60 protein-coding genes (1 of these 60 running past the window's edge) are annotated in these 57,671 nt (G+C 34.3%); 13 read left to right on the top strand and 47 right to left on the bottom strand.

Annotated elements, in window-relative coordinates; genetic code table 11:
* The 28 genes in view from ACP5SP_RS02640 to ACP5SP_RS02505 are tightly spaced (at most 40 nt apart) and all read right to left on the bottom strand, a layout consistent with a single transcriptional unit that may run on beyond the window.
* A protein-coding gene (locus ACP5SP_RS02640) for an RNA polymerase sigma factor (RefSeq protein WP_424586614.1) crosses the window boundary here: on the bottom strand, positions 1-219 show its beginning. The gene continues 336 nt to the left of window position 1, outside the view; the window shows 219 of its 555 coding nt (coding positions 1-219); the start codon lies at positions 217-219; its stop codon lies off the left edge, out of view.
* 40 nt (positions 220-259) lie between these two features.
* Entirely contained in the window at positions 260-1,123 is an 864-nt protein-coding gene (locus ACP5SP_RS02635) for a hypothetical protein (RefSeq protein ID WP_428075998.1), read from the bottom strand.
* A gap of 3 nt (positions 1,124-1,126) precedes the next feature.
* On the bottom strand, positions 1,127-2,179 hold the full coding sequence (gene ftsZ / locus ACP5SP_RS02630; protein WP_428075997.1) for a cell division protein FtsZ: 1,053 nt from the start codon (positions 2,177-2,179) through the stop codon (positions 1,127-1,129).
* A gap of 9 nt (positions 2,180-2,188) precedes the next feature.
* The gene (gene ftsA, locus ACP5SP_RS02625) at positions 2,189-3,391 is read right to left on the bottom strand and encodes a cell division protein FtsA (protein ID WP_416085479.1); all 1,203 of its coding nucleotides are present in this window, start codon (positions 3,389-3,391) and stop codon (positions 2,189-2,191) included.
* Positions 3,384-3,992, bottom strand: coding sequence for a hypothetical protein (locus tag ACP5SP_RS02620; protein ID WP_424606518.1), 609 nt, complete (start codon positions 3,990-3,992; stop codon positions 3,384-3,386). The genes ftsA and ACP5SP_RS02620 overlap by 8 nt, the downstream gene beginning before the upstream one ends.
* The gene (locus ACP5SP_RS02615) at positions 3,989-4,918 is read right to left on the bottom strand and encodes a D-alanine--D-alanine ligase family protein (protein WP_416085477.1); all 930 of its coding nucleotides are present in this window, start codon (positions 4,916-4,918) and stop codon (positions 3,989-3,991) included. Before ACP5SP_RS02615 ends, ACP5SP_RS02620 begins: the two co-directional genes overlap by 4 nt.
* Positions 4,915-5,847: a UDP-N-acetylmuramate dehydrogenase gene (murB, locus tag ACP5SP_RS02610; protein WP_416085476.1), complete on the bottom strand. Its 933-nt coding sequence runs from the start codon at positions 5,845-5,847 to the stop codon at positions 4,915-4,917. The genes ACP5SP_RS02615 and murB overlap by 4 nt, the downstream gene beginning before the upstream one ends.
* The gene (gene murC, locus ACP5SP_RS02605; protein ID WP_416085475.1) at positions 5,844-7,199 is read right to left on the bottom strand and encodes a UDP-N-acetylmuramate--L-alanine ligase; all 1,356 of its coding nucleotides are present in this window, start codon (positions 7,197-7,199) and stop codon (positions 5,844-5,846) included. The genes murB and murC overlap by 4 nt, the downstream gene beginning before the upstream one ends.
* Positions 7,196-8,248, bottom strand: a complete 1,053-nt coding sequence (gene murG, locus ACP5SP_RS02600) for an undecaprenyldiphospho-muramoylpentapeptide beta-N-acetylglucosaminyltransferase (protein WP_424606514.1) — start codon at positions 8,246-8,248, stop codon at positions 7,196-7,198. The genes murC and murG overlap by 4 nt, the downstream gene beginning before the upstream one ends.
* Positions 8,248-9,306 carry an FtsW/RodA/SpoVE family cell cycle protein gene (locus ACP5SP_RS02595; RefSeq protein ID WP_416085473.1) on the bottom strand — a complete coding sequence of 353 codons (1,059 nt, stop codon included), beginning with the start codon at positions 9,304-9,306 and terminating at the stop codon, positions 8,248-8,250. Before ACP5SP_RS02595 ends, murG begins: the two co-directional genes overlap by 1 nt.
* Positions 9,303-10,649 (bottom strand): UDP-N-acetylmuramoyl-L-alanine--D-glutamate ligase, encoded by a 1,347-nt coding sequence (gene murD / locus ACP5SP_RS02590; RefSeq protein WP_424596688.1) that lies wholly within the window; start codon positions 10,647-10,649, stop codon positions 9,303-9,305. Before murD ends, ACP5SP_RS02595 begins: the two co-directional genes overlap by 4 nt.
* A gap of 12 nt (positions 10,650-10,661) precedes the next feature.
* Positions 10,662-11,645 (bottom strand): phospho-N-acetylmuramoyl-pentapeptide-transferase, encoded by a 984-nt coding sequence (mraY, locus tag ACP5SP_RS02585; protein WP_428075996.1) that lies wholly within the window; start codon positions 11,643-11,645, stop codon positions 10,662-10,664.
* The gene (locus ACP5SP_RS02580) at positions 11,635-12,990 is read right to left on the bottom strand and encodes a UDP-N-acetylmuramoyl-tripeptide--D-alanyl-D-alanine ligase (protein ID WP_428075995.1); all 1,356 of its coding nucleotides are present in this window, start codon (positions 12,988-12,990) and stop codon (positions 11,635-11,637) included. The genes mraY and ACP5SP_RS02580 overlap by 11 nt, the downstream gene beginning before the upstream one ends.
* Positions 12,980-14,419: a UDP-N-acetylmuramoyl-L-alanyl-D-glutamate--2,6-diaminopimelate ligase gene (locus tag ACP5SP_RS02575; protein WP_428075993.1), complete on the bottom strand. Its 1,440-nt coding sequence runs from the start codon at positions 14,417-14,419 to the stop codon at positions 12,980-12,982. The genes ACP5SP_RS02580 and ACP5SP_RS02575 overlap by 11 nt, the downstream gene beginning before the upstream one ends.
* Positions 14,416-16,107, bottom strand: coding sequence for a peptidoglycan D,D-transpeptidase FtsI family protein (locus tag ACP5SP_RS02570; RefSeq protein WP_424586602.1), 1,692 nt, complete (start codon positions 16,105-16,107; stop codon positions 14,416-14,418). Before ACP5SP_RS02570 ends, ACP5SP_RS02575 begins: the two co-directional genes overlap by 4 nt.
* Complete coding sequence (locus ACP5SP_RS02565) at positions 16,082-16,345, bottom strand: FtsB family cell division protein (protein ID WP_424586601.1); 264 nt, start codon at positions 16,343-16,345, stop codon at positions 16,082-16,084. Before ACP5SP_RS02565 ends, ACP5SP_RS02570 begins: the two co-directional genes overlap by 26 nt.
* A complete protein-coding gene (gene rsmH / locus ACP5SP_RS02560) occupies positions 16,342-17,217 on the bottom strand; it encodes a 16S rRNA (cytosine(1402)-N(4))-methyltransferase RsmH (protein WP_416085466.1) in 876 nt (291 codons plus the stop codon). Before rsmH ends, ACP5SP_RS02565 begins: the two co-directional genes overlap by 4 nt.
* A 35-nt stretch (positions 17,218-17,252) precedes the next feature.
* Positions 17,253-17,954, bottom strand: a complete 702-nt coding sequence (locus tag ACP5SP_RS02555; RefSeq protein WP_416085465.1) for a formate dehydrogenase accessory sulfurtransferase FdhD — start codon at positions 17,952-17,954, stop codon at positions 17,253-17,255.
* Positions 17,926-18,534 (bottom strand): molybdenum cofactor guanylyltransferase, encoded by a 609-nt coding sequence (gene mobA, locus ACP5SP_RS02550; protein WP_424586598.1) that lies wholly within the window; start codon positions 18,532-18,534, stop codon positions 17,926-17,928. Before mobA ends, ACP5SP_RS02555 begins: the two co-directional genes overlap by 29 nt.
* Positions 18,534-19,370 (bottom strand): formate/nitrite transporter family protein, encoded by an 837-nt coding sequence (locus ACP5SP_RS02545; protein ID WP_424586597.1) that lies wholly within the window; start codon positions 19,368-19,370, stop codon positions 18,534-18,536. The genes mobA and ACP5SP_RS02545 overlap by 1 nt, the downstream gene beginning before the upstream one ends.
* A 15-nt stretch (positions 19,371-19,385) precedes the next feature.
* The gene (gene fdhF / locus ACP5SP_RS02540) at positions 19,386-22,100 is read right to left on the bottom strand and encodes a formate dehydrogenase subunit alpha (RefSeq protein WP_424586596.1); all 2,715 of its coding nucleotides are present in this window, start codon (positions 22,098-22,100) and stop codon (positions 19,386-19,388) included.
* Positions 22,093-23,736, bottom strand: coding sequence for an NADH-quinone oxidoreductase subunit NuoF (gene nuoF / locus ACP5SP_RS02535; protein ID WP_424586595.1), 1,644 nt, complete (start codon positions 23,734-23,736; stop codon positions 22,093-22,095). The genes fdhF and nuoF (ACP5SP_RS02535) overlap by 8 nt, the downstream gene beginning before the upstream one ends.
* Positions 23,733-24,161 (bottom strand): complex I 24 kDa subunit family protein, encoded by a 429-nt coding sequence (locus ACP5SP_RS02530; protein ID WP_424586594.1) that lies wholly within the window; start codon positions 24,159-24,161, stop codon positions 23,733-23,735. The genes nuoF (ACP5SP_RS02535) and ACP5SP_RS02530 overlap by 4 nt, the downstream gene beginning before the upstream one ends.
* On the bottom strand, positions 24,127-25,782 hold the full coding sequence (gene nuoF / locus ACP5SP_RS02525) for an NADH-quinone oxidoreductase subunit NuoF (protein WP_428075990.1): 1,656 nt from the start codon (positions 25,780-25,782) through the stop codon (positions 24,127-24,129). Before nuoF (ACP5SP_RS02525) ends, ACP5SP_RS02530 begins: the two co-directional genes overlap by 35 nt.
* 3 nt (positions 25,783-25,785) lie before the next feature.
* Positions 25,786-26,154 (bottom strand): (2Fe-2S) ferredoxin domain-containing protein, encoded by a 369-nt coding sequence (locus ACP5SP_RS02520; protein ID WP_416085458.1) that lies wholly within the window; start codon positions 26,152-26,154, stop codon positions 25,786-25,788.
* Positions 26,155-26,700, bottom strand: a complete 546-nt coding sequence (locus ACP5SP_RS02515) for an ATP-binding protein (protein ID WP_416085457.1) — start codon at positions 26,698-26,700, stop codon at positions 26,155-26,157.
* Complete coding sequence (locus ACP5SP_RS02510) at positions 26,700-27,164, bottom strand: complex I 24 kDa subunit family protein (RefSeq protein WP_424586591.1); 465 nt, start codon at positions 27,162-27,164, stop codon at positions 26,700-26,702. The genes ACP5SP_RS02515 and ACP5SP_RS02510 overlap by 1 nt, the downstream gene beginning before the upstream one ends.
* Before the next feature lie 18 nt (positions 27,165-27,182).
* Complete coding sequence (locus ACP5SP_RS02505) at positions 27,183-27,512, bottom strand: ArsR/SmtB family transcription factor (RefSeq protein ID WP_424586590.1); 330 nt, start codon at positions 27,510-27,512, stop codon at positions 27,183-27,185.
* 178 nt (positions 27,513-27,690) lie between these two features.
* Between ACP5SP_RS02505 and ACP5SP_RS02500 the strand changes: the two genes are divergently transcribed.
* Positions 27,691-28,059, top strand: a complete 369-nt coding sequence (locus ACP5SP_RS02500) for a hypothetical protein (RefSeq protein WP_416085454.1) — start codon at positions 27,691-27,693, stop codon at positions 28,057-28,059.
* Complete coding sequence (locus ACP5SP_RS02495) at positions 28,041-28,874, top strand: hypothetical protein (RefSeq protein ID WP_424586589.1); 834 nt, start codon at positions 28,041-28,043, stop codon at positions 28,872-28,874. Before ACP5SP_RS02500 ends, ACP5SP_RS02495 begins: the two co-directional genes overlap by 19 nt.
* On the opposite strand, the gene ACP5SP_RS02490 is transcribed toward ACP5SP_RS02495, so the two are convergent.
* The 11 genes from ACP5SP_RS02490 to ACP5SP_RS02440 are packed head-to-tail and all read right to left on the bottom strand — an operon-like array spanning position 28,867 to position 41,341.
* A complete protein-coding gene (locus ACP5SP_RS02490; protein ID WP_428075987.1) occupies positions 28,867-31,908 on the bottom strand; it encodes a hypothetical protein in 3,042 nt (1,013 codons plus the stop codon). The genes ACP5SP_RS02495 and ACP5SP_RS02490 overlap by 8 nt on opposite strands.
* A gap of 45 nt (positions 31,909-31,953) precedes the next feature.
* The gene (locus ACP5SP_RS02485) at positions 31,954-32,241 is read right to left on the bottom strand and encodes an RnfABCDGE type electron transport complex subunit B (protein WP_424586587.1); all 288 of its coding nucleotides are present in this window, start codon (positions 32,239-32,241) and stop codon (positions 31,954-31,956) included.
* Positions 32,242-32,254: 13 nt separating this feature from the next.
* The gene (locus ACP5SP_RS02480; protein WP_428066528.1) at positions 32,255-32,845 is read right to left on the bottom strand and encodes an electron transport complex protein RnfA; all 591 of its coding nucleotides are present in this window, start codon (positions 32,843-32,845) and stop codon (positions 32,255-32,257) included.
* Positions 32,842-33,444 carry an electron transport complex subunit RsxE gene (gene rsxE, locus ACP5SP_RS02475; RefSeq protein ID WP_424586585.1) on the bottom strand — a complete coding sequence of 201 codons (603 nt, stop codon included), beginning with the start codon at positions 33,442-33,444 and terminating at the stop codon, positions 32,842-32,844. Before rsxE ends, ACP5SP_RS02480 begins: the two co-directional genes overlap by 4 nt.
* Complete coding sequence (locus tag ACP5SP_RS02470; RefSeq protein ID WP_424586584.1) at positions 33,441-34,043, bottom strand: FMN-binding protein; 603 nt, start codon at positions 34,041-34,043, stop codon at positions 33,441-33,443. The genes rsxE and ACP5SP_RS02470 overlap by 4 nt, the downstream gene beginning before the upstream one ends.
* Positions 34,040-35,050 carry an RnfABCDGE type electron transport complex subunit D gene (locus tag ACP5SP_RS02465; RefSeq protein ID WP_424586583.1) on the bottom strand — a complete coding sequence of 337 codons (1,011 nt, stop codon included), beginning with the start codon at positions 35,048-35,050 and terminating at the stop codon, positions 34,040-34,042. Before ACP5SP_RS02465 ends, ACP5SP_RS02470 begins: the two co-directional genes overlap by 4 nt.
* The gene (rsxC, locus tag ACP5SP_RS02460) at positions 35,043-36,455 is read right to left on the bottom strand and encodes an electron transport complex subunit RsxC (RefSeq protein WP_424586582.1); all 1,413 of its coding nucleotides are present in this window, start codon (positions 36,453-36,455) and stop codon (positions 35,043-35,045) included. Before rsxC ends, ACP5SP_RS02465 begins: the two co-directional genes overlap by 8 nt.
* Before the next feature lie 3 nt (positions 36,456-36,458).
* Positions 36,459-36,938, bottom strand: a complete 480-nt coding sequence (locus ACP5SP_RS02455; RefSeq protein WP_424586581.1) for a zinc ribbon domain-containing protein — start codon at positions 36,936-36,938, stop codon at positions 36,459-36,461.
* 14 nt (positions 36,939-36,952) lie between these two features.
* Positions 36,953-38,272, bottom strand: coding sequence for a bifunctional folylpolyglutamate synthase/dihydrofolate synthase (locus ACP5SP_RS02450; RefSeq protein ID WP_428075985.1), 1,320 nt, complete (start codon positions 38,270-38,272; stop codon positions 36,953-36,955).
* The gene (locus ACP5SP_RS02445) at positions 38,272-40,908 is read right to left on the bottom strand and encodes a valine--tRNA ligase (RefSeq protein ID WP_428066523.1); all 2,637 of its coding nucleotides are present in this window, start codon (positions 40,906-40,908) and stop codon (positions 38,272-38,274) included. Before ACP5SP_RS02445 ends, ACP5SP_RS02450 begins: the two co-directional genes overlap by 1 nt.
* Before the next feature lie 13 nt (positions 40,909-40,921).
* Positions 40,922-41,341, bottom strand: a complete 420-nt coding sequence (locus ACP5SP_RS02440; RefSeq protein WP_416085442.1) for a PPC domain-containing DNA-binding protein — start codon at positions 41,339-41,341, stop codon at positions 40,922-40,924.
* Positions 41,342-41,440: 99 nt separating this feature from the next.
* On the opposite strand from ACP5SP_RS02440, the gene lspA reads away from it, so the two are divergent.
* From lspA to murI, 5 genes are read left to right on the top strand one after another with little or no spacing between them, the layout of a single operon-like run.
* A complete protein-coding gene (gene lspA, locus ACP5SP_RS02435; RefSeq protein ID WP_416085441.1) occupies positions 41,441-41,881 on the top strand; it encodes a signal peptidase II in 441 nt (146 codons plus the stop codon).
* Positions 41,871-42,785 (top strand): RluA family pseudouridine synthase, encoded by a 915-nt coding sequence (locus ACP5SP_RS02430; RefSeq protein WP_428066520.1) that lies wholly within the window; start codon positions 41,871-41,873, stop codon positions 42,783-42,785. The genes lspA and ACP5SP_RS02430 overlap by 11 nt, the downstream gene beginning before the upstream one ends.
* On the top strand, positions 42,767-43,201 hold the full coding sequence (smpB, locus tag ACP5SP_RS02425) for an SsrA-binding protein (protein ID WP_424586576.1): 435 nt from the start codon (positions 42,767-42,769) through the stop codon (positions 43,199-43,201). Before ACP5SP_RS02430 ends, smpB begins: the two co-directional genes overlap by 19 nt.
* Complete coding sequence (locus tag ACP5SP_RS02420) at positions 43,201-45,675, top strand: N-acetylmuramoyl-L-alanine amidase (protein WP_428066518.1); 2,475 nt, start codon at positions 43,201-43,203, stop codon at positions 45,673-45,675. Before smpB ends, ACP5SP_RS02420 begins: the two co-directional genes overlap by 1 nt.
* Positions 45,668-46,462, top strand: a complete 795-nt coding sequence (murI, locus tag ACP5SP_RS02415) for a glutamate racemase (RefSeq protein ID WP_416085437.1) — start codon at positions 45,668-45,670, stop codon at positions 46,460-46,462. Before ACP5SP_RS02420 ends, murI begins: the two co-directional genes overlap by 8 nt.
* On the opposite strand, the gene ACP5SP_RS02410 is transcribed toward murI, so the two are convergent.
* The 5 genes from ACP5SP_RS02410 to tsaE are packed head-to-tail and all read right to left on the bottom strand — an operon-like array spanning position 46,459 to position 50,014.
* Entirely contained in the window at positions 46,459-47,475 is a 1,017-nt protein-coding gene (locus ACP5SP_RS02410; protein WP_428075982.1) for a zinc-dependent alcohol dehydrogenase family protein, read from the bottom strand. The genes murI and ACP5SP_RS02410 overlap by 4 nt on opposite strands.
* Complete coding sequence (gene tsaD, locus ACP5SP_RS02405) at positions 47,472-48,479, bottom strand: tRNA (adenosine(37)-N6)-threonylcarbamoyltransferase complex transferase subunit TsaD (protein ID WP_428075980.1); 1,008 nt, start codon at positions 48,477-48,479, stop codon at positions 47,472-47,474. The genes ACP5SP_RS02410 and tsaD overlap by 4 nt, the downstream gene beginning before the upstream one ends.
* Positions 48,476-48,943: a ribosomal protein S18-alanine N-acetyltransferase gene (gene rimI, locus ACP5SP_RS02400; RefSeq protein ID WP_424586573.1), complete on the bottom strand. Its 468-nt coding sequence runs from the start codon at positions 48,941-48,943 to the stop codon at positions 48,476-48,478. Before rimI ends, tsaD begins: the two co-directional genes overlap by 4 nt.
* Positions 48,940-49,569: a tRNA (adenosine(37)-N6)-threonylcarbamoyltransferase complex dimerization subunit type 1 TsaB gene (gene tsaB, locus ACP5SP_RS02395; protein ID WP_416085433.1), complete on the bottom strand. Its 630-nt coding sequence runs from the start codon at positions 49,567-49,569 to the stop codon at positions 48,940-48,942. The genes rimI and tsaB overlap by 4 nt, the downstream gene beginning before the upstream one ends.
* Complete coding sequence (gene tsaE, locus ACP5SP_RS02390; protein ID WP_416085432.1) at positions 49,550-50,014, bottom strand: tRNA (adenosine(37)-N6)-threonylcarbamoyltransferase complex ATPase subunit type 1 TsaE; 465 nt, start codon at positions 50,012-50,014, stop codon at positions 49,550-49,552. The genes tsaB and tsaE overlap by 20 nt, the downstream gene beginning before the upstream one ends.
* A gap of 80 nt (positions 50,015-50,094) precedes the next feature.
* Between tsaE and ACP5SP_RS02385 the strand changes: the two genes are divergently transcribed.
* The 5 genes from ACP5SP_RS02385 to ACP5SP_RS02365 all read left to right on the top strand — a co-directional run bounded on the left by ACP5SP_RS02385 (position 50,095) and on the right by ACP5SP_RS02365 (position 54,219).
* Complete coding sequence (locus ACP5SP_RS02385) at positions 50,095-50,298, top strand: DUF3783 domain-containing protein (protein WP_416085431.1); 204 nt, start codon at positions 50,095-50,097, stop codon at positions 50,296-50,298.
* A 141-nt stretch (positions 50,299-50,439) separates the two neighbouring features.
* Complete coding sequence (gene groES, locus ACP5SP_RS02380) at positions 50,440-50,730, top strand: co-chaperone GroES (RefSeq protein WP_416085430.1); 291 nt, start codon at positions 50,440-50,442, stop codon at positions 50,728-50,730.
* Positions 50,731-50,742: 12 nt separating this feature from the next.
* Positions 50,743-52,356 carry a chaperonin GroEL gene (gene groL / locus ACP5SP_RS02375; RefSeq protein ID WP_424586572.1) on the top strand — a complete coding sequence of 538 codons (1,614 nt, stop codon included), beginning with the start codon at positions 50,743-50,745 and terminating at the stop codon, positions 52,354-52,356.
* A gap of 89 nt (positions 52,357-52,445) precedes the next feature.
* Complete coding sequence (locus ACP5SP_RS02370; protein WP_424586571.1) at positions 52,446-52,955, top strand: RNA polymerase sigma factor; 510 nt, start codon at positions 52,446-52,448, stop codon at positions 52,953-52,955.
* Positions 52,942-54,219: a DUF5666 domain-containing protein gene (locus ACP5SP_RS02365; RefSeq protein WP_428075977.1), complete on the top strand. Its 1,278-nt coding sequence runs from the start codon at positions 52,942-52,944 to the stop codon at positions 54,217-54,219. The genes ACP5SP_RS02370 and ACP5SP_RS02365 overlap by 14 nt, the downstream gene beginning before the upstream one ends.
* A gap of 48 nt (positions 54,220-54,267) precedes the next feature.
* Here ACP5SP_RS02365 and ACP5SP_RS02360 read toward each other — a convergent pair whose 3' ends face one another.
* Positions 54,268-55,533, bottom strand: coding sequence for a coenzyme F420-0:L-glutamate ligase (locus ACP5SP_RS02360; protein WP_424586569.1), 1,266 nt, complete (start codon positions 55,531-55,533; stop codon positions 54,268-54,270).
* On the bottom strand, positions 55,530-56,075 hold the full coding sequence (locus ACP5SP_RS02355; protein WP_416085425.1) for an HD domain-containing protein: 546 nt from the start codon (positions 56,073-56,075) through the stop codon (positions 55,530-55,532). Before ACP5SP_RS02355 ends, ACP5SP_RS02360 begins: the two co-directional genes overlap by 4 nt.
* A 43-nt stretch (positions 56,076-56,118) precedes the next feature.
* On the opposite strand from ACP5SP_RS02355, the gene ACP5SP_RS02350 reads away from it, so the two are divergent.
* Positions 56,119-56,823 (top strand): RsmE family RNA methyltransferase, encoded by a 705-nt coding sequence (locus ACP5SP_RS02350; RefSeq protein ID WP_428075975.1) that lies wholly within the window; start codon positions 56,119-56,121, stop codon positions 56,821-56,823.
* Here ACP5SP_RS02350 and ACP5SP_RS02345 read toward each other — a convergent pair.
* A partial coding sequence (locus ACP5SP_RS02345; RefSeq protein WP_428075973.1) for a glutamate--tRNA ligase occupies positions 56,801-57,671 on the bottom strand: 871 nt, incomplete at its 5' end. The two genes, ACP5SP_RS02350 and ACP5SP_RS02345, sit on opposite strands and share 23 nt — an antisense overlap.

The following is a 57,671-nucleotide window of genomic DNA, read 5'->3' as shown; positions in this document are numbered from 1 at the left end:
AAGCCAAGTATCAATATGGTAACCTTCTTTCAAATCAAAAGAAGGGAGAGATTTAATAAATTTATAAAAAGTTTCAGAAGTAATATCTTCTGCTATTTCTTTCATTTTTATCCTTCTGTAGGCGTAATTAAAAATCCTTGCATAGTAAAACTCAAAAAATTCTCTAAATGCAACTTCATCGCCACTTTTAAGTCTTTCAATTACCTTCCTTTCGTCCAACTCTTTCTCCTATATACGAAAAAAATTCCAAAAAGTTACACTAAAAATTTCCCACAACATCGCCAATTTTAAATATTCTTGGAGTAAGAACAACAATAAGGGATGAAAAATCATTAAAATCAGGATTTTCAACTTTTACAACTACGAACTTTGGATCATAATCAAAGACTGCTACTTTTACATCTTTAATTATATTCCCATTAACAATATATATAAAATATTCTCCCGATTTCTTTATTAAAGCATTTTTCGGAATTTTTAAACCGTAAACAGTTTTTTCAAGTATTTTTAAGTACCCGTTTGATGTTAGTATCTGTGGTAAAAATTCTGATACCTCATAAAAACAATACTCTTCGTTATTATAAACAAGTTTTGCTTCTCCTTTCACAAACTGATTAATAAAAATAGTCAAAGAGTTATCTTTTGCTATACTAATAGGGAGAGCAACAGTTAAGTCTGACACAACAATTGAAGCAAAAGGCTTATCTTTTAAAACTTTATCACTTTCAATCCATGCAAATCTAAAAATTTTTTGATTTTCTATAAGTTGTGAAACATTATCACACTCAATATTTACGAAACCCTTAACAAAGTAACCGCTTGCAGGTGCCAAAATATCAACAATGCCATCTTTTGTAGAAAGGATGCCTACGACTTCATCCTTATGAACAAAATCAAAATCATCTTTTAGAAACTGAATACTGCCATCCTGATCTGCACTAATGTTTTTAGCACAGAACAAAAGATTTCCTTTAACTTCTTTATATATTTCAAAATATCCAAAATTTGCAGTATAAAGCCCTGCAAGGCCTTTTCTAACAAAAGCTCTTAGATCGTTTATGAGGCCAAGAATAAGAACAATTATTACTAAAACAGCGATTGTTACAATAATTTTCTTTTGCATTCACTACTGTTTTCTTTTCCTTAAAAATGCCGGTATCTCGAAATCTCCAGTATCGAAATGTTCGTCAAACTTTACTACCTTCTCTTTTGTCCTCTCTTCACTTATTTTGTCAAATCCTGCTGCGATAAGTGAAACTCTCACTTCATCCTCAAGGTCTTCCTGTAAAACTGTTCCAAAAATAAGATTTGCATTCTCACCAACAGTATCTCTTACAAATGTTGAAGCCTCATTTACTTCATAAAGAGTTAAATTTTTACCCCCTGTAATATTTAATAAAACCCTCGTTGCTCCAGTTATAGAATACTCAAGCAATGGACTTGAAATAGCCTGCTTTGCTGCATCAACCGCGCGGTTTTCTCCGCGTCCTGAACCAATACCAAACCATGCATTACCAGCTCCGGTTAAAGTTGTTCTAACATCAGCGAAGTCAACATTAATTAAGCCTGGTTTTGTTATAATTTCCGAAATTCCCTTCACCGCATAGAAAAGCACATTATCTGCAATTCTAAAAGCTTCGTTAATTGGCGTTTTCTTATCAATTATCTTAAGTAATTTATCATTAGAGATTATAATAAGTGTATCAACATACTGTAGAAGTGCCTTTATACCATCTTCTGCCTGTTGTATTCTTTGTCTACCTTCAAAGGTAAAAGGACGTGTAACAACTGCAACAGTAAGAATTCCAAGTTCCTTTGCAATAGAAGCAATCACAGGAGATGCACCTGTTCCTGTGCCTCCGCCCATGCCTGCGGTAATAAAAACAAGATCAGCACCTTCAATGACTTTTCTTAATTCGTCTTTACTTTCTTCCGCAGATTTTCTTCCCACCTCAGGAAAACTTCCTGCACCAAGACCGCCTGTTGTCCTTGGTCCAATTTGAACTTTCTTTTCTGCCTTATTAAGAGACAGTACCTGAACATCTGTATTAACAGCAATAAATTCAACACCTTCTATACCTTCATCAATCATTCTGTTTATGGCGTTACCCCCGCCACCCCCAACTCCCAATACTTTTATCCTTGCTTGTGCTGCCTTCCATGGATCCATATCAAACATAAATACCTCCTATTCAAATATATCCTTAAGCCAAGATAATCCTGAGAATGGACTTCTTGACCTTTTTTGTTCGCTTCCCTCAGAAAGAGCATAAAGAATCAATCCGATTGAAGTTGCATATTCTGGATCGCTTAAAATATCCGAAAATGTATATTCACCTCTCGGAACACCTAATCTTACCGGAATTTCTAAAACATCACTTGCTCTCTTTATAAAATTTTTGAGTTTAGCACATCCTCCAGTAAAAACAACACCAGAATGCAACGCACCCCAATAGCCAGATTTTATTAACTCGAGTTTTATAGTTTGAAGAATCTCATCAACTCGTGCAGTTATAACATCCGATAGATATGAAGAATCAATTGTCAACTTTTCATCAGATCCAATTCTTGAGACTTCGATAGTGCTATTTTCAGGATTATTACTAATTGATGCAAAACCAAATTCTTTTTTAATTCTCTCTGCCTCCTCAAGGGAAATTCTCAGAGCATACGCTATGTCTTTTGTGATATACTCTCCTCCTATAGGAAGAACAGAAGTATGTGCAATGCTTCCGTTAATAAAAATTGCAATGTCTCCGGTGCCTGCTCCAATATCAACAAGAGCAACACCTAACTCTTTCTCCTGCTCTTTCAGAGTAGATAAAGATGAAGCAAGCGATTGGAGGACAAAAGCCTCTTTTTTAAGATCAACCATAGAAATCACTTTTTCAATATTATATAGAACAGTCGAAGATCCTGTAACAATATGGACTTCCTCTTCAAGCTTGATTCCTGACATTCCAATAGGATTTCTTATTCCGCCTTGTCCGTCAATTATATATTGTCTTGGTATGGAATGAATCACTTTTTGGTTTGGTTGAAGCAAAAGTACCCTTGCAGACTCCTCAACCCTCTTTATATCATCCTTTGATATCTCTCTTCCCTCTTTGGATACAATAATACTCCCTTTGTTGTTAAGAGAAAATATATGTGTTCCAGAAACAGATACATAAACATTCTGCGCCTTTTTGCCAGCCATAGTTTCTGCTATCTTTTTTGCTTGCATCACAGCTTCAGAGGCTTTGTTTAAATCTATAACTACACCTTTACTAACACTCTTTGACGGAACAGTCCCAACGCCAATAATGGAGGCATTCCCATCACTTATTTCGCCAATAAGAAACTTTATCGTTTGACTTCCTAAGTCAAGCGCAGAAACTATTCTATCCATTTTCCCTCCAAATAATCACTGCTTGCATATTAAATCTTAGATCAATGGACTTTATATTTTTTACATCCTTTGATAAAACCTCTAATGTTTTCAAATACTCTTTCATTTTAAATTCGTAATCCCCTTTACCTATTATAATTAAAATACCATTTTTATCTACAAACCCAATACCTTTATCAAGTAATTCAAAACTTTTTATTAAATCTAATAAATTATTATTAATACAATATAAAATTAAGTCTCCTATTACATTATTGTAAGATGAAGAATAAAAATTTGCAAAAACAACAGGCAGACTTAAACTGCCGTTATTAATCAAAAATCCACTTTTCGTTAAACCAAAGATTCCATCCTTGAATTGAATGTTTAATAAAGGCGTTTCGTAATAAGAAATTTCAAGTCTAAATGGTTTTCTTGTAATTTGCATTTCTCTTAGAGGTAAAATACCGAGATAAAAAGGACCTACTTTTCTTAATAAATCATAAGCTTTTATAGGCACATTGGAAGAAATATTAATATTTCCTGAGAGTACAAATATAGGATATAGAAACAAGAAAACAATTAAACCTATTACAGTTATTGATATAACTAATCTTTTCACCTTTTCCTTTGAAGTGCCTCTTGTACTATAAAATCAACCAAATCTTCAAAGGAAATATTTTCTGCTTTTGCTGCATCAGGTACAAGGCTTGTCTCAGTAAAACCCGGGATTGTATTGACTTCAAGGACATAAACATCAGAAGAATTAGCAATCATGTCAATCCGCGCAAAATCTCTTAACCCAAACTCTTTATAGATTCTCTTTGCGTATTCCTCTGCAAGCGCCTTTTGATAACTACTAATCCTTGCAGGAATTATATGCTTAGACATAGAAGGAGTATATTTGGACTCAAAATCATAGAACTCGTGAGCAGGGACTATCTCAATAATAGGAAGGACGTGAATATCCGGATAATTGCCAATTATGGCTACAGTGATTTCGGTTCCCTTTATATAATCTTCGACAATCACCAAATCGCTTAACTCAAATGCCTTGGCAAGCCCCTCATTATAGCTATCTTCATTTTTTGCAATTGTTATACCAATCGTAGAACCCTGATCAACTGGTTTAATAACGAGAGTATCGTTTCCTAAAAGTTCGGAAACATAGGAATAAGGAAGGGTATTATCTCTTCTAAAATAAGCAAAAGAAGGTGTTTTTATATCAATTTCTCTAAACATAAACTTAGAAAATAATTTGTTCATGCAAAGAGCGCTTGCAAAAACTGAAGAACCTGTATATGGAATATTCATAAGTTCTAATGCACCTTGGACTGTCCCATCTTCGCCAAATTTTCCATGAAGAGCTATAAAAACAACGTCAGGATTTGCATCTTTTACCACATCTTCAATATGATTCTGAAAGTCATACTCAATAACCTCATATCCCTTTTTCTTTAAGGCATTTGAAACTGCCCTACCACTTTTAATGGATATATCTCTTTCTGTAGATTTTCCACCGTATAAAACAAGAACTCTTGTACTCATTTTTTCCTCTCAAGTAAGTTTAAGTTCTTGAATTTTCCAACTAATCTTATTTCAAGTTCAAGGATAAGGTCCTTTTGTTTATAAACTCTTAACTGTGCTTCTCTTATAAGATTAACAACATCTTGCGCTGTTGCGTTACCAAGATTTACAATAAAATTCGCATGTTTTTCAGAAATCAAGGCATCACCAAATCTTAAACCCTTGCATCCTGACTCTTCAAGAACTCTACCAGCATAAGTTGTAGGCGGATTTTTAAAAACACTCCCTGCACATGGGAGATTGTATGGCTGTTTTTCTAATCTCCCTCTTATGTTTTTCTCTTTTTCCCTTAGGATTTCCTCAAAAGGCTTTTGCTCAAATGTGAGAACTGCATTAAGAAGAATAAGTGGCTCCTCTTGAAGGATGGAATATCTGTAATCAAAATGAAAATCATCGTGCCTAAACCTGTAAATTTTGCCATTATAATCAATCACATCAGCATATTCGATTCTTGTACTGATATAGTGAGAATTTGTGCCAGCATTCATTGCTATTGCACCACCTAAAGCACCTGGGATACCAAATGCAAATTCAAAGCCACCAAGATTTCTTCTCGAAGCCTCTTCTATTAGTTTCTGCAAAGGCACCCCTGCTTCAGCAAAAGAAAGAGTATTATCAAATTCAACTTTTGAGAATCCCTCTGCCATTTTGATAACAAGCCCTTCGATTCCATCATCAGAAACGAGTATATTTGTGCCATTACCGATAACTGTAATTGGTAATTTTTCTTTTTTTGCAAACTCAAGCAATTTTTTTAAATCCTCAACATCAGAAGGAATTGCTAAAATTTCTGCAGGGCCTCCAATCTTGAAAGAGGTATGCTTAGCCATCGGCTCATTAAAATAAACACGACCTTTTATAAGTTCTTTAATATTTTCCTGTATTTTCATTTTTCTCCTCTTAATTTTAGCATTATTGAATCTATAGCCAAATATACATCTCCTGGTCCAAGGGTTATAACTATATCTCCCGGTTTAGCAATATGTGAAACAAGATCCGCTACAGCTTCAAACTTTGAAGCAAAAAATACATTTTTCCCTGGATTTAAGGTCTTTATCCAATCAAACACTTTTTCATTAGTAATACCTTCAATGGGATTTTCAAATGCTGAATATATAGGAAGCACAATTACAAAATCTGCAAGATAGAAAGGCTTTGCAATACTTTCTTTAAGCGAAAACACACGGGTAAATCTATGTGGTTGGAAAATTGCAATAATTGATGCATTCGGAAAGTGATTCTTTAAAGCCTTTAACGTAGCTTCAACCTCAGTTGGATGATCTGCATGATCATCAAAAATATGGATACCCTTAACACTACCCTTATATTCAAGCCTCCGCTTGGGTAATGAAAAATCCCTTAAAGAAGATTCAATTTCATCAAAAGAAACATCAAGTAATCGGCCGACAAGAATTGATGCAAGAGAATTTGACAAATTCTGCTCTCCAAAAACATTAATCTTAAGAAGAGGAGACTTTTTGCCTAATACATTTGCTATAAACGCTATCCCATCCCGTTCAAATGAGTAATCAAGTATAGTTGCATGAGCTTCTTGATTTTTGATGCTATAATAGAGGGGAGGCTTTTGAAGATTTTCTGAAACCTCAAAGGCTGTTTGATCATCCCTGTTAACAACAACTGTTTGAGAATGTTCCATAAACTCAAAAAAGGCGCTTTTAAGATTTTCAAAATCCCAATTGTAAGAGTTTAGATGGTCTCTATCAATGTTTGTAACAATGCCTATGTGTGGATTAAAAAGTAAGAACGTCTTGTCACTTTCGTCAGATTCAATAACAAAATACTCTGCTAAGGGTAAAAAACGTTTATTCTGCTTATGATCTCCACCAATATAAGAATTTACACGAAATTTCTTACTTAAGATTTCCGAAATAAGAGATGTAGTTGTTGTTTTTCCGTGAGTACCTGCAACAACTACACTTTTGTAGTCTTTTGCAATCTCTGCAAGCGCTTCGCCACGTCTTTCAATTGGAATACCAATTTCTTTTGCCTTTAATAAATGCGGATTATCAGCCGGAATCGCAGATGAAAAAATAATCTTATCAATAGTCTTATCAACTTCAAATTCCTTTGGATTTACATCAACCCCAATTCCTTTTAGGTAATGTGTTGTCTCATTTTCTTTGACATCAATCCCCAAAACGTTATATCCAAGCGCTGTATAAATTTCTGCAAGGCGCTTCATCCCAACTCCCGCAACTCCAAGCAAAAGTACTTTTTTCATCTATCTTCCTCTAACAAATCCGCAATTCTTTTCTCTGCATCCTTAGGATAATGTTTACTACATTCCAAATTTATTATACGAAAATAATTTTTAAAATCCACTATTTTTTTAACCAAAATTTCCTTCGAAAGATTCTTTTCCTCAATAACAGTAACACATCCGTATTTTTCAAAATATTTTGCATTGTAAAATTGATGATTGTCCCTTGCATATGGAAATGGAACAACAATTGAATATACATCATTGAGAACCAATTCAGATAGGGTCATTGCACCTCCTCTTGTCACCGCTATTGACGAGACTGCATATGCATAACCCATTTTATCAAGATAGGGATATACTCTCAAATTCTGATGGTTGTTCAAATTATTGAATTCTTGAAAGAATTTGTTTCCTGTTATAAAAATAATTTGAATATCTTCCTTCAAAAGTTCTGGAATAGCCTCTCTAATTATTTTATTTAAATTGTATGCTCCACCGCTACCACCAAATGCAAGAAGAGTAAATTTATCTGCAAAGTTAAAAAATGAAAGTGCTTCTTTCCTATCTTGGTTAATAACTTCCTTTCTTACAGGATTCCCCACAAAAACGCCTTTTTTGCCAAATTTATTATTCACATCCTCAAAGCCCAAAAATACCGTTCTTGCAAATCTTGAAAATATAAGGTTTGTCTTTCCTGGTATGATATTTTGCTCATAGAGATAAATAGGAACTCTATATAAGATACCTGCAAGTAAAATTGGAAGTGAAACATAACCACCTCCACCAAGTATCTTATCAGGTTTTATTTTATTAATTATCCTTAAGGCATCAAAAAATCCTCTAATAGAAAAAACAATAAACTTAAAAAGCTTTACTATATTAAAATCAAAAAGAGAAGCAGAGACATATTCTATCTTAAATTTGTAATCTTTTACAACTTTTTCTTCAATACTACCACGCCTTCCAATAAGGACAACTTCATGTCCTCGACTTCTTAATTCTTCTCCTATGGGTATCAAAGGATATATATGACCACCCGTACCGCCGCCTGCAATAAGTATTTTCATCAATCAACCTCTGTTCTTGAAATATTTATTAAAATTCCGATCGCAATGAAATTTGCAAGCATATTATTTCCACCAAAACTCACAAATGGAAGAGGAACTCCTGTTGTTGGCATTAAACCTAAATTTACAGCAATATTTATAACTGCAAAGTAAGTAATACCAAGAGTTAAACCCAGCGCAAGAATCCTTGAAAAAGTAGACCTTGCATTGCTTGCAATCTTAAAACCTATGAATATCAAAGAAAGATAAGCAATTAAAAGAAGTATAACAAATACAGCTCCAAGTTCTTCACCAATCACAGGAAGTATAAAATCAGAAATCGATACAGGCAAAACAGAAGGATACTTAAAAATACCCTTCATAAAGCCAACGCCTGTAATTCCACCGCGAGCAAAGGCTCTAAGAGATTGTAATGTTTGAAGCGCCTCATCACTTGCATGTGCGTATGGATTTAAAAAAGCAACAACACGTCTATGCCATTCACTATTGAGAGGAATCATTAGAATTACTCCAAGAAAACTCAAAATACTAAATCCCAAAAACTCAACCAAAGGCATTCCAATGATGTGAAGCAAAGTAAATCCAGTCAAAAAAACTTGTGCTGCACTTCCCATATCAGGTTCAAAAGCAATAAGAACTGCAATAAGCCCAACAAGTGCAAATGTTAAGGCATAAATTTTTGGAACATTTTCTTCATCAATTGGATCTCTAAATATACGCGCAATCAGTAAAGAAATCCCTATATAAGCAAACTGTGAAGGTTGAAAAGTAACAATTCCAAAATCAACAAAACGTGAAAGTTTACCATTTAGAAGCAGAAACAAAAGCAATATAAATAATGTAATATAACCAATTTTCGAAAGAGGAGCAAGTCTTTTATGATTAAAAAACGCAAAAAACAACATCAGTGAAACGCCCAATGCAAAAGAAATAATTTGCTTTAAAATAAGATTCTGGTATACAATACTTAAACTACCACTTATGAATATTCCAAATAAACTAAGTAAAACTGAAATAAAGATAAGCGAAGCAGAATATGGATTTATCAATTTTTTCATAGTTCATTTACTATTTCTTTAAATTGTTCTCCCCTGTCTTCGAAATCTCTAAACATATCAAAACTTGCGCATGCCGGAGACAGCAATACTATATCATTAGGTGACGCAATGGTTTTTGCAAAATTTACTGCTTCTTTAAGACTTTTAACTATGGCAAAATCATGGAAGTTTGCGTTTATTGATGCTTCCTTTAATTGAGGGGCTGTTTGCCCCAGAAGGATCAAAAACTTAACTCTACTTTTAAACATTTTTGCAAGCTGAGTAAAATCGTTATTTTTGCTACTTCCACCTGCAATGAGAATAACCTTTTTATCAAAAGCCTCAAGCGCTTTTATGGTTGAGTCGGGCGTTGTAGATTTTGAATCATTTATAAAAATTACGCCATTAACTTCCCGAACATATTCAAGCCTATGAGGTAAACCTTTAAAACTTCTAATTCCCTTCCTTATAACTTCAAAATTCACACCCATTACAATAGAAGATATTACACTTGCAAGGGTATTTTCAACATTATGCAGTCCTAAGAGTGGAATTTCTTTTCTATCAATAATTTCTATAGGTTCGCTAAATTTGTTCTCTTTAAAAAAGATTTTATTATCTTTTAAAAACGCACCACTATTAACAACTTCTTTTAAGGAAAAAAAGTATTTCCTTGGCTTAATTTCATCTGAAAGTTCTCTTACAACTACATCATCATAATTTAGAATAGCATAATCAGATTCTGTCTGGTTCATGAATATCCTCTTTTTTGCTTTGAAGTAATCCTCCATCGAAGCATACCTATCAAGGTGATCTTCTGTAAAATTTAAAAAGACGGATACCTTTGGATGGTATTGTTCAATTGTCTCAAGTTGAAAACAACTTGTTTCAAGAACTGCATATTCTGGATTTGGATTCTCAAGAAGCAACTCGGAATATGGCGTTCCTAAATTCCCACCAACAACTGTATTCGGGTTATGCAATTTAAAGATATGACCAGTTAGGGCAGTTGTTGTACTCTTTCCGTTTGTTCCAGTAATAGCAATAACCTTTGTATTTGGCGCAAACATATTAGCAAATTCAAGTTCGCCAATTATTTTTATACCTTTTGATTCAAGGTCTTTAACAATAGGAGAGTTCAAAGGAATTCCAGGAGAAAGGACTGCAAGATCAAAAGTTGAAAATTTTTCAAATGAATGTTTACCAATTTCGTAAGAAATACCGTTCTCCTTAAGTATTGGCTCAAATGATCTAACCTCTTTATTGTCCGCAATTTCAGTTAAAAAAACTTCAAAGCCATGCTTTTTAGCAAGAATACTTGCAAATACTCCAGACCTTCTTGCACCAACAACAAGGATTTTCATTATCTACCTCCACTATAATCCTATAATTTTTAACACTACAACTATTATCACCATAAATGCTGTAATAACACTAAATCTATAATCTATTTTTGCTTCTGACCAGCCCAAAATTTCAAAGTGATGATGAATTGGGGTCATTTTAAAAACTCTTTTACCATGAGTTGCCTTGAAGTAAGCAATCTGTATAAAAATAGAAATTGCCTCAATAACTGGGATAATTGCAATAAAGGGAAGATATAATTCTGTTTTAAAAACTATCGAAAGAGATGCAATTGCACCCCCAAGAGCCGAGGCACCCAAATCCCCCATAAATATTGATGCTTTTGGGCTATTAAACCATAAAAACGCAAGAATAGAAATAAGCAAAGATAAAGAAAATCCGAGTAAAAGGAAATTCTTTGTAAGGTATGAAAGAAAAATGAAAGTTAAAAGCATTATAGACACAATACTTCCAAGCAATCCATCCACACCATCTGTAAGATTAAAGGCATTTACTGAACCAACCATCATAATAAAAAAGAGTAAAAAGTAAAGAATCGGTCCAAAATTCAAATTCAAACCAAGAAATATTACATTAAAACTCATTATATCTTTGAAGACAAAAAAAAGAAATACTGTTGCAACCGAAAAGAGAATAAGTTTGCTCCTTATTGAAAGACCCTCAGATGAGGACTTTCGGGAAGTCAAAATATCATCTATAAGGCCAATAAAACCAAACAGAATTGTTGAAGAAATTACAAAAAGCAATTTTCTAAAAGTATCGTAAGGCACTTTTAACACAAAAAGAAGCGGAATTATAAAAGCAATTGAGATTAAAAATATGATACCTCCACCACGGGGAGTACCTTCCTTCTTTTTATGAGATTCAATTAACTCCTCTCGCACATGTTGAACAAGATTGCTTCTTTTAAGAAAATCTGTAAGGTACTTTTCAAAAAATATCAAAAAGAAAAATTCAATAATCATTAAAGCAAGAAAAATTATTTCACTTTTCATCTTTATACCTCTCCTTCAATATATCAACAAATTTTTCCATCTTCATAGCACGGGATCCTTTCACTAAAAAGTAAGTTCCGTTTGGAAAATCGAATGTCTTTAAAAATTGAGAAAGAGTATCACTATCCTCAAAATGATATTTAATGTTTGCGTTTCCTTTTTCCTGCATCAATTTTGAAAGATTCCCGTAAGTAATAAGAGCGTAAGGATTAATCTCTGATATAACTTCACCAACTTTTTCATGGAGAGTATTTGAAGATTCGCCAAGTTCAAGCATATCCCCAAGAATTAAAACAATAGGTCCTTTTGCTGATCTTAACCTTTCAAGGGCAAAGTTCATTGACAGAGGATTAGAATTATAAGTATCATCAATTATTGTCATGCCGCTGAGTTTTATCTTTTCGCCTCTTCCTTTATATGGTTTGAATTCCTTTAGTGCAGAAACTACATAATCAGGATCAACACCAACATAAACTGAAGCAGCAAAAATTAGTCCAACATTATATACAAATCCATTATATGGAAGCGTAAACTCAAAAGCTCTATCCTGAATATTGATTTTTAATCTCAAAAAATCAAGATTTTCTTGAAGAATTTTTAACCTAAAATCATTTTCCTCCCTAAATCCAACTTTAAATACGCCCTTTAACCCGTTAGAAGCGAGGCGAAGAAGTTCGTCATCACCGTTTACAAAACAAACACTGCCTCTATCTAAAACAAACTTTGCTAATTTAAATTTCTCTTTTAAAACGCCATATCTATCACCCAAATATTCAAGGTGAGAATCTCCTACATTGGTAATAATGCCATAATGTGGTTTTACTACATCAAGTAAGACATCCATATCGTTTGGTTTTTGAACGCCCATCTCTACCACAATAAAATCTTCCAGATTTGAAACTTCATTTGCAAAAAATAACGGAAGGGAAATATCGGTATTGATGTTACCTTCAGTTTTTACAACATTAAAACGTTTTGATAAAGCAAGAAATAAACCTTCTTTTGTTGTAGTCTTACCTGCGCTTCCTGTTATTCCAAAAATTGCGCCATTAATTTTATTTCGTGCAAAATTACCAAGATGTTTTAAAAATTCAGCAGTTGATTTAACCTTAATAACAGGTTTGCTTTCTCCTACATCATTCTCAACAATTGCAAAAATAGAACCTTTTTGAAGTGCATCGGATACAAAATTATGACCATCAGTTGTATTCCCTTTCAAAGCAATAAAAATATCTCCTTTTGAAACATTTCTAGAATCAATTACAAATCTATTGTAATCATTCGGTAGTGGAAAATCCTCTTCATGATAAATATCTTTAAACAGTTCATGAAGGTCAATCTTCATGGAACACCTCTTTTACAATATCAATATCTCTAAAATGAATTATGCTTCCGTTAGATAATCTCATCTTGGATTCAACTCCTCTTCCAAGAATTGCAACTATATCGTTTTCTTTTGCATTTTCTAAAGCATACTTTATTGCTTTAATCCTATCAGGTATAACCTCATGCTCAATTGAAACAGAAGATTTGAGATCCTTAATTATTTCATCTACGTTGCGACCACGAGGATCATCAGAAGTTATCACACAAAAATCGGCAAATTTACTTACAGCTCTTCCCATCGCAATTCGTTTTTCTTTTTCAGAGGTTCCTACAGCTCCAAATACAACAATTAAATGATTACCATTTCCCTTGATACTCTCAAGAACATTTTCAATTTCTTCAGCATTATGGGCATAATCGATAATAACTTTAATTCCTTTAAAGGTATAAATTTCCATTCTTCCTGGAACTGAAGCAGTCTTTGCAAATTCTTTTATTTTTGAAAAACTTGCCCCTTCTAACATTGCGTATGATATAACCGCCAAAAAATTGTAGGCATTGTATCTACCCAGAATAGGTAAATCTATCGTGCCAAGAAGGGTCCCACTCTCATATACTTCAAAAGAAATTGATAACCCATGATTTTTAAGGTTTTGAAAAGAATAATCAAATTTTACATCATCACCATAAAAGATTGGATCTTTTGAAACCTCAATAAATCTATCGATAAAAAGCGAGTTCCCATTTAGTATTGGAGATTCAAAACCCTCAAAAAAAGAAACTTTTGTATTCAAATAATCCTCAATAGATTTGTGATAGTCTATGTGATCAACTCCCATTGTTCCAAGGATTTTCCTTTTAAAATTTATTCCGTATATTCGCTTATCCTTAATCCCATGTGAGGAAACTTCCATAAAGACATATTTTACTCCATCATCTGACATTGTTTTAAGATATCGGTGTAAGTCAAAAGGAAACGGTGTTGTTGGTGGATCTAAGTCTGTTAATGAGAATTTGTCCTTTATACCAATGCCAATTGTTCCGATAAATCCGGAAGGCACTCCTAAGAAATTAAAAAGTCTATAGAGGAGATATGCTATTGTAGTCTTTCCCATTGTCCCTGTTATGCCTATTATGTTTAACCGTTTTGAAGGGTCACCATAAAAAAATGAAGAAATTTTTGCAAACGCCTCTCTTGAATCAGATGCTTTAATAACGAGGATATCTTTGTCAAATTCTAAATCATTCTCAACTATTACCCCAACCGCACCTCTTTTTACAGCATCAGCAATAAATTCATGTCCGTCAAAATTTTCACCTCTTAACGCAACAAATAAATCGCCATTTTGTATTAGTCTTGAATCTGTCTTTATTCCAAAAAAATCTCTGTCAAGATTTCCAAAAACTTCAAATTCTTTAAATTTTTCTTTTAAAGTTCGCCCATTCATTTTTCAATCCTCAGATATTTTACAAGAAATGTCCCTATTTCTGAAAATAAGGGTGCAGATACAGTTGTTGAGTATTGAGGAATTCTAGTTTCATTTATAGAAACAATTACTGAAACTTTCGGGTCTGGATAGGGAACAGCACCAAAGAAACTGTATATGAGTTTCGTATGAGAGTAGCCACCGTTTTCACTCGGCTTTTGAGCAGTACCAGTTTTACCCATCACCTTATAGCCTGCTATCTTAGCCTTAGGTGCACCAATTTCAACGACCTTTACCATTGCACTTTTGATAAGATTAAGATTTGTTTCACTTCCAATTGTTCTTCGAAGAATCGGAAGAGAAGAATAAATAACATTTCCTTTGGGGTTTTTAATTTCTTTAATTAGGTGTGGTACATATAGTTTTCCACCATTTACAATCGCATTTAATGCTGATAACATCTGAATCTGTGTTACAGCAATGCCCTGTCCGAAGCCCATATTCGCAACTTCAACATCTCCTATGCTTCTTGGGGATGGTACAATTCCTTTCTCTTCCCCCAAAAGTTCGATTTGAGTCTTTTCACCAAAACCGAAAAGGTTAAAATATTTTAGAAGAGTTTCCTTTTGAAGTTTTAGCGCAATTTGAGCAAATGCAACATCGCAAGAATTAACAAGGATATCGGTAAGTCCGTGTTCTTCTCCGTGCTTTTTCCAACATGATATAATTCTATCCTTGACTTTAATTGAACCACTGCAATAAAAGTTATCGTCTGGCTTTAGCTTTCCTTCTTCAAGAGCCGCAAGAGCAACAATTGGCTTCATTACTGACCCTGGCTCATAATTAAAGGTAGTTGGAAGATTAGGCATGATCTTGTCAAAATTTGTAGGATCAAAAGAAGGATACGAGACCATAGCAAGAATTTCATTAGTTTCAGGATCTGTAACTATGGCAAAGCCACTTTTTGCATTGAATTCTTCGACATATTTTTTAACAAGTTCATAAACCTTCGCTTGAATATTTATATCAATTGTTAGAGTTACATCATTTCCTTTAACGGGTTCAAGAACATATGTTGGTGCACCCAATACATCAGGCTCGGCAAAATTAAATGTTCTAAAAGAGCGTCCGTTTCTACCTTTAAGGTAGTCATCCAAAGATAACTCAAGTCCAGTAAGACCACTACCATCTGCACCGACAATTCCAATTAAAGGCGAAACAATTTCACCAAAGGGATAAACTCTTTTGTAAGTCTTAGTAAAGACAACTCCATCTCTTAAATTTAGGGCGTCAATCTTTTGCTTCGTATTCTCTGAAACAGAAGTTGAAACAAGTACATATGATTTTTCACTAAAAAGTTTATTTAACTCTTCATTGGAAAACTTAAGATCACTTTTTAAGATACTCTTTATTTTATTAAGATTCACACTATCAATGATACTGGGGTTTATATCAAGTTCAAAGGTAAGCTCATCTGTTGCAAGCTTCACACCAGATCTATCAAGTATATCCCCACGTTCTGCTCTTAAAATATCATAACTTGGAACTACCTGAGGAGCAAATTCTGCAAGAAGCCTACCTCTATTGATAATAGCCAAATCAACCACTCTTCCCATAAATAAAACAAAGACAAAAACGAATAACAAGAAGGAAATCAATAACCTTCTTTTAAAAATGTCTTCGCTACTTTGGGTTAATTTCCACGACATAGAAATTCTTAACCTCAATCATATGAAGTTTTTCTTTTGCAATTGTTTCGACATAAGTAGGGTCTTGTAATTTGAGGTACTCGTAAGTGAGTAATTGATTTCTTGTTTTCAATGCTTCAATCTCAGCATCAAGACTTGAAATTTGTATTTTAATTTTTACTGTAGCAAAAAACAGCCCCCCATAAATGAGAATAAGAACAAACAAAACTGCAAGAAGAATTGTCGTCCTAAGTCTCATACAACCTTCTCCGCCACTCTTAATTTTGCACTTCTTGCACGCCTATTATTTTCAATCTCCTCCTCTTTTGGTTTTATTACATGTTTATTAACTAACTTTAATGTTGGGTTATTTCTAAACGATTGTTTTACAAGCCTGTCTTCAAGAGAATGATACGTAATGATCGCAATGCGACCTTTTGGAAGCAATAGAGTTGGAGCGCTTTCCAAAAATTCCTTTAGATTATCAAGCTCTCGATTTATAAAAATCCGGAGTGCTTGAAATGTTCTTGTTGCTGGATGAATTCTGTAATAACCTTTAGGATAAACACCTTTTATAATCTCTGCAAGCTGTGTTGTAGTTTCAATTGGATGTTTTTTCCTTTCTTCAATAATGCGCCTTGCAATTTTAGAGGCAAGCGGATCTTCACCATAATAAAGGATAATATCTCTTATCTCACTTTCCTCAAAATTATTAACAATGTCATAAGCAGTATACCTTGTGCATGGTCTACACATTCTCATATCAAGAGGCCCTTCTTTCATAAAAGAAAACCCTCGAGACTCGTCTTCAAGTTGCAAAGATGAGACACCCAAATCTGCAAGTATGTGTGTAACATTTTTTGCAAAAGGAAGAATAAGAGACTTAATTTCCTTAAAGTTACCAGGAACTATAACAAAATTATCAGAAACTTGAAGAAGCCTTTGCTTTGCCCTTTCAATTGTTTCATAATCCATATCGATACCAATAAGAAAACCCTTGGGGATTCTTTTAAGAATTTCAACAGAATGTCCACCTTCTCCTAATGTTGCGTCAATAACAATAGAATCTTCCTTTAAATTCAACAAATCAATTGTCTCATTTAACAATACAGGTATATGATGTATTTCCATCAATTGATATTATATGCGAATTTTAGTTTTTTTGATTATTGCGAGATTCTTTCGGGATGCGAATAGATATTAAAGCGATTGCCCCGCAAAAACCCTACGAGAGTGATATTGAGGGAGTCTCCACTTTTAATTGCAAGAGTTGAAACCGCTGATTGAGAAACAATTATTTTTGAATTTATTTTAGAAGCAATTTGAACAATGTTATAATTAATTCTTCCTGAAGTAAAAAGAAGCGTCTCGTCTCTCATTTCATTATCAACTAAAAAACCTACCACTTTTAAAACTGCGGACAACCTCGAGATATCCTCAAAATATGCAAGAAGATTATCTTTAGTTGCCACAGAAACAATATGAGTGCCGCCAGTTATAGCAAAGGTATTTGAGTGTGTCAAAGTTTGTTTCATTAATGTAAAAAGTGAACTGGCTTTAATAACATCAATTTTATTGATTTCATTAAAATCGATACTTTTGGATCTTTTCGAGACAATTTCAAAATACAAATTTACTGAAAAATCATTTTCTTTTGATGAATAATTTAAAATTTCGTTTTTCGAAACAATGATGTTATTATAAAAAAGCACACCCAGGGCAAGATAAAATTCATTTTTATTAGAGTAAAAGACAGACTGAACAAGTTCTCCATTTGCAAAGACATTGAGGATTTTCTCCTCAACAACAAAATCATCTAAATTAAAAATGTTTCCATTTTCAAACCGCAAAATCTTGAACTTTTTCATCTTCTAATATTTTGCAGATTTTATCAAAGTCATTTTTGGTATTAATATTGAGGAAGGTCAATAGTTCTGGATCAATATTTCTTATTTTATTTGGATCAAAAAATTGAACATCAAAATCCAAAAGGCTCCTCAACTTCAAATCGCAAACATCAATGTTTTTTTCTATTTTTGGAAGTAGTTTCTTACTATAAAAAGCAAAAAGCGGTTCAATGTAGCCATTTTCGAGTTTCGGAACGCAAACCTTTGCTTCATAATCTAAACTTTCCCTCATATATTTTAAAACCTCTTTATTTATAAATGGCATATCACATGCGGTAAGAAAAACAAAATCCACATCAAATACTTTCAAAGCAGTATATAGCCCACCCAAGGGACCCAAATTAGGTATTAAATCTTCTAAAAATTCATAATTTCCAATAGGAGCCTGCCTCCCAATGAAGACAGGCTCCTCCTGAAAAACATCCTTGAGTATTCTATAAGTTCTTTCAAAAATTAATTTACCATTAATAGTAAGGAAGAATTTATCGCTTCCAAATCGTCTACTTTTACCACCAACAAGGATAACAGGTTTTATTTTCATTATTTTTTCGTATTCATTAAATACACAACCCAATAGATAAATCCAACAAAGAATGCACCACCGACAAGGTTCCCGAGGGTAACAGGAATGAGGTTTACAGTAAAAAGTGTTCCCCAATTAAGATTAGCAACATCAGCAATTGTTTTCCCTGCTGCTTCAAGTACTTTTGGGTTTCCTTTCAAGAAGATTCCGTAAGGTATGAAGAACATATTTGCAACTGAGTGCTCAAAACCAGAGGCAACAAAAGCCATAATTGGGAAATAGATTGCAAAGAGTTTTCCAATTACATCTTTAGAAGCCATTGCCATCCAAACTGCCATACATACAAGCCAATTACAGAGAATACCCCTAAAGAATGCTTGTGCAAAAGTAAGCGAAGTTTTGGACAAGGCAACCTTTAAGGCATTCGAACCTACAAGCGTGTTATTTAAAGACCAAGTCCCACCCCACAAAAGAAATGCAGCAATAAGAATTGATCCAACAAAATTTCCAATGTAGACAACAACCCAGTTTTTAAGAAGTTCTACCCAACTAACTTTTTTATCAAGAGCTGCAATAAGGACAAGGTTATTACCAGTAAAAAGTTCTGCTCCACCTATAACTACCATCATAAGGCCTACGGTAAAGACAGACGCTGAAAGAAACCTTGTAAAACCAAAGCCAAGAGTTGAGTCAGACCCTACAAGTAAAAACAGTTGAGCCCCAAATGCAATGTAAACACCTGCAAGGATTGCAAGAAGAAACATCTTTAAAAGCGGAAGTCTGCATTTTCCAACCCCAGTTTCACACATTTTAGCTGCAACATCTTTTGGTGGAAAGAAATTTACATCGTTCATACTTACCTCCTTTATTTAAATTTTTTCTATTGCACACCCACACGCCTTAAATTCGGGAATTCTTGCAATAGGATCAATTGCATTAATTGTAAGAATATTTGCATTTGCTTCCGAAAAGTGGAAACTTACAAATACAACACCTTTCTTCGGTTTTGTAGATACCTTTGCTTTTACAACAATTTCTCCCCTTCTTGTTTTAACTTTTACCTTATCTCCATCTTTTATATTGAGTTTCTCTGCATCTTCTGGATTTATTTCAACAAAATTCTCAGGTACAAAACTTTCAAGTACCTTAACTCTTCGAGTTTCATTCCTTGAATGATAGTGGAACAAAATTCTTCCGGTTGTAAGGATAAAAGGATATTCGCTATCAGGAACTTCAACAGGTGGTTCAAATTCAACAGCTGATATAAGTGCTTTTCCGTTGGGCCGTTTGAAATTACCTCCATAGTGCAAAATTCTTGTTCCTGGATGATTTTCATCTGGGCATGGCCACAAAAGAGAATTTTCCTTAAGCCTCTTATATGTAATGCCTTTTAAAGATGGTGTTAATTCACGAATTTCTTCCCAAATTTCTTCTGCATCCCTATAGTGCATTGGATAACCCATACGGGTTGCGACTTCACAAACAATTTGCCAATCATCTTTTACATTTGGATGCGGTGTTCTTCCTGGATTCAAAAGTTGTACTCTTCTTTCAGTGTTTGTAAAAGTACCAAACTTTTCATAAGAAGCCTTCGCAGGAAAGACAACATCTGCAATTTGAGCTGTTTCCGAAAGGAAAATATCCTGAACCGCAAGGAATTCAAGTTTCTCAAAACCTTCCTTTACATGACGAACATCAGCTTCCGTTACAAGAGGGTTTTCGCCCATTGCATAAACTGCTTTTAATTTGCCTTCAAGTGCCAGATCTCCAAATTGAGAAACAGCATAGCCAATATTTTCTGGAAGTTTAACCTTCCAAAATTCTTCGAATTTTTTTCTTACATTTTCTTCAGTTACCTTTTGATAACCAGTATAGACATCAGGTAATGCTCCAACATCACATGCACCTTGCACATTAGCCTGCCCTCTTAAAGGATCAATGCCATTTCCCTCTTTTCCGATATGCCCTGTAATCAAGGCAAGATTTGCGATACTTAAGACATTATCAACTCCAACATGGTGTTGCGTAATTCCCATCGTATAGAAAATCATCGAATTTGGACCTTTTGCATAGGTTATTGCGGCAGTTTCTATAAGCTTTTTATCAACTCCTGTAATTTCAGAAACTTTGTCAAGATCATATTTATCAAGGACCTTTAAGAGGTTTTCAAAACCTTCAGTATGATTTTCAATAAATTCCTTATCAATAAGTCCTTTATCAACTATTACCTTCATCATTCCGTTTAAAAGAGCAACATCAGTTCCCGGATAGTGTTGGATAAAGATATCTGCATATTTTGCAAGATCAATATTTCTTGGATCACAAACTATAAGTTTTGCTCCCTTTTTCTTTTTGTTCTCCTTTATAAATTGAGCAATAACAGGGTGAGTTTCAGTTGTATTTGAACCAATTACAAACATAACATCTGCATTCTTAATATCATCTATAGGGTTTGTTGCGGCACCTGCTCCAAGAGCTTTACCTAAACCTGAAACTGTTGAGGCATGACACAATCTTGCACAATGGTCGATGTTGTTTGTTCCTATAACTGCTCTTGCAAATTTTTGCACTACATAGTTGTCTTCGTTTGTGCAACGAGCAGATCCAAGCACGCCTATTGCATCAGGTCCATATTTATCCTTTATCTCAAGTAATCTTTTTGCGGTGTAGTCAAGGGCTTCTTCCCAGGTTGCAGCCCTGAAAACTCCATTTTCTTTTATAAGGGGAGTTGTAAGTCTTTCGGATGAATTCACATATTCATAACCATATCTTCCTTTCACACATAATCTACCTTTATTTGGTTCCCTGTCTACTCCCCTTGCCATTACAAGATTATTATTCTTATCTTTAAAAATTGTTAAATTACAGCCAACACCGCAATAAGCACAAATAGTATCCGTTTTTTCAAAATTGAAGATTTTTCCTTTGCCTATTCGTGGTTTTTCAATTAATGCTGCTGTTGGACAAGCCTGAACGCACTCAGCACAGAATTGACAATTAGTTTCTTCTAAAGGAAGATTAAAAGGAGTTGATACAATTGACTTGTAACCTCTCATTGCAATAGCAATTGCCTCAACGATTGCTTGGTTTTCACAAGCATCAACACAACGTCTACAGAGAATACATTTCTGTGGATCAAACTGAATAAATGGGTTTTTATCCCAGGGTGTTTCTTTCTCATATACGAAAGCATCTTTTTCATCAAGAAATTGGCTCTTCTTTATTCCAAATTGATACGCAAGATCCTGAAGGACACAATCCCCATCTTTATCACAAGTCATACAGTCCAAAGGGTGATGGGCAAGCGCAAGTTCAAGATTCATTTTTCTAGCTTCATAAATTAAGTCCGAATTAGTAGTAATTTCCATACCCTCTGTAACTTCAGTAATGCATGCTCTTTGAAGCGTTCTTGAACCCTTTACCTCCACAACGCACATTCCACAGGAACCCTCTTCTGCAATACCTTCAAGATAGCAAAGAGTTGGAATTTCTATGCCAATGGATTTACAGGCCTTTAAAATTGTAGTGCCTTTTTCAAACTGATAGGGCTTACCATCGATTTTAACATTCACTAATTCACTCATTTGATACCTCCTCGGTTATTTCTTCAAATTCACAAACATTTGCATTACATTTTCTCTGTTTTATATGCTCAAGCCATTCAGTTCTATATTTAACAAGTGATTGAGAAATTATATTGGGAGCAGTTTGTCCTAACCCGCAAAAAGAAGTTAATTTCATTGTTGTAGATAGTTTTTCAAGTCTTGTAAGATCACTTTCTTCACCAAGACCTCTTGAAATATAATCAATTATTTTGTACATTTCCTCTGTGCCAACCCTACATGGCGTACACTTTCCACAGGATTCATGTCTAAAAAAATATGCAATATTTTTTGCAATATCAACAATACATCTATCCTCGCTTAAAACCACAATAGAACCAGATCCGGGCCCTGCTTCAATTTTAGCAAGTGAATTAAAATCAACAGGTGTATCTAACTCTCCGGGAGTTATAAGGCTTCCAGAAACTCCACCCAAAATTACCCCCTTAAGAGATTTGCCACCTTTTACACCGAAACCGACATCGTTTATTATTGATGAAAGCTTAACCCCAAATGGGATCTCGATTACACCTTTGTAATTTATATCCCCCATTAAACTGAAAAGTTTAGTACCGTATGATCCTGGAACTCCAAATTTTTTAAACCATTCGGCACCATTTACTACGATTGGTGGAATATTTGCTAATGTTTCAACATTGTTAATTACAGTAGGTTTTCCCCAAAGGCCATAAGTTGGTGGATATGGAGGTTTCTTCCTTGGCTCGCCACGTTTTCCTTCAATTGATTCTATAAGGGCAGTTTCTTCGCCACAGATATAAGCACCTGCACCTTTCTTTATTTCTATATCAAAGTTAAAACCAGAGCCCAGTATATTTTCTCCAAGGAATCCATACGATCTTGCCTGATCTATGGCCTTTTGAAGTCTCTTAATTGAAAGGTCATATTCACCTCTAATGTAAATGTATCCATAATTTGCACCTGTCGCATATCCTGCAAGTATCATGCCCTCAATAAGGAGGTGTGGGTCTCCTTCCATTATTACTCTATCTTTAAATGTACCAGGTTCTCCTTCATCTGCATTACAAATTACATACTTAACATCACTTTTTGCTTTTGCAGTAAATTCCCACTTTTTTCCTGTTGGGAATCCTGCACCACCCCTACCTCTTAACTCAGATGCCTTGACTTCTTCTAATACCCACTCAGGCCCATTTTCAAGAGCCTTTTCTAAAGCTAAATAACCATCTTCAGCAATATATTCTTCAATAGACTCCGGGTTTATCATGCCCACTCTTTTTAGCAATACTCTTTCTTGTATTGAAAGCACTCGCTCCGCACGAGTTTCTTTAAGAATTACATCTTTCTTTCCGATTTCATGTGCAATCTCTTTAACAATCCGTCCTTTTAAAAGGTGTTCTTTGACAATAAGAGGTACATCGCTTGGTTTAACGGGTGCATATATCACGCCATCTGGATAAACAGCAATTGCTACACCCAAATCCTCATATCCAAGACTTCCAGTTGGAGCAACAAGAATTTCATTTTCCAATCCTATGTTTCTTATCTCTTTTGTTAATAATTCCTCTATTTCTTTTGCACCTTTTGCAAGACTCTTAGAATCTTCAGCGACTAATATGTGGCTTCTATAGAGTTTCATAATGCACCTTCCCGAACTTTTTTAATAATAAGAGGTATGTCTTCTTCCTTTAGATTTCCAAAAGGAACATCATCGATCATCATTGAAGGCGCAACTGAACACATTCCAAGGCAACTTGATTCTTCAAGCGTAAACTCCTTATCTTCGGTTGTCTCTCCAAAATCTATCCCTAACTCTTCCTTCAATTTCCTTACAATTTTTTCTCCCTCTGCAAGATGACACGATAAACTCCTGCAAACTCGAACAATGTGTTTTCCTCTTGGTTTTGCAGAGAACATTGTGTAAAAAGTGAGCACCCCATAGACTTTTGAAGGTGATGTTTTAAAAGTCTCAGAAACACGCAAAGCCAAATCTTCAGGGACGTAATTTTCAGGATTTGCTTCCTGAATTTCATGTAAGACGTCTATTAAGGACTTTCCTTTCATTTTTCTCCCCCTTCATTGAACAAACATTAGATGGACATCTCTTGTCCTTTATATGTGCAATATACTCATCCCTAAAATATCTAAGAGTTGACAATACAGGATTGGGAGCCGTTTGCCCTAAACCACAAAGCGAAGTTAGTTTAATTATATTTCCAAGCCTTTCAAGCCGATCAAGATCCTCCATTGTGCCATTACCTGTAGTAATTTTTTCTAAAATATTTAGCATTTGGCGAGTTCCTTCTCTACAAGGGGTACATTTACCGCAGGACTCATCTACAGTAAATTTTAAGAAGAATTTTGCAACATCCACCATGCAGCTCGTTTCATCCATTATGATAAGACCGCCAGAACCCATTATTGTCCCAAGTTGTGGGAGATTTTCATAATCCATTGGCACATCAAGATGCTCTGCAGGAATAACACCTCCAGAAGGACCTCCTGTTTGCGCTGCCTTAAAGGTGTGCCCCTCAGGAATTCCGCCACCAATGTCAAAGACTATTGTTCTAAGAGAAGTACCAAGTGGTACTTCCACAAGACCTGTAATATTAACCTTTCCAGCAAGTGCAAATACCTTTGTGCCAGGACTCTTCTCAGTGCCAAACTTTCTAAAGAAAGATGCCCCTTTTTCAATAATAACTGGAATATTTGCAAGTGTCTCTACGTTGTTAATAACAGTTGGCTTCCCAAAAACACCTTTTTCCACAGGAAATGGAGGTTTCTTCCTTGGCTCACCACGTTTTCCTTCAATGGAGTTAATAAGTGCAGTCTCCTCTCCGCAAACAAATGCACCTGCACCCATCCTCAATTCAATATCAAATGAAAAGTTGGTACCTAAAATATTTTTGCCAAGCAAACCTGAGGCTCTTGCTTGCTTAATTGCTATTTCAAGCCTCTTTATTGCAAGAGGATATTCTGCTCTTATGTAAATATAACCTTTCTGTGCACCAACTGCATATCCTGCAATAGCCATTCCTTCAAGCACAGAATGTGGGTCTCCCTCCAAAACGGACCTATCCATATAGGCACCTGGGTCACCTTCATCTGCATTACATATTATGTATTTAGTGTCGGAGTTTTGCTTATAAGCAAGTTCCCATTTGAGTCCCGTAGGAAATCCTGCGCCTCCACGACCACGAAGTCCTGAATCTTTGACAACCTTAATAACATCTTCCCTTGTCATCTCGGTAATTGCCTTGGCAAGTGCTTCGTAACCACCTTGAGCAATATATTCAGTTATATCTTCTGGATTAATAATACCGCAGTTTCTTAAGACAATTTTTGTTTGTTTTGCAAAAAACGGAACATCGTTTAGTGTCGGAAATTGCTTTTCTTCTTGCTTCCAAAGGAGCCTTTTTACAGGGCGCCCTTTGAGGAAGTGCTCTTCAACAATCTCTTTTGCATCATCTGGCTTAACCTTCGTGTAAATAACACCTTCTGGATAGACAACCATCAAGGGTCCTAATTGACAAGAACCCATACAACCTGTTTCAACGATATTTACTTCTTCAGTTAGATCGTGCTTTTTAAGTTCTTCCTTAAGCGCATCTTCAAAACCGTTACCACCCGCAGCAAGGCATTGCGCTCCAGCACATATAAGTGCATGAATTCTATAAATTTTCATAAACTACTCCTTTGCAATTACCCAGTCGCTTACAATTTGACCATTAATTACATGAGAAGCAACTATTTCTCTTGCCATTTCGGGGGTAACGTGTCCATAATAAACACGTATACCATCTCTTTCGACGGCAACAACTGGTTCCTCAACATCAAGACCCATTGAGCCTCTTTCGATGATTTGAACATCTGTAAAATTTCTTTTCTGAAGTTCATCAAGTATCGCAAGAAGGACGTCTCTTGCACCTGCAGCAATCCCAACTGTGCCCATACTGATGTAGACTTTTACTTTTGCCTCTCCTTGTCTTGTCTTAAGAAACGCCTGCGCTTGTTCCCTTAACTTCCTTAACTCCTCGATTGACTTAATCTTGTCCATCTATGCACCTCCATGCAAGCTCTTTATTTGTTCATTTAAGAAATCTCTAATTCCATTTAATACCAAAGGAGTACAAATTGTTTCGTTGCAAATTTTTTTCAAATCTTCAATTGAAATTTCAAAGACTTTTCCGTTTACTTCATGCCTATATCTGAAATTGATTTCTGGATGAGTGGCAACAACTGAAACTATTGTACTTGCAATATCACCCAAGGGAGGAGTATCTATATGAGATTTTCTAAAGCATATCTTGACGGTTGTTCCTTTCCCTTTTTCACTTTCAATTGAAATTCCTCCATCACATGATTCTGCTTCAAGTTTTAGAAGAGGAAGACCCAAGCCAACTTTCTTATTTTTGGAAGTCGTTGTAAAAGGATCAAATACCTCTTTTAATAAGGTCTCATCCATACCCACACCATCGTCTCTCACTTCAATTAATAGTAAGTCCTTATTATCATCCTCAAGAATATTAAGTTCTATATTTTTGGCATTGGCTTTCAAAGAATTCTCAATTATATCGAGAATATTTAAGGAAAGCTCTTTCACTACATGTACCTCTCAAGTATCTCAATTGCCTTTTCAGGAGTTAACTTCCCGTATATATCTTTTCCATCAACTGCTATTGCAGGCGCAAGACCACAGCAACCAAGACAACGGACAATCCTAACTGCAAATTTGCCATCTTTTGTTATTTCATTTGGTTTTATACCCAGCTTTTCACAAAGTGCATTTAATACCGCTTCACCTCCTTTTACATAACAGGCAGTACCCATGCAGGTCATAATAACGTGATCGGCATCTTTTGTCAGTTTAAAGAAGTTGTAAAAAGTTACAACACCATAAACCTTTGAAAGAGGAATATTAAGTTTTTCCGAAATGTAAACAAGAACTTCTTTTGGTAAATACCCAAGTGCCTCCTGCGTGCCATGTAAAACTTGGATAAGAGATTCTGGTTTAGCTCCCCATTTTCTAATCTCCATGTCTACTGCGGGAAAATTTTTTGCTTCCATTTTTCCTCCTTTCGAAAATTATACGCTTATCTTGTGATCTTGTGAAACATAGAGTTCACTTACTTCCTCTAATATTTTTTTATACTTTTCACTCTTGAGCTTGTAATAAACACTTCTTCCGACTTTTCTTCGTGTCACCCAGCCTGCCCTATAAAGTCTGTAAAGATTAAGAGACACGGTTGGTTCTTTCATCTTAAGTTTTTCTACAATCTCCTTAACGGTTTTTTCACCAGTTGTTAAATAGCATACAATTGCAACTCTTATGGGATTTCCAATCGCAGATAGGAACTCAGATGCTCTTACACATTTGCTATAACTATCACAAAGTAATTTCTTTTTTTCTGCCATCACTTATTATTTTATTCAAAAATGAAAATTTTGCAATATATTTGTTTATTATTTCACTATAAAATTTTTGAATAAAATCATTATAAAAAAGAAACAATTAAATTATGTCGTAAAAATATAAGAGTGATATTTTACACAAATAATTTCACATTTTTGTAAAATCTGTTAAAATATAAATGTGAGGGTTGAAGATATTATTAAAATTGTTGACGCAGAAATCTTGCAGAGTGTGGGAAATTGGGAAGCAAACATTAAATATGGTTTCGCTGCCGATCTCTTATCGGACACACTATTTGTTATAAGCAGAGAAGAGGAAGCAATACTATTGATTACTGGCGTCACGAATCCATCTGTTGTAAAAACTGCAAAGATACTGGATATTCCAGTTGTTCTAATAGTAAGAGGAAAACCAGTAGAGCAGGCAACAATAGACCTTGCAAAAAAAGAACAAATCATACTTTTAAGGACAAAGAATATAATGTTTGTGACATGCGGACTTCTCTATAAGGAAGGTCTTCAAGGTGCGCCTTGGAAACTACAATATTAATTTCTGAATTTTTTGTTTTTGGTGATGATTTTGAACATTTAGGGGACGGGACTTTAAAAACAAGAGAAACACTCGATAAAGCGCTCAATGAATTTGAATTCTATAAAAAATATCCAGCTCTTAAGAAAGAAAATCTGAGAAAACTTGGCGTTTGCTCTTATGAAGCAGAATCAAATATTGTAATACATGCAAAATTTGGCATAATAAAAACTTACGCTAATGAGAATAAAATAAAAACTATTGCAAAAGATATAGGTCCTGGAATTCCAAAATTACTGCTTGCACTTACTCCTGGATTCTCTACTGCATCTGAAAAGGCAAGAAAGTTAGGATTTGGTGCTGGAATGGGCCTCAAAAACATTCAAAAGATTTCAGACTTTTTTATCATAACTTCAAAGTATGGAAAAGGAACATACTTAACTTTTGAAATTTGGAACGAAGAAATCAACAGGGAGGGAATCAAAATGAAGATAAAAGACCTAATTAAAGAATTGCAATTGGAGATCCTTACAAAATATAATGAAGAAATTCTCGAAAAAAACATTGAAGAAGCCTATGCATGTGATCTTTTAAGTAGAGTTCTTGCTAAGGCTAATGAAGAAAGCACCTGGATTACAATTCAAACAAATGTAAATGTTGTAGGTGTTGCAGTAATAAAAAGAGTGCCTATAATAATCATAACAGAGGGAGAACCTGTACCAGAAGAAACTATAAAGAAGGCTGAAGAAAACTCCATAATAATTGCAAGAACTTTAAACACGACATTTGAATTATCAGGTAAGTTATATACACTTCTTGAAAAAGAAACTAAATAACCTCTTCTAAGGAATAAATGTTAATCCCCTGATAGTTTTTAAGTTTGGGCTTATCGTCAACAACAACATCTGTAAGTCTTAATTTCTTTGCAATAAGAATTGCTTCACCTGTTGTATATTTTCCAGAAACCCTTTTAGCTATATCTTCTGCAAGTCTCTCTTCAATGGTAGTAAGCCCAATTACGGTAATTCGGAATCTTCCTTCCACAATATGAGCTACTTCACTTTTCTGAGAAGCAGAAATGCATGCTTTAGAAAGAAGATCGTTTCTAACTTCTTGTGGGAGTTTATCATTTTCATAGATTTTTCTTAAAACAGAAGCATCTGCTACATATTTTGATTTAAGCTCAATTTTGGTAAATCGTTTAGTCTCATCAAGCGATGGCTTTTGCTCAATTTCACTTTTTTCTTCTTTTGTGAGACTCTTTTCAATCTTTTCTTCGCGCTTCTTACGATTTTCTTCCTCAAGTTTCTTTAAAAGCTCTTCAAATGTTGATTTAAACTCATCTTTTTTGGTTTTTTCCTCAATCTTTTCTTTGCTAACTGTTTCTTCTTGCTTGGTTGCCCTTTCCTCTTGAACACTTTCCTCAACCTTCTCAATTTCTTCAAGATTGGGCTGTGCAAAATCTGCAAAGGAAACTTCATGCTCTTCTTTAATTTCTTCTTTAACTTCTTTTTCGAATTCAACGGATGGCTCTTCAACAACAGAGGGCTTCTCAACAATTTCTTCGGTTGGCACTTTTTCTACCTTTTCAGCCTTTCCTGTTTCAGAAACTGTTTCCATAGGTAAAACTTCTTCATGTCGAGAAGCTGATTTTTCCTCAGGTTTTGGTTTAATTACTTCCCCTGAAACTTCACCAGTTTTAGCCTTGCTTTCGAGCTCAACTTTTTCTTTTTCCTCAAACTTTTTCTCCTCTTCTTTTCTGAATTCCTCTTTTGTAGGAACTTCTTCTTTTTGCTCCTTAAAAGCCTCTTCTTTTGGCTTTCCTATTTTTTCTTTCTCAATTGTCAACCTATCAGCTCTCCTTGGAGGAGCAGGCCTGAAAATTCGTCGTGTTGGCTCTATTTCTTCTTTAGGCACTTCTTTTACAACTTCTTCTGGTGGTTTAACCGGTATTGTCTTTAATTTTGGAAGTTCCTCTTGAATCTCTTTAGGTTTCACGGGTATCTCTTCAATTGGTGCATTTTCCTTAACTTCAAGATCTTTAACATTAAATGCAATAGGCTTCTTTTTAACTTCCTCAATTTTTACAACTGGGATTTTTTCTTTCTTTCCTTTAGGAATTATAAGGATTATGATTATGAAGACAAATAATCCAAAAATAATGGAAGATACTATATCAACAGTTAAACCTGGAAAATAATTCGAAATGTATGGGTAAATTTGTTCAGAAATAGGTCTTAAAAAACCCAAAATGTTTGATGCGATCCCTTTAAAGAAAGTTTTAATAACATCAAGAAGTGTGCTAACATTACTCTGAGTAAAAATTCCTGCAAAAAATGTTGAAACATCTTTCAAAATTTTAGAAAAATATACCTTAATATTTTCAAAAATTTGCACCGCATTTGAGTTTGTATTGTTTGGATTCATTTTATCCACTCCGTTATTTTGACTTCCAGTATTAGTTAAAAGAGCCACATTTATTGGGTTATATAGATCAAGAGGTAAAAGCGTCGTAAAAATCTCTTCGTTTCCCTCTATTCCAAGGTCAAAAACAGCAATTTGTTTATTTGATGTTATATCTACTTTTGAAAAACTATCATTAAAAAGAAATATTTTTGGAGTATATGGAGTTAAAGTGAAACTATTTCCGTTGAAATTCAAGTTTGTATTTTCCTCTGTGCCTACAACAACAACTCTTCTTTGCCTTTCTCCAAAAATTTTTGTTACAATACCAGTATGGAATCTAAAAAGAGTTCCATTATTAAATGACGGAATTTGTTCTCCATCGACATTTCCATATTGGGAATAGGTATAAATAAGGACGGGTTTTGAAAAATTGATAAAAACTTCCTTGTATTCCGTATTGTTTTTCATATAATCGTTAGGATTCAGAATATCTAAGTATTTAAAATCGTTTGCTTTATCAAGAGTAAAGGCTGAAGTTTTATCGTCAAATTTAACTGAAACTGTCGTATTATCAAAAATAGATGAAATTCCAAGTCTTCCAAATGATATAACATTCGCAGAATCAATGCCATAAAGCGTTGCGAAAACATTATCATCTGCATATCCATATTCAATTAAAACAGGGCTATCAGAAGAAATTGTATAAATACCCTGAGCTAATTTAGTGTTGGCATAAAATGAATTTGCCTTAAGCTGAGTGTTAACTAAAACATTTCCATTAGTATCTGTAATCTTAAGATTTGTATCTTTTGTAGTTGTTATAAACAATACTTTAGGAATATACAATTTAAAGAATGTTCCAAAAACTGCACTAACGTCATCGGAAGAGTTTTTGTCAAAAGGAGGAGTAAGTGTAGAAAATTCAACAAAAATAGGTTTAGTTGAACTTACTTTAAAAACCGAATCATCTTTTAGGTCCACAAAAACAGAATCTAAATTTTTGAGCTCCTTCTCAAAAACAACATTATTAGACTTTTTATCTAAAACTGATACCTTGTTAGAATCACCATACGAAACTATAAAAACTCTTCCTTTTCTTGGCACAATAAATTGAGTACCAATAAAATTAGGTATATAGAAATCTTTTTTAATTTGAGGACTACTATCTTGTGGGATTAACTTCAATATCTTTTTTTCTTTTGCTCCTATCGAAAGCGCAACTTTAAATGTAAAATTGTCATTATCTTCACTAAAATAAATAGGAAGGGGGACGCCATTGTCTAAAAGTAAAAAGTTCTGTGCATTACTCAAGACTTCCTTTTGCACTTTAAACGTAAATACTTTAAAAACAGGGACATCCAATGTATTTTCAACAGAGACGCTTATCCCTTCATCTCCTATTACAGGAGAAGAAAAAGCAAACAACAAAATTAAAACAACCAAAACAATCAAAAGCTTTTTCACTTTTTCCCCTTCCTATATGATAATACTTATTAATTTTTTTTCAAGTTATGAGCTCTGTGCTTTCTCCATAATATCTTTTATTTTTTGCTCGACTTCCTTTCCACCAACAACGCATGCATCATAACCTGCACGTCCTTCAGCTATTGCTTCAGCACAAGGATGACACCCAGGAAAACCACAAGCACCACATTCTCCATGTGGAAGGACCTCGTAAATTGCCTGCACTAAAGGGTTTTCCTCTACTTTAAACTTCTCATTAAAAACTCCGAGAAGAATACCAAAAAGCGTACCTAAAATTCCAAGCGTAAAAACAGAAATAAGTATTTCTTTCATTACGCACCTCTACCTATTTAATCATTCCACTAAATCCAAGAAAAGCCAACGAGAGAATTCCAGAAATCATAAAAGCAATTGCCTTCCCTTTGAAAAAGGAAGGTACATCAGAATTTCTTAACCTCTCTCTAATTCCTGCAAGTAAAAGCATTGCAATAGCATAACCAAATGCAATACCAAATCCCGATACAATTGATTCAACAAAATCATATTTATTCATAGAATTTATAAAAGTTGCTCCGAGAATAAGACAGTTAGTTGCAATCAAAGGAAGGTAAATTCCCATTGCTTTATAAAGATTTGGTGATGCCTTTTTGATGTAAATTTCAACAAGACCAACAAATGAACCAATTACAAGTATAAAAGCAGTAATTTGAAGTGCAGGCTGTAAACCTGTTGGAATAAGAATCCAGTTATCAATCATCCAAGCAAGAATTGAGGATGAAACTGTTACAAAAATTACAGCAAAACTCATACCTATTGAGTTTGTAAGGTTGTCTGTAAGACCTATATAAGAACAAAGCCCAAGAAACTGGATAAGTATAATATTATTGATTATAGTAGACGAAACAAAAATTTTAAGAAGATTTTCAACATAACTCATCTCTTCCCCTCCTTGTTCCTCAGGTAAGTTTCTATGGCACCAGTAAGTATGCCAATCATAATAAAACCTGCAGGTGGAAGTACCATCAATAACATTGGTTGATAACTATCGGGCATTAATTGGATCCCTGCCAAGGAACCTTTTCCTATAAACTCTCTTACAATTGCAATAGCTAAAAGCACTAATCCATAACCAATTGTATTCCCAACTCCATCCAAAAAAGAATCAAAAATTCCATTATGATAGGCATATGCTTCTGCTCGTCCGATAATGATACAGTTAACTACAACAAGGAGAATATAAAGTTTAATTATCTGATAAATAGCATTAAAGTAAGCTTCAGAAATCAAGGCAGCAATAGTTGTAAATGCAGCGATAACTGTAACAAAAATTGGAACTCTTATCTCGTTTGGAGTAATCTTCCTAATAGAAGAAACTATTACGTTTGATGGAATCTGTACTAAAGCAAATGCAAACGTCATAAGCAAAGCACTCTGGACGGAGTTTGATACTGCAATTGTAGAGCACAAGCCAATTGAAATTATAAGTACAGGATTATTTGGAATTATTGCATCCCAAATTATCTTCAACTTTTTCATTGCCCTGCCTCCTTAAGGTATGAAACAATAGCTTCTCCTGCAACTTTTACTCCCTTTGAAACCGCAGTAGAGGTAATCGTTGCACCAGTCATAGCAATAATATCTTCCTTTGGAACTAATTTATCTTTAATAACATTTTTATTTACGAATTGTCCTAAAAAGGTAATCTTGTCCTTTTTATTAACATAATACTTAGGATTATCTGCATTAGAACCAAGCCCTGCAGTCTCATTCATCTTGAGAATTTTAACACCAGAAACCGTTCCATCGCTTTTCACACCTACAAGCATTTCAATTGGTGCCTGCGAGCCTGGAACAACAACCTTTACAACCATTCCTATATTTTTGCCACTTGCCTTATCTTTAACAAGAAAAGATTCATTTATTGTAACTGATTGATCGCTTGATTGAATAGGTTTATCTAACTTTATAAATTCATAATTACCTGGAAAAACTTCAGATAAACCTCTCTCTAATGCCTTTGCATCTTGCGCTGCAATAATAGGCTTTGTTATCTGAAAAACTACTGCAAGTGCTAATCCTGTAATGGCTGAGATGAGCCCAAGAGTAACAGCAAACTTAAAAACATTATTTTTCATTTTGCCACCTCTTTTTTAGAAAACACACCATAGACTTTTGGCATAACCTTATCAAAGTAAGGAACAACAGCATTTCCTAAGAGAATAGAAAACATAACACCCTCAGGATATGAACTATATTGACGAATAAGCACAGTCAAAAAACCTATAAATATTGCGTAATATACCTTTCCCATAGGTGTTATTGGAGAAGAACTGTAGTCAGTTGCCATAAAGAATGCACCTAAAAATAATCCACCTGCAAGAATTGAAAATAGAGGGTCTCTTCCAAAAAGAGGAGAAAGCACAAAAACTGTTCCAATATAAATTACAGGTATTTTCCAATCGATTACTTTTCTTGCTATAAGATAAATGCCACCAATTAAAAGAAGTAGTGCTGAAGTTTCACCTAAACTACCTCCTACTGTGCCAAAGAACAAGGCCTTGTATAAATTTGCCTTTGTTCCAAAATCAGATATAAGCTTTGCGTAGCTTTGTAATTTTACAATACCTAATGGTGTTGCAGTTGTAATTGAATCAACAGGGGTTGCTTGAGAAATATTGGATAACCCAATCATTATTTGAGGCTTTATCCAGGTTGTCATATAAGTAGGCCAAGATACCATTAACACTGAACGTCCCACAAGAGCAGGGTTAAACGGGTTAGAACCAATCCCACCAAAAATCATTTTCCCCAAAATGATTCCCGAAAATGCTCCGACAACAACCATCCACCAAGGAGAAGAAGGAGGTAAAGTCATTGCAAGAAGTAATCCTGAAACTGAAGCAGAAAGGTCGTTTAAAGATGGTTTTTTATGAAAAATAATGTTACCTAATACCTCTGCCAATATTGAAGATACGACAGATATAATTATTACAAGAATCGACCTTAAGCCGAAAATAAAAACGCTTCCAATGAGTGCAGGGGCGATTGCAATGATAACATCACGCATAATTGAAGAAGTCGTTACCTTATCCTTTATATGAGGAGCTGATGTAACGACAAGATCAATATCATAGTTAGCCATTTTGTACCTCCTTTGGGGAGTTTTCCTTCTCTTTCATCTTTTGAGCTTTTAACTTTTCAAAAGCTGCTTGTTTTGCTGCTTCAATTTTTCTTTGTTTTATAATTGCCTGTTTAACACTCTTTATATTTTCAGTTAGATGCCTCTTTGCAGGACATACGTAGGAACAGACACCACATTCAATGCAGTCAAGTGCATGAAGAGTTTCCGCCGTTTTAAGGTCATTTTTTCTCGAAGCATGATCAATTAAAACTGGCATAAGTCCCATAGGACAAGAATCAACGCAGCTTGCACATCTTATACAAGGTGATTCTTCCTGAGGTGCCATTTCCAATGCCTCATCGCCAAACATAAGAATTCCTGAAGTCCCCTTTATAACTGGAACATCAACCGTTGGCTGAGCAATACCAGTCATAGGACCGCCAAAAATGAGTTTTCTTAATTTACGGTTAAGCCCAAGCGTATCAATTATAAACGATGCAGGTGTCCCAATTCTAATAATATAATTTCCAGGTTTAGAAACTGCATTACCTGAAATTGTTATTCCTCGCTCAATTAAAGGTTTATCTTCCAAAACTGCTTCTGTAATTGCTTTTAAAGTACCAACATTTTGAACAACAACCCCAACATCAAGCGGCAAACCTCCCGATGGAACTTCTCTTTTAAGAACAGCCTTAATGAGTTGTTTTTCTCCACCTTGAGGATATTTTGTCTTCACCAAAACAACCTCAACATTATTTAAACCCATTTCCTTTATTTTATTTTCAAGAACGTTAGCTGCATCAAGTTTGTTTTCTTCAACTGCAATAATACCTTTCTTTGCACCCGTTATTTTCATTTCAATGAGAATTCCTGTGATGACCTTCTCTGGATACTCAAGCATATTCCTGTGATCAACTGTAAGATATGGCTCACACTCAGCGCCATTTCCAATAATGGTGTCAATAACTTTATCTTTGGGGGGAGTTAATTTCACAGATGTTGGAAATGCTGCACCACCTAAACCAACAATACCATGCTCTCTTATAATTTTCACAAGTTCTTCGGATGGTAAATCTTCAAAAGATTTCCTCGGTGAAAGTTCAACCCATTCATCTTTATAATCGTTCTCAATAATTACGCTTTTGATTTTTGCACCAGTTGGACATAATCTCTCTTCAATTGCAATTACTTTTCCAGACACAGTTGCATGGACTGGTGCAGAAACAGGCTGCGTTGAATCGCCAATTTTCTGCCCGACCTTGACATAATCACCAACCTGCACCAAAGGATTATTTGGTGCACCTGTATGCTGCTGGAGCGGAATAACTGCAATTGGAGGAGATTTAAAGACTTCAAAGGACAAATCCTTGGTAAGTTTACTTTCATCTGGATGTATGCCACCAGGTGAATAAGTAAAGACTTTCATGTTTCACTCCTTTCGTTCTTCAAAAATAAACCCGCAATAAGGGCAAATCTTTGCATCTTTTTCAATAATCTTTTGGCAGTTCGGACACTTCTTTTTTAATTGTGTAAAACAGTGAGGACAATAGAGATAATCACTTTTTACTTCTTCACCACACACAGGGCATTTAAAAATTTCTTTTTCAATTTGTAACTCAAAATATTTTTTTTGTAGTTCTAACACCTCCTTTCGCTCTTTCTCCTCTTTAATTTCTTCAAGAGTGTAAGGACTTCTTATCATTAGGTAGAAAACAAGGGGCAAAATGCCTCCAAAAACAATAACTGCAATTAACCAACCTAATGCATTTCCACCTCTCAATTTACTGTCGTTATACACGTAGATTGCAATAATTAGAACTAATATAACAAGTGAAAAGATTATTATAAAGACATCAGATGTTGAAAGATTCGGTAAAATCGTTTTAATAAAATCAATAATTTTTCCCATTCCTAATTATTATATTAATTTCTTGAAAAAGTAAAAATGTTTTCAAGCACTCTTACAAAACCAACAAGATACAATGAACCAGTTACTAAAAGAGGAAGTTTATTGGAAGCAAATTCCTTTGCTCTAAAATATGCTCTTCTTGGGTCCTCTTCAATAAAAATTTGATTTTTTGGAAGGAGTTCTCTTGCAAGAGTGTAAAGCATCTCGATATTCATTGCCCGTGAATAAGAATTCGGTGTAGTCGTAATGAACAGGTATGAGGTAATTTCTTGAATATTTGAAAGAAAAGTTCTTATATCCTTATCAGAAAGCATCGAGAAAAGCACTACAAATTTAGTATCAAAGCTCCGTTTAAGAGAGTACTTTAAAACTTGAGAAGAGGCATCATTATGTGCTCCGTCAATGATTACAAGTGGATTTTTTGAAACAACTTCCAAACGTCCTGGCCAGAATGCCTTAAAAAGTCCTTCTTTAACTGTGTTTGTAGTGAAATTAATTCCACTTACAAGAATTGATTGAATCGCAAGTGACGCATCGATAATTTGATAATCACCAATGCCTTTTATTTTAATTCCTTCAAAAACTGCTTTTGGATTTTTCGAGATAAAATCAAATTCACTATAATGCTCAAATTTTCTGATATTAGATACGTCAAAGTCTTTACCAAACTCATAATATGGAGAATTGTTCCTTTGGGCCTCTTCTAAAATAACGGCTTTCGCTTCGTCACTTTTTACATTGAAAACAACAGGAGAACCTTTTTTAATTATTTTTGATTTCTCAAATGCAATTTCTTTTAATGTATTTCCAAGATACTTTTGATGATCAAAACTTATATCTGTGATAATAGATACAACAGATCTTTCAATAACATTTGTCGCATCAAGCCTTCCACCTAAACCTACTTCCAAAACTCCATAATCAACGTTCTTGCTAAGAAAATACAAGAAAGCCATTATAGTAAAGGTTTCAAATGTAGATGGAAGTTCGTCGTTTTTTAAATTTTTGTAAATTGGTTTTAAACTTTCATAGTATTTAACAAATTCAAGCGGAGTTATTAGCTTTCCGTTAATACTTATTCTTTCAAGGGTTGAAATAAGAGAGGGAGATATATAAAGTCCTGTTTTATAGCCATGTTCTCTTAAAATTGATGCAATGTAATTTGAAGTTGACCCCTTCCCTTTTGTCCCAGTAATATGAAAATAGGGTACTTTGTTCTCTGGGTTACCCAGCATTAAAAGTACCCTTTTGATGTTTGCTAACCCATATTTATCAGGTTGATTTATTTTTCCACCTAAAGCGAAGATTTCATCTAAACACTCTGAAAGTCTCACTAAACCTCAAGATCTTCAATATGGCTTAAAAGAACAGCCTTTGTCTTCTCTAATTCCTTTTGTCTTTCTTTATCCTTGTTTATAACCTCAGGGGTTGCTTTTTCTAAGAATACAGGGTTCATAAGTCTTGAGTTTATGGATTTAAGCTCAGCATCTATCTCTTGAAGTTTTTTGATAAACCTATCCTTTTCCTTTTGTAAGTCAAAGTCAAAAGGAAGTTCCATATAGACTGTAGTGCCCTGAACAACTGTCTTTAAAACTCTTTCGGGCTTCTTTTGAACATACTTCAGACTAGTTATATGCGCAAGTTTCAGGATTTTTTCGTTTTCCTCTTTTATTAGTTTAATTTCATTTTCATCTATTGAATTGAAATAAGCATTAAGCGGGGTTGCAACAGGTAACCCCAGTTCTGCCTTAAGGCTTCGCAAACCTCTTATAATTCCAAAAACAAAATCAGCATCTTTTTCAATTTTATCGTCGATAAAGGCTTCATTTATTTTAGGAAATTCTGATTTAATAAGTGGCTTATCTACAAAAGGAACATAAGAATATATCTCTTCTGTTGCAAATGGCATATAAGGATGAAGCATTTTTAAGATAGTAGAAAGTGATTTCCACAAAATGTACTGAACAGTTTTTTTCTTCTTTTCGTCATCTCCATACAATCTTACTTTAGAGAGCTCTATATACCAATCGCAGAATTCTCCCCAAACAAACTCGTAAAGTTTTCTTGCAGCTTCACCAAGGTCGTAATTCCCAAGATATTCAATTTCCATCTTTAAATGTCTATTAAGCCTGCTTAAAAACCATTTATCTTCAAACTCTAAATCCAAATTTTCTTCGTCAATTTCATTTGGATTGAATCCCTCAAGATTCATGAGGACAAAACGAGATGCGTTCCAGATTTTATTAACAAAATTCCTTGATGCCTTTAGCTTTTCTTTTGAAAGATTTATGTCTTGCCCGCCAACTGTAGTAAGTGAGGCAAGTGTAAAGCGTAATGCGTCAGCCCCATACTCTTCAATTAAATCCAAAGGATCCACTATATTTTTAAGGGACTTACTCATCTTTCTACCCTTTTCATCCCTAACAAGACCATGAAGCATTACTGTATAGAATGGCTCCTTTTTCATAAAATGCATGCCACTCCAAATCATCCTTGCGACCCAGAAGAAAAGAATATCATAACCTGTTATAAGTAGCGTTGTCGGATAATAATAGTTAAGTTCAGGGGTATTCTCCGGCCAGCCAAGAGTTGCAAATGGCCACAATGCAGATGAAAACCAAGTATCAAGAACATCTTCATCCTGTTTTATACGAGTGCTTCCACACTTAGGGCATTTCATCACAGGCTCTTTCGAAACAATCACTTCACCGCAATCTTCACAGTAATATGCAGGAATTCTATGTCCCCACCATAGTTGCCTTGAAACGCACCAGTCTCTAATATTATTTAGCCAATCATAATAAACTTTTACCCATTTTTCTGGTGTAATTTTTACCTTTTGAGATTCCACCGCTTCTTTTGCTTCCTCTGCAAGAGACTTCATTGATAGAAACCATTGCTTTGAAACAAGAGGCTCAACCACAGTGTGGCACCTCTGACAGTGGCCAACAGAGTGCACATAATCTTCCACTTTCACAAGATACCCCTGATTTTTCAAATCCTCCACAACACGTTCTCTTGCTTCAGTTGTGGTAAGTCCAAGATATGGCTCTGGAACATTAATCATTCGAGCAACATCATTAATAACATCTAAAAATCCAAGATTATGTCTTTTCGCAATTTCAAAATCTTCAGGAGAGTGTGATGGTGTTACCTTTACTGCACCCGTTCCAAATTGAGGATCAACTGCCTCATCTGCAACAATAGGGATTCTCCTCCCTACAAGCGGAAGGATAACATACTTGCCAATTAGATTTTTGTATCTTTCATCATTTGGATGAACTGCAACAGCCGTATCCCCAAGCATTGTTTCAGGGCGAGTCGTTGCAACAACTATATAATCATCACTTTCTTCAAGAGGGTACTTTATGTAATAGAGTTTACCTTTTTCCTCTTCGTATTCAACTTCTATATCTGAAAGTGCTGTGTGGCATCGAGGACACCAGTTAATTATTCTTTCTCCCCTATAGAGCAAGCCTTCATTGTAATACCTAATAAACGCCTCCAATACGGCATTCGCATACTTTTCATCAAGGGTAAATCGAAGTCTTCTCCAGTCTGCTGAGACGCCGAGTTTTTTTGATTGCTCTATGATTGTATTTCCATATTTTTCTTTCCATTTCCAGACTTCTTCAAGGAATTTTTCTCTTCCAAGATCATCCTTCTTTATTCCTTTGGAAAGCAGCTCTCTTTCAACAACCGACTGAGTTGCAATACCTGCATGATCGATGCCCGGAAGCCAAAGGGTTTCTTTTCCAAACATCCTATTGAATCTTATAAAGATATCCTGTAGTGTGAAATTAAGGGCATGCCCTATATGAAGTTTACCTGTTACGTTTGGGGGAGGCATAACAATTACAAAATTTTCTTTTTTGGGACTAATTTCAGAATCAAAATAATGGCCTTCCTCCCACATTTTGTATATCTTATCTTCTACATCTTTGTGGTTGTATTCCTTTGCAAGTTCCATAACCTATTTCTCCTTATGCAGGATTTAAACCTTTAAGTCCTGTGGGTTCATCTCTTCTAAGAAGTGTTATATTGTGAAGCCTTTCTATGAAAATTTCTCCATTATACATAATTGCATTAACAAGGTGACCACCTACAACCGAATAATCATGAAGTGCTATTGCAGTATGCACATGAATTACAAGATCGCCTTCCCTTTCTGTAACACTTATATTACCTTGCAAGGATACAATTTCTGTAAGACCATCAAATACCTTCTTAACATACTCATGTCCATTCCAGTATCCGATTTCAACACTTCTAAACATACCAATTCCCGTAAAGACTGCACTTTCAATTTTATAATTCTTGCAAGCAGTTGTTAAGGACTTCATAAAGTCCTCTCCATCATGCATTCTTATTGCAATTGTACTATTTCCTTCTTTTATCGTCATATCAAACCTCCTCTGTTATACAAGCTATATTATACTATATAGCAGGAATAAAAACAAAATGAGTATTTTAAAAAGAGAACAATTCATATAAAATTGGGTGTGAAAAGCGATAGATATTTTTACCTTATTGCAGTTGCTGTTTTAGTTATTGACCAACTTTCAAAAGTTGTTGTAAGAAATACAATTCCTCTCGGAAAAGAAATTCCAATAATAAGAGGTATATTCTCTATTACCCACATTACAAATTCGGGTTCACTCTTTGGGATGTTCCAAAATGCTACACCATTCCTAATTGTTTCGAGTTTTTTCGTCACCATTCTCATAATATATGTTGAGAGAATAATAAATATTCCCTATAAGGAAGTTGGGTTTGGGCTAATTATGGGAGGTATCCTGGGAAACCTTGTTGATAGAATTATTTTTAGAAGTGTAACTGATTTCTTGTTTTTGAAGCATTGGCCGGTTTTTAATATTGCAGATGCTTCAATTGACATTGGCATTGCGATATTTATAATATCGTATTTAAAATATGGAAAATAAGTTTATTGCAGACGCTACAGGTAGACTTGATAAGATAATTGAAAACAAACTTAAAAATCTTAGCAGAAGCTATATACAGAAATTGATAAAAGAAGGATTTGTGCTTGTAAATGGCAAAGTTATTGAAAAACCATCGCATAAGATAAAGGCAAACGACTTAATTGTTGTAAAAGAAAAGGAACCCGAAAAACTTGAAGTTGGGAAAGAAGATAAACCAATAAAAATAGTTTATGAGGATGAATACCTTCTTGTAATTGACAAGGAAGCAGGACTCACTGTGCACCCAGTTGGCAGAAAAACAACTGATACGCTTGTAAACAGGCTTCTATACCATGTAGAAGACCTATCGCAAATTGGAGGAGTTATTCGGCCTGGCATAGTTCATAGACTTGATAGAGATACATCAGGTCTTATGGTTGTTGCAAAAACCGATACAGCACACAGAACATTAAGTGAAATGTTAAAGAGACACGAAATTAAAAGAAGATACATTTGTCTTGTAAAAGGGAATTTTAAAGAGACTTTTGGTACAATTAATTTACCTCTTAAAAGGGAACAAGGAACAACAAAAATGCGGGTATCAATTATGGGAAAAGAGGCTATTACCCATTTTAAAGTGCTTGAAACAATTGGTCCTTATACGCTTCTTCAAATTGAACTTGAAACGGGAAGAACTCATCAAATCAGAGTACATATGGCGCATATTGGACACCCACTTATCGGAGATACTCTCTATGGTAAAAAAGACAAAAATATAGACCTTGAAAGACAATTTTTGCATTCTTATGAGATTTCATTCAAACATCCTATAATTAATAAGGAGCTTAGATTCACTTCAGAACTACCTGAAGATTTAAAAGAAACACTTTGGGAGTTAAGAAAAAAATGGAAGAAAAAGCAATAGCAGTAAATAAGAAGGTTTTAAGAGACTTCGAGATACTTGATAAACTTGAGGTTGGTATAGAATTGAAAGGCTTTGAAGTAAAGTCCATAAGGGAAGGAAAAGTTAGTCTTGACGGAGCGTATGTTAAGGAATCAAACGGTGAATTTTATATATACAAAATGTTTGTTCAAATTCCTCCCTCAGTTCATACAAGCATAAGCGAAAAAAGAAAAAGGAAGCTCCTTATGCATAAAAATGAAATTGTAAGATGGAGCACAAGAGTAAAAGAAAGAGGACTTACAATACTTCCAATCGATGTGCATACCTCAAATAATAGAATAAAATTAACAATTGCGCTTGTAAGAAAAAGAGTACTGCACGGAGATAAAAAGAAATTAGAAGAGAAAATTGCAAAAAGAGAAATGAGGAAATACTGATGAAAAAAATTTTAACAATTTTACTGCTCATTTTTTATACATCCACAACCTTTTTTGTAGCACAAAGTGTTCTCTCGGAGGTAAGACAGGAGTTTTTATCGATAAATACTGACGGAGTTAATGTAAGAAGCGCCCCTGGAACGTATAATCCTGTCCTCTTTAAACTTAATAAGGATACATTTGTCCTTAATGTAGGAATTGGAAAAGACAAAGACGGGGGATTTTGGTATAAAATTTACGACTTTAATTCAGGAAAAACGGGATATATAGCAAGCTATCTGTGCGATAAAACAGGGATAACAATTACTGGGGAGAATTCGAACATTATCGCAAAGGTTAACACAGACTATCTAAATGTAAGATCTGGTCCAGGCACAGAATTTAAATTTATTAAAAGACTCAACTATGGAACAAAAATAAATGTATTAAGAATAATTAAAAGAAGCGACTCTCAAATCTGGTATAAATTTAAAGACGGAGACAACTTTTACTTTGTGGCAAGTTGGTATACAGTGAAGATAGATGAAACAAATCCAAATAATCAAGGGAACGATTCTTCTAACAAAAATAATAACTCAGGAAAAAACAGCACATCAAATACTCAAGACAACAGTAATACACAAGAAAACATTTCAATAACCGCCACTTCAACAGATTTTGTAAATTTAAGAACAGGTCCTTCTACCGACTACGGAAAAATTACTCTTATAAATAAAGGTGACGAAGTTGTAATAATAGGTTTTGCAAAAAATCATAACGGTGAACTATGGCTCCAATGTAAATACAATGACAAAGTTGGGTTTGCTATAAGCGATTATTTTAAGTTTGATGCAAGTAGAGTTGCATTAGATATTTCAATGATAGGAAGTGAAGCAAAGACAAATGATTCAACAAATCTGAGAGAAGGTCCATCAACATCATACAATGTTATCAAGGTTGTTCCAATTAATACTGCGTTTAATATAGTAGGCGTTTGTTTAAACAAAGATAAAGAAACATGGTTTGAAGTGAACTTAGAGGGAAGATACGCCTGGGTTAGAAACGATACTATTGTATTTGCAAAAAAGGAAAAAGGGATAATTGAAAGCGTCCTCTGGCAAATTACGGAAGACGGTATTGACATTCAAGTTAACGGTAAAAACTTACCAAAGCCAAACATAAATATGCAAAGCGATCCAATAAGACTGGTGCTTACATATAACAACACTGATTTCCTCAACACATCAAATCAAACTGATCTCAATATTTATCCATTTACAAGATACACAATTCAAAGTTATAACAATAATGCTTCAATTACAATCTATCTGTTAGCGGAGATTCCGTATCAATTTGAAGTAAAAGACAATCTTCATTTAATACATTTTAAACTTCCAAAGATCAATCAAAAAATAGTTGAAATTGGTGGAAGTGTAATATTCACAAATATTAAAAAGTTAGATAATACGCTTTATATTAGCCTTGATGATTTTCTAAACTTTTTCAATATAAAGATAAGTGAATATAATTTAGATTTCTTTGGCAATAGTATCAAGATAGCAAAAGAAGAAATAATTAACGCTGATGGTGAAAATTTTGTTTCCTTAATGAATTTGTCAAAGTACTTTAATGTATCAGTAACAGAAACAAATAATGAAATCTTTATAGACCCAGTTCTTATTGACTTTAAGAAGGATAGTAGCTCAACGGTACTTACGTTTAGTTTTCCATTCAAAGCAAAAAAGATTAGCGAAAATAACAAAGACTATCTTGTAATCTATGCTGAAAATTCTTTAAATATACCTTATAAAAGTTTGAAGAGGGTATCAACAACACCTCCCCAAATATTCATAGAATTAGATAATGTCTCTTATGTTGCAAAAGATAATATGCTAACACTGACACAAGCAACCAGTGAAAGTTCAAAATTACTTTCAAGTAGAATTATTATTATAGATCCAGGGCATGGAAGTTATTCTGGCCAATACTTAGATGTGGGAGCAATAGGATACTCTGGAACAAAAGAAGCATATATAGTGCTTGACATTGCACTAAGACTAAAAAAACTATTAGAAAATGCAGGTGCTAAGGTAATATTAACTCATACAACAGTTGATGATCCAAAAAATCCCACCCTTAAAGGAAGAACAGATATTGCAAATGCATCTGGTGGGGATCTTTTCATTTCAATACATCTAAACTCAAGTGTAAACAGTGATGCATCTGGCACAGAAACTTACTATTGGTATGACTCATCTAAGCGTTTGGCTCAAACAATCCAAGAATCCCTTGTAAAAGCCTTAGGCACTTATGATAGAGGAATTAAAAAAGATTATCTTTATGTTTGCAGAGAAGTTACTACAATGCCTTCAATTCTTACAGAAATAGGTTTTATATCAAACCCCAAAGAAGAGGCGCTTTTTAAAGATCCAAACTTCCTTGATAGAGTTGCTAAAGCACTCTTTGATGGTATCGTGAGGTATCTAAATGGTTAACACAAAGCCAATCGGAATATTTGATTCAGGTGTTGGTGGGTTAAGTGTAGTAAAAAGTTTAAAAAGGGTCCTTCCCAATGAAAATATTATCTATGTAGGAGATTTGAGGCATTTTCCTTATGGCACAAAAACAGAAGAAGAAGTTAAAACATATGCAAGAAACATAACCAAATTTTTACTCACAAAAGAAGTTAAACTTATCATCGTTGCATGTAATACAGTATCATCCATTGCAATGGATGAACTAAAAGTTTTAGCCAATCCTGTAGAAGTCATTGGTATGATACAGTCAGGTTCAGAATATGCAGTGAAAACAACCAAGAATAAGAAAGTAGGCGTTATTTCAACTCCACTTACTGCAAAAAAACATGCCTACAAAAATGAGATCCAGAAACTCGATGGGTCAATTGAAGTATTTGAGGTCGGCTCTCAAGAACTTGTTAATCTTGTTGAAGATGGAGTAAGTTTTAATGATTATGCCTGTGCACTTGCAAGAGAAAAATTAGAAGAACCACTAAAAAACAAAATTGACACGCTTGTTTTAGGATGTACTCACTTTCCTTTCCTCTATAAGGTGGTAAAAAGTGTTGTTGGCGAAAGTGTTGAAGTAATTGATCCTGCAGAATATATTGCAACAAAAACAGTAGAACATTTAAATGAAATTGGCTTTAATAATGGAACTCATAAAACAATTTTCTATACCACTTACGATAAGGAATCTTTTAAAGAAAAACTTTCGTTATTTTTGAGTATTGAAGATTCAGAAGTTTACGAAATTGACATTTAAGAAATTTTTAATACTGCTGCACCTTGAATTTTGCCTTGCTTTATCGAAAGAAGGGCCTTGTTTGCATCTTCTAAAGGAAATATCGTGACTTTAGGAATAATGGGAATAACCGACGCAAGTTTCAGGGCGTTTATAACATCATCTCTTGTCACATTTGCAACACTTTTTACCGACCTTTCTTCCCAAATTAAGGTATAATCAAAGGCATTAATAGGAGTTTCTTTTCTTATGGCGTTCACCACGATATGACCACCTTTACTAAGATATTTCAGGGCGTAAGGAATTACCTCACCTACGGGTGTTGTATCAATTGCCTTATCATAGGTTATAGAAATCTCACTAAAGGTTTCAAAGATATAATCTGCTCCTAATTCTTCTGCTAATTTGGTTGCATTATCACCTAATTTTTTAACGAAGACCACAATTTTTGAAGAGGGATTGAGATATCTTATATACCTATAAACGATATGATTTGATGCACCAAAACCAAAAAGCGCAACTGTTTCGCCATCTTTGATTTCAGAAAGTTTGTAGGCTCTAAATCCTACTGCGCCTGCACACAAAATTGGCGCAGTTGTCTCATCCTTTAAGTTTTCAGGAATCTTATATGCAAACTCACTTTCAACAACCATATATTCTGCATAACCACCATCAGCATCGGCACCTGTTGCAATAAAATCATTACAGAGATTTTCTTCACCACTTTTACAATACCTACACTTCCCACAGGCATGCTTTATCCAGGCAACACCAACTCTATCACCAATTTTAAGGTTTTTAACTTTATTTCCCTTTTCTACAACATATCCCACAACTTCATGACCAGGAATAACAGGAATTTTAGGCATTCTCCTTCCTTCAATTTCATCAATCTCTGTGTGGCAAACACCACAATAAGAAACTTTTATTAAGACCTCGTTCTCGGTTGGTTTTGGTATATCAACTTCTCTTAGAATAAGAGGATTTTCCTCTAATTTTCCAATCCTTTCAATAAACATCGCTTTCATTTTCATAACTCTAACCTCGATATGGCATCAAGTTTAAGATCAGAAATTTCGCCTTTCATCGTATAACGAAGATATCCTGTAAGAGCAATCATTGCGGCATTATCTGTGGAAAGTGCCTTTTGAGGAAAATAGACATCAATTGGCGACATTTTTACAAATGTCTCCCGAAGCCTTTTATTTGCTGATACTCCACCTACAACCCCAATTCCTTTTACTTTAAAGTCAGTTGCGGCACGTAGAGTTCGCTCAACAAGAATTCTTACAAGGGCATTTTCAAAACTTGCAGCAAGGCTTGGAAGATCGTTTTCTACAACATCTGGATGATTTTGAATAAAATAAATACCAGCGGTCTTTAAACCACTAAAACTAAATTCATAAGGACTTCCTTTAAAAGTTAAATTTGGAAATTCGTATTTATTTGGATCGCCTTCAAGCCCCAACTTTTCGATTATTGGACCCCCAGGATAACCATATCCTAAAAATCGCGCAAACTTATCAATAGCTTCACCTGCTGCATCGTCGCGAGTGCGTCCAAGTACTTTATATCTTAAGAAATCTTCCATAAACACAAGCTCCGTATGTCCTCCAGAAACAATCAAAACAAGCAATGGAAAAACATCATTCTTTTGATAAAGCGGTGCACCTTCAAGAAATAATGAATATATATGCCCTTCAAGATGATTTACCCCAATTAGAGGTTTATCAAGAGCAAAACTCAAAGATTTTGCAGCTTCAACTCCTACAAGAAGTGAGCCAATAAGCCCAGGACCTTTTGTAACAGATATTAAATCAATGTCATTCAAAGAAGTGTTTGCAAGTTTTAATGCCTCTTTTATCGTATACCCAATGAGTTCTGCATGCTTTCTTGACGCAATTTCAGGAACAATACCTCCAAAATCCTTATGAAAAACTTCTTGTGAAGTCAAAACATTACTCAAAATTTTACCGTCATTCTCAATTAAAGAAACAGCAGTATCGTCACATGAAGTCTCAATTCCAAGAGTTATCATTTATCTTCATCCTCCTTAGATACTGTGAGTTCCATTCTTATACCATCTTCCCCATCTTGATAGTAAGATTTTAACTCTTCCTTTTCAATGAAGCCTAATTTTTTGTAAAGTCTTTGGGCAGAAACATTAGATTTCCTTGCCTCAAGATATACAACTTCATGGCCGAGTTCCTTTGCAAGATTTATGGCAAATACAAGCAGTGATGTACCAATCCCTTTTCCGCGTTCATTGGGATGAACTGCAACATTAATAATGTGAAGTTTTTTACCTTCATACCAAACACCAATAAAACCAACAACCTTACCTTGCAATTTAGCAACAAAGTAATCAGACGAAGCATTAAATAGATAATCAACCATAAATATTTCACGGGGCCACGGATCTTCGTAGGATAACTCTTCAATTTCAATTATTTTTTTAAAATCATTTGCTTTTGCTTTAACTATTTCAATTTCGCTTATCATCGCATTTTCTTAAAAAGCTTATCTTCTGCTCTTAAATAAATAGGTTTAAGTGATAAAGGATCCCCGATTTGTTCACCTCTTGAAATTTTTAGAAGGGCAAGACTATGAATAACCTCAGGGTCTACAAATATTTTCTTAAAATTTTTTAAATTTGCATAAGAAAGGTCTTCAAATGAAACAATTAGATCACTTTCAAGATTTTGAAGTTCTGAAATTGTTTTTATCTCATCAGGTGAACTCCTTGCGCCGTTTTCGAATTCAGCAACAAAAAACTCATTTCTTCCAGCAGAAAGCACTGCTTTTATTTTTAAATTTCCTACGTGTCGTGATATGAGTTCTAAAGAATTTACAGGAATCAAAGGGATATTAAGTGCAAATGAAAGAATCTTCGCATCAACAACACCAATTCGAGTCCCCGTAAAACTTCCCGGGCCATTTACAACAAGAATATGTGTAAGATCACGCTTCTCAAACTTTAAAATATCAAACATTGTTTTTGTAATGTAGAGTAGATTGTTTGGACTTTCATCATTAGGATACTGAATTACAGAATAGAGAATTTTTTCATCGTTCCCAAGCAAACTAATCGTTGGATAAAATGCCTGACTAAGGAATAGATAATTCATCTAAAACACTCTCCATATTAAAAACTTTCATTGATAACGTACGTTCAGTTTCGCTCAAAATTGTAAGGTATATTTCCATATCAAAATCAAGCAAACCTTCAATTTTGTCTCCCCATTCAATAACATGAATACCCTGTTTTGAAACTAACTCAAAAATTCCAAGATCATCAAAATCCTTAGGATTATTGACCCTATACAAATCGTAGTGATATAAAGGAAGATTACCTCTATATATATTGAGAAAGACAAAAGTAGGACTTTCAACATAGTCTTTTGCAAAAAGTCCCTCAGAAATTCCCTTCACAAGTGTTGTTTTACCTGCACCAAGAGGTCCAACAAGTCCTATAATATAATTTTTTGCATTTTTTAAAAGTATCTCTCCAAGTTTTCTACCTATATAAATTGTATCTTCCACACTTCTCAGGATAAAACTTTTTTCTTTCACATAATAAATATAACAAAAAATTAATTTTTTTGAAAGTTCTGATATAATAAATGTGAAAAATAATAAACTTGGAGTAGATCATGGGAAAGAAATTTATTTTATTAGGCAATTTTACAAACGAAGAGATTGTAAAGATAATGCAAAAGGTAAAAGAGGCTATAAATACTGAAGATCTAATTTTTGCAACACTCACCGATACTGTAAAGGAATGGAAAGTAAAAGATTGGCTTAAAGAATTAGAAGAGGAAGACGAATATTTTAAAAAACAAAAAGAAAAAAGATAGTTCAATTAAAAACTCATTTTGCTCCTTTAAACAATTTAGACCTCCCTCTTGACATAAATCCTAAACTCTATATAATAAATTAGCAAACTTAGTATAAATTTGCTAAAAATTCACAAAAAAACAAGAAGGGAGGTTGGTTGTATGGCAGAAATTATACCCATTCACGACCACATTGTAGTAAAAATCGAAGAGGAAGAAGAAAAAACTAAAACAGGCATTGTATTGCCTGACACAGCAAAAGAAAAACCTCAAAAAGGCAAAGTCGTTGCAGTAGGTTCTGGAAGAATTCTTGACAATGGAACAAAAGTTCCCCTTGAAGTAAAAGTTGGTGATACTGTTATTTTCTCAAAGTATGCAGGTACCGAAATAAAATTGGATGAAGAAAAGTATCTCATACTTTCAGAAAAAGAAGTGCTTGCAATCCTTAAATAAGGAGGTGAAACTATGGATGCAAAACAAATAATTTTTGGAATGGATGCAAGAAAGGCAATACAAGCAGGTGTTGATAAATTAGCAAATACCGTAAAAGTAACATTAGGTCCCAAAGGAAGACATGTTGCACTTGAAAGAAAATTTGGATCCCCAATTCTTTCTGACGATGGCGTTTCAATTGCAAAGGAAATCGATTTACCCGATCCAAATGAAAACATTGGAGCTCAATTAGTCAAAGAAGTTGCATCCAAGACTGAGGATGCAGCTGGTGATGGTACTACAACTGCAACTGTTCTGGCACAAGTTCTCATTGATGAAGGTATTAAGAATGTAACGGCAGGCGCTGATCCTTTACTTCTCAAAAAGGGAATTGATAGAGCAGTCGAAGTAGTTATTGAAGAAATGAAAAAGCTAAAGAAAGAGATTACAACAAAAGAAGAAATTGCACAGGTTGGAACAGTTTCATCAAAGATTAAAGAAGTTGGAGAAGCCATTGCTGATGCAGTAGATAAAGTTGGCAGAGAAGGCGTAATAACTGTTGAGGAATCCCAAGGTCTTGGTCTTGAGGTAAAGACTGTTGAGGGAATGCAATTTGATAGAGGATATATTTCACCTTACTTTGTAACCGACACCGAAAGAATGGAGGCAGAACTTAAAGATCCTTTCATCGTAATTACAGACAAGAAGGTTTCATCAATTCAGGAATTCTTACCACTTCTTGAAAGGATTGTTCAAACAGGAAGACCATTCCTTCTTATTGCAGATGATGTAACAGGTGAAGCTCTTGCAACACTTGTTTTAAACAAAATTAAAGGAACATTCTCTTGCGTTGCCGTTAAGGCACCTGGTTTTGGTGACAGAAGAAAAGCAATGCTTGAAGATATTGCAATCCTAACTGGCGGACAAGTCATCTCAGAAGATCTTGGAATTAAATTTGAAAGTGTCACTCTTGACATGCTCGGAAGAGCAGATGCAGTTAAAGTTGACAAAGATAATACAACAATAATTGGTGGTAAGGGAGACAAGGAAAAAATCCAGGCAAGAATTAAGCAGATTAAAGAAGAAATTCAAAGAACAACCTCAAGTTACGATAAAGAAAAACTCCAGGAACGTCTTGCAAAACTTTCCGGTGGAGTTGCTATTATTAAAGTTGGTGGCGCAACTGAAACAGCAATGAAGGAACTAAAGCACAGAGTTGAAGATGCTGTTGCAGCAACAAAGGCAGCTCTTGCAGAAGGTATCGTTGCAGGTGGTGGAGTTGCATTCGTTAAGGCAATTCCTGCACTTGATAAGTTAGAAGCAGAAGGGGACGAAAAAACCGGTATTATGATCGTTAAAAAGGCACTTCAAGAACCACTAAAACTCATTGCTGAAAACGCAGGCTACAACGGAATTATTGCTCTCAACAAAGTAATGGAAACAAAAGACAACATCGGTTTCAATGCTGAAACTGGTAAATTTGAAGATATGTTCAAAGCAGGCGTAATTGATCCGTTTAAAGTAGTAAGAACAGCACTTCAAAATGCAGCAAGCATTGCAGGACTTTTGCTTTCAACCGAAGCAATCGTGACAACAATTCCAAAGGAAGAAAAACCAGCACCAGCACCTCAATATCCTGAATACTAATATAAAATTTTAAGAATTTAGCCCTCCCAAAAGGAGGGCTTTTATTTTTTATGAGTTATGTGTAACATTTTCACGAGGTGAAGAATATTATGAATGTGGAAGATAAATTGAAAGAAATTGTTCCAAAAATAAAGAATGGAGATTTAGAGGCATTTGAAATGTTATACAATTTAACTTATAAATATGTTTTTAAGATTGCTTATGCGATAACTCTTTCCAAAGAAGACGCAGAGGATGTTATGCAAAATACATATCTTAAAATCTATGAAAAAAGAAAGACACTCGACAGTAGCGACACAATAATGGGTTATATTAAGCGGATTGCAATAAACTATGCACTTAAAAATAGTAAAAAAACAAACCCAAAATTCATTAATAGAGAAACAAATGACGGAAAAGACGATATAAAAGAAATTGTTGAAGATGCTCTGAAACAGCTTGATTCAAAAGATAGAAGCATAATAACACTTTTCTATATGGATAATCTTTCCACTAAAGAAATTTCATTTTTATTAAACGAATCTGAAGAAAACATAAGAGTAAGACTGCATAGAGCAAGAAATAAGCTTAGGGAGGTGATTGAGAATGGAGAAATTTGAAAAAGATGTTTTGAATTTTTTAGAAGAAACTGTACCTAATCCAGAAATTAAGGAAAAAGTTATGAATAAGATTAAAAACGCAAAAAGGATGGAAATTATGAGGCGTAATGTTTTCTTAGGAATTGTAGTTGCAATTATCTTCACATTCTTATTATCATTTGTTGCGCCTGTGTTCGGCAAATCTGGGACTCTTCCACAACTCATTAAAAGCGTTAGAATAGAAAGTGCAGCAAAGAATTTTGAAGGAGTAATTGAAATTGATTCAAGCGCTTTAGAAAAGATAACAAAAGCAAATCTTCCTTTTGCTGATGCTGTTGTTATTTCTGCACTTTCACATGATAAAAATATCGACATCGATAAAGTTATTGAATTACGTAAAGATGGTTATGGGTGGGGAAAGATTCTTGATACCCTTAATACTACATTGAGCGAGAAAAATTTAACAAGTGGAAATGTATCTTCAAATACAACCACTAATACAACAAATAATGCAAGCCTTTCACAAAATGAAACTGAACAAAATACAAACAAAAATCAAAATAAGAATGAGGGGGTTACTACTCCCACTCAAAATCAGGAAAAAGAAACAGAAACTGAACAAAATGAGAACGAACTCATTGTCGTTGCAAAAGGCACTATTAAAGAAATTAACGGAAATACTTTAACGGTTAACGACACAGTAGTAACGCTTAAAGATAACACAAACATAAAATATTTGGGTAATCTGATAACTTTAAACGATCTTAAAGTAGGTGATACCATTTTGGTACATGCCGTAAAAGATGGCGATAATCTTGTTGCAAGAGATATTATCGTATATAAAACCACTCCAAATAAGGAGATAAAACAAAATAAGCAAGATAAAAAGCAAGTTGAAAATAACGAAGAAAACAACGACAAGACAACAGAGAATACTGAACAAAACAAAGAACAAAACAAAGAACAAAAATCAGAAAAAGAATACGAATTGAATACGGTTATTGTAAGTGTAAGCGATTCCTCCATAACTCTTAAGGATTTCGAAAATCCCGTTTTAATAGATAAAACTACGAAAGTCGAGCAAAGAGGACTTGGAAGAGTTGATATAAGTGCATTAAAGGAAGGACAAACTGTCCAAATTCATATAAGGTACGATGGAACAAACTACAAGGCAACTCAGATAATAATCCAAACAAAAGAAGATTCTAATAAAAATGAAAACGCACAAGATAACACAAATTCTAATAAATTAGAAAAATCTAATGGCAAAAGCAAGAAACCATAACAAAAATAAGTATTATTTCACTATAACCCCGGATGAAGCCGGGGTTTTTTAAATTACACCTCTCACAATTACTATGGGTGTCCCTTCGTCTTCGTTTCCTGCTGGATTATCGCTTAATATCTTTTCTAATTTTTCTTTATTAACATTTTCGGTTTTACCCACAACCCATGCTCTTCCAAGTTCATTTGCATCAACTATTGCAACTTCAAAGCCAATTACATCTCTTATCCTTTTTGCAAGCTTATTTGAATCAATAGGACCTGGTATAATGTAATAATCGTAGGGAGGAATTGCTGCAGGGGGATCATCAATTAGAGCTGACTGTTCTCCTGCAACCTTATAAAATACACCATTAAGCCCAAAAACCTTGCCAATAGCACCTAAGAGAAATCCCATTACAATTCTTAAAGCACCGGCCTCTTCAATTGCTATTTGCATTGCATATGGATTTGCAAGAGGAGCAGCGCCACCAAAAGGAATACTTTCTTGATTTACAAATCGTGAGATAAATCTTGCAAGTTTACTTACCTTGATAGAATCAACAGGGTATATTCTTCCTTCAGCAATTGCCGCAACACATGAAGAGATTGTTATAATATCGCCATTTCTTGCGTAAGGCAAGGCATACTGCTTTATAATTTCTATAAGATTATCATCCTCTTTTATTAGGGGAGTTTTTACAGGAATCTTTTCTATAGTTGATTTTTGTGTTGATTTTTGTGAATTGTTATAAACATCATAATTAAAACCTAAGTATTGATTTGCGAATTCCTTTAACTCTCTATTTTTAGGATGTGTTTTAATGCCGACTTCTACAACTTTTTTTGCAAGTTCAAAATTCCCATTTTTTAGAAGTAAGCTTGCATATTTTATAAAATCTGACGCATAAAAATCAGAAGGTTCAATTTCATAGAATAATCTATAAAATTCAGTTGCCTCATCGACATTACCGTTGTTATAAGCTATTGTCGTTAATCTTTTGAGAACATAGCGATAAGGTGAAAGAGTACTTTTTTGAGGCTCTTTAAAATGTGAAAAAATGCCTTTATAGACCTCTTCTGCTCTTTTAACATCCTGCACTGTAAAAAAGTAAAAATCACCAAGTTCAAGTTGCAACCACAAATTCTCTGGGTTTTTTTCGATTCCATTTTTTAGAATTTCTTCTGCTTCTTTATAATCATTTTTTAAAACATACAAATGACTTAAATATCTGTATGCACCAATTCCATCTCTTGGGTTCTCGGTAAGATAGCTTTTAAGTATTCTGATCCTATCGTCAATATCAAATGTTTTAATACTATCAATATATCTCATAATCCAAGATCTTTATTTATACCTTTCATAGCTTTTAAGCCAAGTTCGACGAATTGTTCTAAAGATAAACCAAACTCCTTACAACTTTCTATCTGTTCCCTATTTGCTCCCTCTGCAAAGCGCTTTTCCTTAAATCTCTTAAGCACGAATTCTTCGTCAACATTTTCGAGTTTCTTACCTTTAACCAAAGCACAAGCAGTAATAAGCCCAGTCAAGGGATCTGCCGCATATAGGGCCTTCTCCAATAAGGTTTCTCGCTTTAAACCATGAATAGGATTATGTTTTTTAACAGCAAGAACAATGTCCTCGTCAAAGCCCAGAGACTTAAGATATTCGCTTCCAACAATGCTATGAAGATGAGGTTTGTCCTTCGTTGTATCGAGATCTATATCGTGAACAAGTCCCGCAATGCCAAATTTTTCTTCATCTTCGTTAAATAGCTTTGCAATCTCCCGCATAACCGATTCTACTGCCAAAGAATGTTTATAAAGATTTTCATTAAGCTTACTTTTCAAAAGTTCTCGAATTTTTTCTCTTTCCATACGGTGATATTATAATATACATTAGGAGTTTTAGAAAATTAAAATGGCAATTTACTATTTAAAAGAAAGTAAAATTGAAAAAGATCAAATCATTATTACTAATGATTTGCTGCACCATTTAAAGAATGTCCTTCGAATTAAAAAAGGAGAAAAAATTAAATTCTTTGACGACAATTTTATTTATACAACTGAATGTATTGAAAAAGAAAAAGACGCCTTAATTTTTAGAATAAAAGAAATTTCCAAAAATAAGAAACCTGAAATAGAATTCAATATTATACAAAGTGTTATTGAAAAAAGCGAATTAGAGGACTCAATTAGACTCCTCGTAACATCAAGAGTTTCAAAAATCTTTGTAACCAATACTGAGAGAAGTGCTAAATCATTTAAAGAAACAAACCTCAAAAGGCTTAGGGAAATTGCCTTAAATACTTCAGAACAAAGCGAAATTTGTTTCATACCAGAGATTATATATCTAGAAAGTCTTGATAGGGCAATTCAAATGTTCCATGAGAATTCATTTGTACTTCATTTTGGCTCTAAATATTCCTTAAAAGATATCCCAAGCATTGCAAACTTAAATAAACCAATTACATTTTTTATTGGTCCTGAAGGTGGATTTAGCGAAGGAGAAATAGAAATGTTTAAAAAAAACGCAATTCCAATAATTACATTAAAAAGCGGTGTTTTTCGATCGCAATTTGCAGGGACTGTAGCGGTCCTTGTTACCCTTGAATTGATTTCTTGATAAAGCTAACAGCTTCTTTAAGTCGTTCTTTTACTTCGTCCTTACCAAGAATTAAAAATATTTTTGTAAGTTCTGGTCCATTGCGTGAATAGAAAAGTGAGATTCTTAGAGGATGGTATATCTTTTTGCCGAGAATTTGAAGTATATCTTTCAAACTATTAAGAAAATTTTCAACTTCATCCTTAACAAATTCCAAGTTATCAATGTTATTTAACACATATTCAAGTGCTTTTAAAGCTTCTGGATCTAAAAGCATTTTCAAATCATTTTCTGAAATAGATTCAAACATTCTCTTAAAAAATGGTTTAGAAAAAGGAACAACATCTTTTGTAAAATTCATGTTTCCCCTTACCGCATCAATAATTAAAAGAGTTCTCTCTCTGCAATCAGAAACATTATATGCCTCTTTCAAATAAGGAAGCGTTTCATCACAGAGACTTCTAAGATCTTTATCAAGTATATATTTATGATTCATCCATTTGAGTTTTTCAAAGTCGAAGATAGCAGGGGCTTTATTGACATTTGATAGATCAAAGAGTTCTATGAGTTCTTCTTTGGTGAAAAATTCCCTGTTATCTTTGGGAGACCAACCAAGGAGAGCAAGGAAGTTAAACATGGCCTCAGGAAGGATACCCAGATCTCTGAATTGGCCTAAGGAGGTTGCACCATGTCTTTTGGAGAGTTTTGTTCTATCAGGTGCAAGGATAAGAGATATATGGGCAAATGTGGGAAGAGGAAAGTTGAGGGCTTCAAAGATGAGTATCTGTTTTGGGGTATTTGATAGGTGTTCTTCTGCTCGTATTACATGGGTTATTCTCATAAGAGCATCGTCAATTACTGTTGCATAG

This window comes from Caldisericum sp., from assembly GCF_049967455.1.
Lineage (GTDB): Bacteria > Caldisericota > Caldisericia > Caldisericales > Caldisericaceae > Caldisericum > Caldisericum exile_A.
This window is presented reverse-complemented; position numbering and strand designations above follow the sequence as displayed.

Excerpts from the sequence above, each read along its gene's own strand:
- ACP5SP_RS02635 (WP_428075998.1), bottom strand. The coding sequence starts at position 1,123 with ATGCAAAAGAAAATTATTGTAACAATCGCTGTTTTAGTAATAATTGTT.
- ftsZ (WP_428075997.1), bottom strand. The coding sequence starts at position 2,179 with ATGTTTGATATGGATCCATGGAAGGCAGCACAAGCAAGGATAAAAGTA.
- ftsA (WP_416085479.1), bottom strand. The coding sequence starts at position 3,391 with ATGGATAGAATAGTTTCTGCGCTTGACTTAGGAAGTCAAACGATAAAG.
- ACP5SP_RS02615 (WP_416085477.1), bottom strand. The coding sequence starts at position 4,918 with ATGAGTACAAGAGTTCTTGTTTTATACGGTGGAAAATCTACAGAAAGA.
- murB (WP_416085476.1), bottom strand. The coding sequence starts at position 5,847 with ATGAAAATACAGGAAAATATTAAAGAACTTATAAAAGGTCGTGTTTAT.
- murC (WP_416085475.1), bottom strand. The coding sequence starts at position 7,199 with ATGAAAAAAGTACTTTTGCTTGGAGTTGCGGGAGTTGGGATGAAGCGC.
- murG (WP_424606514.1), bottom strand. The coding sequence starts at position 8,248 with ATGAAAATACTTATTGCAGGCGGCGGTACGGGTGGTCATATATATCCT.
- ACP5SP_RS02595 (WP_416085473.1), bottom strand. The coding sequence starts at position 9,306 with ATGAAAAAATTGATAAATCCATATTCTGCTTCGCTTATCTTTATTTCA.
- murD (WP_424596688.1), bottom strand. The coding sequence starts at position 10,649 with ATGAAAATCCTTGTTGTTGGTGCAAGAAGGTCTGGAGTATTTGCAAGT.
- mraY (WP_428075996.1), bottom strand. The coding sequence starts at position 11,645 with ATGAAAAGTGAAATAATTTTTCTTGCTTTAATGATTATTGAATTTTTC.
- ACP5SP_RS02580 (WP_428075995.1), bottom strand. The coding sequence starts at position 12,990 with ATGAAGATTGACCTTCATGAACTGTTTAAAGATATTTATCATGAAGAG.
- ACP5SP_RS02575 (WP_428075993.1), bottom strand. The coding sequence starts at position 14,419 with ATGAATGGGCGAACTTTAAAAGAAAAATTTAAAGAATTTGAAGTTTTT.
- ACP5SP_RS02570 (WP_424586602.1), bottom strand. The coding sequence starts at position 16,107 with ATGTCGTGGAAATTAACCCAAAGTAGCGAAGACATTTTTAAAAGAAGG.
- ACP5SP_RS02565 (WP_424586601.1), bottom strand. The coding sequence starts at position 16,345 with ATGAGACTTAGGACGACAATTCTTCTTGCAGTTTTGTTTGTTCTTATT.
- rsmH (WP_416085466.1), bottom strand. The coding sequence starts at position 17,217 with ATGGAAATACATCATATACCTGTATTGTTAAATGAGACAATTGATTTG.
- ACP5SP_RS02555 (WP_416085465.1), bottom strand. The coding sequence starts at position 17,954 with ATGAAAAAGTTCAAGATTTTGCGGTTTGAAAATGGAAACATTTTTAAT.
- mobA (WP_424586598.1), bottom strand. The coding sequence starts at position 18,534 with ATGAAAATAAAACCTGTTATCCTTGTTGGTGGTAAAAGTAGACGATTT.
- ACP5SP_RS02545 (WP_424586597.1), bottom strand. The coding sequence starts at position 19,370 with ATGAACGATGTAAATTTCTTTCCACCAAAAGATGTTGCAGCTAAAATG.
- fdhF (WP_424586596.1), bottom strand. The coding sequence starts at position 22,100 with ATGAGTGAATTAGTGAATGTTAAAATCGATGGTAAGCCCTATCAGTTT.
- nuoF (WP_424586595.1), bottom strand. The coding sequence starts at position 23,736 with ATGAAACTCTATAGAAGCCACATATTAGTCGCTGAAGATTCTAAGAGT.
- ACP5SP_RS02530 (WP_424586594.1), bottom strand. The coding sequence starts at position 24,161 with ATGAAAGGAAAGTCCTTAATAGACGTCTTACATGAAATTCAGGAAGCA.
- nuoF (WP_428075990.1), bottom strand. The coding sequence starts at position 25,782 with ATGAAAATTTATAGAATTCATGCACTTATATGTGCTGGAGCGCAATGC.
- ACP5SP_RS02520 (WP_416085458.1), bottom strand. The coding sequence starts at position 26,154 with ATGGACAAGATTAAGTCAATCGAGGAGTTAAGGAAGTTAAGGGAACAA.
- ACP5SP_RS02510 (WP_424586591.1), bottom strand. The coding sequence starts at position 27,164 with ATGGAAGCAAAAAATTTTCCCGCAGTAGACATGGAGATTAGAAAATGG.
- ACP5SP_RS02505 (WP_424586590.1), bottom strand. The coding sequence starts at position 27,512 with ATGGCAGAAAAAAAGAAATTACTTTGTGATAGTTATAGCAAATGTGTA.
- ACP5SP_RS02485 (WP_424586587.1), bottom strand. The coding sequence starts at position 32,241 with ATGAAAGAAATACTTATTTCTGTTTTTACGCTTGGAATTTTAGGTACG.
- ACP5SP_RS02480 (WP_428066528.1), bottom strand. The coding sequence starts at position 32,845 with ATGAGTTATGTTGAAAATCTTCTTAAAATTTTTGTTTCGTCTACTATA.
- rsxE (WP_424586585.1), bottom strand. The coding sequence starts at position 33,444 with ATGAAAAAGTTGAAGATAATTTGGGATGCAATAATTCCAAATAATCCT.
- ACP5SP_RS02470 (WP_424586584.1), bottom strand. The coding sequence starts at position 34,043 with ATGAAAAATAATGTTTTTAAGTTTGCTGTTACTCTTGGGCTCATCTCA.
- ACP5SP_RS02465 (WP_424586583.1), bottom strand. The coding sequence starts at position 35,050 with ATGGCTAACTATGATATTGATCTTGTCGTTACATCAGCTCCTCATATA.
- rsxC (WP_424586582.1), bottom strand. The coding sequence starts at position 36,455 with ATGAAAGTCTTTACTTATTCACCTGGTGGCATACATCCAGATGAAAGT.
- ACP5SP_RS02455 (WP_424586581.1), bottom strand. The coding sequence starts at position 36,938 with ATGGGAAAAATTATTGATTTTATTAAAACGATTTTACCGAATCTTTCA.
- ACP5SP_RS02445 (WP_428066523.1), bottom strand. The coding sequence starts at position 40,908 with ATGGAACTTGCAAAGGAATACAACCACAAAGATGTAGAAGATAAGATA.
- ACP5SP_RS02440 (WP_416085442.1), bottom strand. The coding sequence starts at position 41,341 with ATGACGATAAAAGAAGGAAATAGTACAATTGCAATAAGAATGCATGAT.
- ACP5SP_RS02430 (WP_428066520.1), top strand. The coding sequence starts at position 41,871 with ATGGAAAATAAGTTTATTGCAGACGCTACAGGTAGACTTGATAAGATA.
- smpB (WP_424586576.1), top strand. The coding sequence starts at position 42,767 with ATGGAAGAAAAAGCAATAGCAGTAAATAAGAAGGTTTTAAGAGACTTC.
- ACP5SP_RS02420 (WP_428066518.1), top strand. The coding sequence starts at position 43,201 with ATGAAAAAAATTTTAACAATTTTACTGCTCATTTTTTATACATCCACA.
- murI (WP_416085437.1), top strand. The coding sequence starts at position 45,668 with ATGGTTAACACAAAGCCAATCGGAATATTTGATTCAGGTGTTGGTGGG.
- ACP5SP_RS02410 (WP_428075982.1), bottom strand. The coding sequence starts at position 47,475 with ATGAAAATGAAAGCGATGTTTATTGAAAGGATTGGAAAATTAGAGGAA.
- tsaD (WP_428075980.1), bottom strand. The coding sequence starts at position 48,479 with ATGATAACTCTTGGAATTGAGACTTCATGTGACGATACTGCTGTTTCT.
- rimI (WP_424586573.1), bottom strand. The coding sequence starts at position 48,943 with ATGATAAGCGAAATTGAAATAGTTAAAGCAAAAGCAAATGATTTTAAA.
- tsaB (WP_416085433.1), bottom strand. The coding sequence starts at position 49,569 with ATGAATTATCTATTCCTTAGTCAGGCATTTTATCCAACGATTAGTTTG.
- ACP5SP_RS02385 (WP_416085431.1), top strand. The coding sequence starts at position 50,095 with ATGGGAAAGAAATTTATTTTATTAGGCAATTTTACAAACGAAGAGATT.
- groES (WP_416085430.1), top strand. The coding sequence starts at position 50,440 with ATGGCAGAAATTATACCCATTCACGACCACATTGTAGTAAAAATCGAA.
- groL (WP_424586572.1), top strand. The coding sequence starts at position 50,743 with ATGGATGCAAAACAAATAATTTTTGGAATGGATGCAAGAAAGGCAATA.
- ACP5SP_RS02370 (WP_424586571.1), top strand. The coding sequence starts at position 52,446 with ATGAATGTGGAAGATAAATTGAAAGAAATTGTTCCAAAAATAAAGAAT.
- ACP5SP_RS02365 (WP_428075977.1), top strand. The coding sequence starts at position 52,942 with ATGGAGAAATTTGAAAAAGATGTTTTGAATTTTTTAGAAGAAACTGTA.
- ACP5SP_RS02360 (WP_424586569.1), bottom strand. The coding sequence starts at position 55,533 with ATGAGATATATTGATAGTATTAAAACATTTGATATTGACGATAGGATC.
- ACP5SP_RS02355 (WP_416085425.1), bottom strand. The coding sequence starts at position 56,075 with ATGGAAAGAGAAAAAATTCGAGAACTTTTGAAAAGTAAGCTTAATGAA.
- ACP5SP_RS02350 (WP_428075975.1), top strand. The coding sequence starts at position 56,119 with ATGGCAATTTACTATTTAAAAGAAAGTAAAATTGAAAAAGATCAAATC.